The following is a 44,021-nucleotide window of genomic DNA, read 5'->3' on the forward strand; positions in this document are numbered from 1 at the left end:
CTGGTTATATTTTTTACGTTTGTTCTGGGGTTGGGCGAAGCATTCGCTATTAGCATTTAGGGGCAAAAATGACCCTCTGTTCTGGTTATATTTTTTACGTTTGTTCTGGGGTTGGGCGAAGCATTCGCTATTAGCATTTAGCTGGGGAATCGAAATATCGGGGCGCGAATGCTTCGCCCCTACGAATTTTACGAATTTTACGAATTTTACGAATCCTACGACTGAACTATCGTTTTGATTGAACATCATTTCTCACTCCTCACTCGTGGGATTTGCCACTGGTTCACTATTCGCCACGGGCTGTACTTGAGATTCCTCCTGCTGCGGCGGTGGGGCGACTTTTTGCCGTCCAAACCCATCAAAGAGTTCATTAACCTTAAATGTCACATTCAGATAAGGACCCCCTTCGGAACGATACCCACTAAAATCTCGGTCATCGACGCTACCGAAGCTATATCCCACCCCAACTCGTAAATCGGGGGTGATATAGTACCCGCTTTCCAGCGCCCAACCCCATTCATCAAAATTAACCGAGGGTTGACCAATCCAGCGTCCTTCCACCGCTAAATCCATCCGGTATCCCAATCGATAGGTGATGCGTGACTGTCCCAAATAAATGGTGCTGCTATTGCTGAAATTGTCGGCTAAATCTGTTGTACTGTGGCGCAGGGCAAATTTACCATAAAATTCCCAACGCCAATTGGGTGCATAAATCCCTTCACCAGAAAAGACGTGATCATTGGAACCCGTACCACTACCAAAGAGTAACGTATCCGGAATCGTGGATGGATTCTGGCGATACTCATATCGCATTAACGCATTAAAACGGTCATCCAAAGGATTGCGGTAGGCTAATCCCAACTTGACCGAAAGGGTATCATCTAAGTCTTCTAAAAGTTGACTGGCTGCACTGGCTTGTTGGTAGCGGAACAAAGCAGTTAACGAGGGGGAGACTTTACCCAGCGCCGCTGCTGAAATGACGGTGTTATCACCAGCAGAACTATCCCGATGTTCCAATCGCGCTGATGCTTTAAAGTTAGGATTGGCGGTATATTCAACACCAACGTTAAAGGAATCATATTCTGTGAGTCCCAAGGATGACGCACTTTGACCCACCGCATAAGGTTGAGCGAAGCGCTCGCCTGCTGCTGTGGCATTCAATATATCATTGGCGATGCGTTCATAACCGAAATTCACGCGCAATCCCGGCGCTAACAGTATACCGTGGTTGAGTCCCAATGCGGCTTGTCCAGTCATCCCATTGACCCCACCGATAACCGAATATCGAGACGAAATGGACGTATTTTCCCCAAGCTGATATTGAGTAATCGTTTCCAGACTGGTAATGGAATTATCGTCTAAGAGTCCCCCATCAAAAAACTGATGTGCCAATCTCAGCGTCACCCCCGGTTCCACCGCCCAATCTAAACCAACGGTGGTGCGGTTGGGATAAAGGGGGTCACTTTCATCCAAGTTCAATTCGTTTTGCGCCCGGAAGGTGAGAACCTGATTCAGGGGAACATTAAGACGAGACACCAATTGACTGGCGTTGGTATCAAAGGTATCGCCCAGATTGTCTTCTCGGGAACGGTTGACATATTCTAAAGTCAGGTCAGAAGTGCCAATTTTTTGTAGCACACCCGCCCGGAATGTGGTTAGACTATTATCCACTCGGCTACCCGGTAGGGCTTCCGTTGCCCGATTAAAGATATTATCAGGATTGAAGGGGTCAAAAAACTCCACTACACTGCGGTCTAGGGGAGAGGTACCAAAGTTATCCTCGTGATCATAACTGACTTGCACATTGGTACTCTGACTCAGTTGCGCCGCAAGGCTAGCGCCATAGCGAGTTTGACCGGGGGTAAAACTGGTTGTGGCATTATTAGCAAAGCCTTCTTCCACGGAACGGTAATAAGCTCGCCCTTGAATCCTATCGGAAAAAGCATTCACGGCTTCCAATCGATACGCATTCCCGGTAACTAATCCCATAAAGGGAGACTCATTGGTGGAATGACCATATTCGCCCACAATCCGTCCTTGAGTTCCCAAGGAAATCAAAAAGTCCGCACCATAGAGTTCAAAGTCTCGCTCTCCCTGATTTTCCCGCAGATAGGTTGTTCCTATCCATCTTTGTTGTTGAAAGTCTTGGGAGAAGTTATATTGCAACCGTCCCCCATAGATATTGGTATCGTCATCCGCTTCAAACTGATAGGTAACAATGATTCGCCGCACTAAGGTAGTCCCAAAGGGGTCAAATTCCGTGGCTTGAATCGGACGTCGGAATAGGAGTGTTCCTCGGTCATAATCAATTTCATAATCAGGACCGCGATAGAGGGCTTTGCGTTCAATAACGGTACCGGGGCGATTCAGTTGTTCGGTTTCAATGTAAACGTTTTCACTTCCAGGAATCAGCAGGCGGCGCGAGAGGAAGTAGTAACCACTGGTGCCATCAGGAACAATCCCATCCCGTTGAAATCCTTCGACATCGGGGCTAAATAGGGCAGTAACTTGCAGATTCCCCAGGTTATAATTGCCTTTAAACCCATGTAATGCCCTGGCTGTGGCGGTGAATTCCTGGGAGGAACGGGTAAATTCTGTGGTGTTGTAGTCCCCCCACATGGCATAGTCGGGTTCCGCCCCCGGAACCAGAGAGGAACGCTCGAAGCGTAGATATACGCTGTCTTTGGAGGGGGTGAGATAATCAACGGTGGAACTATCCCCATAAACGGGGTATTGGTTCTCACAAAACTGGGGTCCCCGAAATAGGCGAGTGATCCCATCACAGGTTTCATTCAGGGGGCGATCGCTATTATAGGCGCCGGTGAATAACCATTCCCCAATCCGACCTGTGGCAAACACCGAACTATCTAGGTCAGCTTCTAGACCATCGTCAATACTATCCGGATTGAGAAACTCACGGCGAGAGTCCCAAAAGTTGGTTCCCGCCTCCCCAATCCGCAAATTGACCACCCCAGAGACTAAGGAAGGGCGCAGGTGGGTGACGAATTCGATTTGGGTATAGGCTTGGATGGGTTCAGAAAATGTGGGAATCGCGGCGTTGAGTACACTTTCTTCTAGGGTGATTTGTCTGATGTCTGGGACACCGAGTCGTTCAATCGCCGCCCGAATCCGGACTTTTTGGGCGTCTATACCGGATTGTAATCTGGCGCTAAATTGTCCATTTTTCGCCAGAACTTGAAAGCCGAGTTGATCATCATCGTAGTCAGCGCCAACAAATTCCCCGGCTGCTGCGGTGAGGGTGACGATGACATCCTCTTCAATGAGTTCACCCGTTTCTCTGGTGATACTGCCCTCAATTGTAATCGTAGACCGACCATCAGCGGGTACACGGGGATCGCCGACTGGGGTGAGGGTAATTTCGAGGTCTTTTTGATCTGCGATCGCGTCAACGGTAACCTGGAGACTGACGGGTGTGCCGTTATCTGGGGCAACGGTGATGGTATTGTCACCCTTTTTCAAGGGTAGATCATACCATATTTGAGTAATAATGGGTTGAGTTTCATTCCGTTCGATCGTCGTCCGGGTTTGAGCAGATAGAGGCTGCTGATTAATCGTCACCTGAACTTGACTATCCCGATGATACTGAACCATCAAGTTGGTTGTGCGATCGCCAATTGTACCGGGTTCAGGGCTGAGAATGCGAACTTCACCAGGCGCCAATTGCAGCCCGTTATTGATGGTTTGTTGAGCCGTGCGGCTAAATTCATCCTGGAATGCTTCGAGTTCCAACTCTGGGGTTTGTTCTTCCTCATCTTCCGAGACGTAGCATGCTACGTCTCTACATTGCTCCTCTGCTCCAGACGCGCCATGGTGCAGGGCGGGTTTAGTCAAGTTATCGGTTTCTTGGGTCACGTTATCAGTTAAACCCGCCCCTACAGATTGATCAAACCGGGCGGGTTTAGTCAAGTTATCGGTTTCTTGGGTCACGTTATCAGTCAAACCCGCCTCTACAGATTGACTCCTCGGCTCCTCGGCTTCCTCATCCCAAGTCATATTGGGTAAAGGGTCTAAGGGCGATTCCATCCTGGCGGGTTCAATTGAGCCAAAGTCTGCACTGCTCTGAGATTGGGCAATGCTTTCGGACAGGGTATTATCTTGCGCTTCCCTCTCCTTGTAGGAGAGGCGTCGGGAGAGGTGGGGAGGGGTCTGACCCCGGATTAATTGACCAACAGCTTCCTGGGAAGCACTGACATCTTCCCGTTGCCAGCCCTCGGTTTCTGCTTCCGGCGACACCTCATCGGCTTTCGCCACCGGAATGATGCCAATAATCCCAATTAGGATAACCAGCAACCCTACAGAAATCGAGGAAAACCATCCTTTACCTGAAACACTCTCATCTTCGATACCTTTAAGTAACGAAAAATAAAGCCTGAATCTCAGTGTTTTGGGTTGACTCGCGTCCTCCCAACGGTTCTGATACTGAGTATTTTTCATCACTGCTCCTCCCCGTAAGCCGGTGTCACCGCAAAGTTCATTCGCGCCATCCCCCCCGGTGAAAGTCGCACCAAGCGAGATTGACTATTCCCTTCAATAAAATAGAGATTCGGCGCAAGGCTGTATCCGGGCAAACTGCTCAAATCTAGAGTCCCACTGCGATTACCTGCGATAACGTTAGCCAATGAAAACAAGCCATCGGCATCTGTAGTAATTCGGTTCCCATCATCCATGTAAACCACTGCATTGGGAACTCCCGGTTCTCCCGGTTGCTGTTCGCCATCAAAGTTTTTATCCACGAACACCCGCCCCACGACTGTGCCGCAATCAGATAAAATTCCCGGTCGAATCCGCATCAAAAAGCTGGCAATATTACTGCGTCGTTCCTGTGCTACATTTCGACCATCCCCCCGAATCGCATCCGGTGTGATTACGGCAGCATAGATAACATTTAGGGTTTGATTGGGTTCTAAGCGGGGATAGGTAAACTCGACATTTCGTTCATTACGCTCTGCTGGAGGTAATGTCACAGGTTCTGTGTTGGTGCCTGTTGTAATCGAACCTTGCAACGACTCCGGCAAAAATCGCACGCCCAAGGGCAATCTATCCGCCAGCACAATACCACTGGCGGCTGATTGACCGCTGTTTCTCAGGGCGAGGCGATAAACAACCGTATCTCCCGGTTCAGCCGCTGCCCTATCTGCTGTTTTAATCAGCTCTAGAGCCGCCTGACCCGCCACCAAGGAGGTTTGATTAGAGTTAACAATACCTGTACCTGGTAAATTATCACCGGACGCCGAAGCTTGATTCCTAATTTCTTGGGCGGTGACCGATGAAGTTCCAGTGAAAAATAATGTAGCAATAAGCGTGCTTAGCAGCCGCTCATAGCTTCCTAACGTTGCCGTTAAAGATTTCATCAAAAGGTAGTGACCCAAAAGGGAGTTAGATTGTTCAACAGGAAGGAAACTCGTTTGTCAGTCAGTTTATGGACAAACGTTTACTCTGGACGTTGAGTTTGATTAACTGTTTTTGGTTTTCCACAAAAAGTAACAAGTGATGGGCTATACCTTAGCACAAAATATGTTGATATTTTTCCATTTTTTACTCCCGATTTAACTGGTTGAGTTGGTCAGTTGCCCTATGTTCCCTGATGCGAGCTAATCACTTTAGCCTTAACATCAATGATCTAACTTCTCGGTTATAAACTAACTCCCAAGCCTGTCATAGCTTGCAGTTTGGCGTTTTTTGCTAGTCAGGGTAAACTCCCCAGAATAGTTATACTAACCCATGAGATCTGACCTGACAAGCCATTTTCTTTAAAATTTACTTCATAAACTTTTGATGGCTCAAGGAACACAAAACAGGGTAAAGGGAAGTTAGGAGTGCGTATAGCAGGTGCTAACACTATGTTATACAGTAGCCATGAGTCAACCCTGTTATACTCTTACTTTAGTGTATTACATCAACTCGGAAGCGACTGGAGAGGGAAAATTTCCTGTCCTCGGTTAATTAAGAATTAGTTGCAACAACCCGCTGGGCGCTCACTTGATTAGCACAAGGGCGACCCGATTCAATATCTGTAATATTCGATAATGTTGTCTGGGCAATATTTTGTAAAGCATCTTCAGTAAAAAATGCTTGATGACCTGTAATTAAAACATTTGGAAATGTTAATAGCCGTTGAAAAACATCATCTTCAATCACTTCTGTAGACAAATCTTCAAAGAATAAATTGGATTCTTGTTCGTAAACATCTAAACCCAGATAGCCAATTTTCAGAGACTTGAGCGCATCAATAACGGCTCGCGTATCAATCAGTGCGCCGCGACTGGTGTTAATCAGCATAACGCCTGGTTTCATTTGCGTCAACGATTGAGCATTGATCAGGTGATGGGTTTGAGGGGTTAAGGGACAATGCAGGGAGATAATATCTGAAGTCGCGAAGAGTTCTGGGAGATCAACATATTTAACCCCCAATGCTTCACAATCAGGATTTGTATACAAATCATAGGTCAATAATTGACACCCAAATCCATGCAAAATCTTGGCAACGAGGAAACCAATTTTGCCCGTACCGACAATCCCTACCGTTCGCCCATGTAAATCAAATCCTATGAATCCATCGAGGGAAAAATTTCCTTCTCGCACTCGGTTATAAGCGCGATGAATTTTACGGTTAAGGGTTAAAATGAGTCCTACAGTATGTTCAGCGACAGCATAAGGTGAATAGGCTGGAACTCGCACCACAGTTATGCCTAAATCAGCCGCCGCATTTAAATCGATATGGTTGAACCCCGCAGAACGTGTGGCAATCAGCTTTGTCCCCTGTTCTGCAAGCAGCCGCAAGGTTATTTTATCAAGCTGATCATTGATAAACACGCATACCGCCGGAAACCCTGCTGCTAATGCTGTGGTTTCCTGGGTCAGACGGGGTTCAAAAAACACTAGGTCATGATTATCATTAGCGTTGGCAGTTTCTAGAAAATTTCGGTCGTAGGATTTGGTATTGAAAACAGCGACTTTCATGGTAGTTTATTGGTTGGTTTAATGTAAAATTAAACAGCTAATGTTTCCTATTTCCTATTCCCCGTTCGCGGTTCCCTGTTCCCTAAAGCAACGGATTAATTCTGCCACAGACCAAGCTTGAGCGATCGCGCCTTGGGGGAGATGAGGTTTGTCTCCATCGAAAATCTCGGAAATAGACCCCAGACAAGCTTGGTGCTGTAGATGATCCAGCAAAGGTTTCCAGTCAAAGGGAAGGGGATCTCTCGGGTAGAAGCGTTTCCACGCCCGACTAAACGATCCAATCAACCAACTCCAAACCGTTCCCTGGTGATAAGCACTATCCCGATGCCAGCGATCGCCGCCATAATAACCAATATACTCAGGGTCAGCCCGGTCAAGACTTCGCAAACCGTAGGGAGTTAACAAGCGATCGCGTGCTACTTGTAACACCTGTCGCGCCTGATTCGACCCAAAACCACAATGATACAGAGACAGCGCCACTACCGCATTGGGGCGAATTTGGGTATTGCGGTGATCATCGGGTTCTATGGTGTCATAGAAGTATTTTTGCTCTGGATTCCAAAACTTTTGCAACGAAGTTTTCACCTGTTGTGCTTGCTTGATATAATTTTGAGCCTGGTGTAACAAACGCACCCGATCTTTAACCTCACCCGTCGCCATTTTTTCAGTCCATTTAGCAATCCAACACAACGCCGAATACCAAAGCGCATTAATTTCAATCGCTTTTCCCTGACGGGGTGTAATCGGTTGACCATCCAGCACCACATCCATCCACGTAATAGCCACATCCGGCGCTTCCCAGGTTAAGAGTCCATCCACCGCGTCAACTTGAATATTGTAACGGGTGCCTGCGGTATAAGCTTTGTAGATTTTTCGGACTGTTGGATATTGCTCAATCAAAAAATCCCAATCTTGGGTAATTTCCAAATACAATCCCAAGGTTTCCAGCCACCACAGAGACGCATCAATACTGTTATAAATCGGTTCACTCTCCGCATCGGGAAAGGTATTTGGAATTAAACCATCACGACAATAACTACCAAAGGTTTGGAGTAATCCCCTTGCCAAACTAAAACGCCCTGTAGCTAATGTCAATCCGGGCAAAGCGATCAGTGTATCCCGCCCCCAATCATTGAACCAGGGATAGCCAGCCATCACCGTTGGACTACTAATCGAGGCGCACCAGGCAATAAATTGATCCCCAGCTTTGAGTAACTGACGCCAAATCGTCTCCCACTCTTGCTGCGATTGCATCGGATATGGATATCTAATTTCATCGTCCCCAGCTCCCCCAGCTGCTATAGCCACTAACTGATTTTGTCGCTCTTGTTCCCCTTGCACCGCCGCCTCAAACACTTGAGCATTTAACTGGAACTCTGTCGTACCTTGAGGACATCCCACCCGCGCTTCCAACGTAACGGTTGCGCCCGGTTCTAGAGAAATAGTAAGATAACCAGGACTATACAGATCTTCGCGATCGCCTAACCCACGTTGATTTTCTTCAGGATAGTAATAATTCCGATACCACAATTCATCCGGTTGATACTCGCCTGCACTCCACCCCAACTGCCAAGGCGTACCCACTTGACCCGGACGCATGGCTTGCAGATAAAGGCATTGATGTCCGACTAATTGCGAGAATTGTAAATTTTCTTCATCAAATTGCTGGTGGTGAAAGTCGCGATCGGCAATTAGGGGTCGTAGCCTTAATGTTGCCACATCACTACCTTGATAGGAATACTGAATCAGAATCCGGTGATGAAATTGGCGGGTTTGCTCATCCTCAACTAACCCGTAAGGCATAACCAGTTGGCGCGTCAATTGCCACTGCTGATGTCCCCAAACCCACTGAGGAACAGGATCGGTTTCAAAGGAGCGCAGAAATTGATATCCTACCGGATCAATCGTCTTACCCCCATTCCAGAAATTGGTTGAAAGCGCCCAAATCTTGCCAGATACCTCCAGACTCGTATCTAGATGAGAGAATAACAACGTCCGACGCCTAGGCGGATCGAGTGCCGCAATCAACCAGCCGTGATACGTGCGAGTGCGAGCATCGCAAACTGTACCACTGGCAAAACTGCCTAATCCATTCGTAAGCAGCCATTCCCGCCGATCCAAATAATTCACCACAACCTTTTTCTCCCAATAGCACCCAACCGATTGTCGCGGAACCTTCCGCGTCGCTTCTACAAGGCTGATCAAGCCAAGAAACCCAACAATGTTGCTTAAAATAGCCTAGTTTAGCGGATATCGGTGGATTGTGAGACGGCACTTGCCTGTCTAAAATACCCCGACTTCATCATTCATCCTTCTGCCGTCGTGCTTTCTCAAAATCGTTATGACTATGATATAGTCGTAACAGTTCGTAAACAATTTGTGTTTATTGACGGCGGTAGAGTTGTTAAAACTTTACCGATCACCTATAGCGAACGTATACACCAAAGCATTCAAGGAGGATAATTTCATGGAAGGATGTCTGCGAGTTGGTCAACCGGCTCCTGACTTCAGTGCGACGGCGGTTGTCGATCAAGAATTTAAGACCATCAAGCTGTCTGACTACCGGGGTCAATATGTAGTCATATTCTTCTATCCGCTAGACTTCACCTTTGTCTGTCCCACAGAGATTACAGCATTTAGCGATCGCTTTAGTGAATTTAAAGAAGTTGGCACTCAGGTTCTCGGTATCTCCGTGGACAGTGAATTCTCTCACCTAGCTTGGATTCAAACCGATCGCAAGAGTGGTGGTGTGGGTGATCTGAATTATCCTCTGGTATCTGATATCAAGAAAGAAATCAGCACCGCTTACAACGTCCTTGACCCAGATGCAGGTGTAGCTCTGCGAGGATTATTTATTATCGACAAAGATGGCATTATCCAGCATTCGACCATCAACAACCTCTCTTTCGGTCGGAATGTAGACGAAGTGTTGCGGACTCTGAAAGCGACTCAATACGTTCAGGCGCATCCAGATGAAGTTTGCCCTCAAGGTTGGCAACCCGGAGACAAAACAATGGTTCCCGATCCCGTTAAGTCCAAGGTTTACTTCTCAGCCGTTTAACGCTTACCCACCTATCTGGTAGGGGCGCACGCCCCGTGCGCCCTTTGCCGTTATAGCTTCCGTCGTAACGGTTAGGACTTTCTTTAACGGCTAAAACGACCATGTATTAATCATAAACTATTTGCCATCTACCTTTTGCGATAAAATAAGTTGTTGGATCAGGTGAAGTCAATGCTAACATCAACTGACTTTAGGGGTTTATTTAACGAGCGTTTTCTGCGTAATTTTTTTCCCATACCGGCTACTAATCCGTTGAGATTAGGACAACTGACTCCAGATTTTGAACTACCAGACATCACAAATAATCGTCAGGTGAGATTATCGAGTTACCGAGAACAGCAACCTGTTCTGCTGGCGTTTACCCGCATTTTTACCGAAAAGCAATATTGCCCCCTTTGCTATCCTCATATTCAGGCGATGAATGAGCAATACGAGCAATTTACCCAGAAGGGGGTAGAAGTGTTAATGATAACGAGTACTGATCCTCAGCAAAGCAAAACAGTGGTCAAGGATTTAGGATTTAAAATACCCCTGTTGAGTGATCCGAGTTGTCGCACCTTTCAAACCTATCAAGTTGGTCAGGCACTGGGAGCGCCTTTACCTGCTCAGTTTCTAGTCGATAAGCAAGGTAAACTCCGCTTTAAACATTTGTTTTCATTCTTATCTCCAAATGCGGAGATGGAGAAGGTGATCTCGCTCCTTGAGTAGTTGCTTGTCGTCTGGGTTCTGTGTGATGACGAGGGATGAAATATACGCTCAACTGTTATCTAACGATAAATAGAAAATTTTGCGCCAAGTCATTGAATTCAATTCCACACAATCAGGTTAGGATTCCTATCCATAATCTGAAATTTGGATAGAGTTTTTAAGGGATATTACTGAATCAGATTGCTGCCTACTATACCAGAGGAGTCTACCAATGGAAGATACAATCAAGGTTCAAACTATTGATAAAAATAACTGGAGTACCACATTGCAGGGATTCCAACCCAATCAGGTTCGGCAGGTTTGGCAAGTCCTTGCTTTTGATGGAACAATCCTGGGTACTATCTGTGAATCGGTAGAGGATAAATACTACCTCAACGGTCATCCCGAATTGGACTATCCATCTCTACAAGTAGCGGCGAGAGTCCTGATTGAAAATCAAGGATCTTTGTAAATACCCTTCTACCCTTTCATACCAAGTTGCATTCAAAGATATAACTTTCTCTCCCCCTGCTCCCCCTGCTCCCCCTGCTCCCCCTGCTCCCCCTGCTCCTCCCCCTGCTCCCCCTGCTCCTCCCCCTGCTCCCCCTGCTTTTCTACTATGTTTGAGCGCAACTCGGTATCAACCCTTACCCAGATGTTGACGCACTGGAATCTGAACCACAAACTCTGTTCCCTGTCCTAACTTACTCTGACACAAAAGCCGACCGTTATGTTTTTCAACTACAATTTGATAGCTAATCGATAATCCTAAACCTGTCCCCGTCCCCACCGGTTTAGTCGTAAAGAAAGGATGAAATAGCTGTTGCTTAACCTCCTCCGTCATTCCGGGACCATTATCGATAATTCGGATCGCCACCGCTTGGTTATCTAAGAGTTCAGTCTGCACTCGAATTGTACTAGGATTGGCTTTAATATCGTCCCGTGACCGATTTTTATTTTGCTCATCAATGGCATCAATGGCATTGACTAGCAAATTCATAAACACTTGATTCATTTGTCCCGCGTAACATTCAACCTGCGGCAGATTACCGTATTCTTGAATCACCTGAATACCAGGATTATCACCCCGTGCTTTGAGTCGGTTTCGCAGAATCATCAGGGTACTATTAATGCCCTCATGAATATCTACGGCTTTCATATCGGCTTCAGCGATACGGGAAAAATTTCGCAGGGAGTAGACAATTTCACAAATCCGCTCCGCTCCAACTTTCATGGAATCCAGAAGTTTGGGCAAGTCTTCCACCAAAAATTCCAGATCGATGGCTTCGATTTCTGACTGGATTTCTGGCGTGATCTGGGGATATTGCTGTTGATAGAGTTCGATTAAACCCAACAGATCGGTGGCATAGTCACTGGCGTGGACTAAATTACCATAAATAAAGTTAACCGGATTATTGATTTCATGGGCAACGCCGGCGACTAACTGTCCTAAGCTGGACATTTTTTCACTTTGCACCAACTGCGCTTGGGTTTTCTGGAGTTTGACGACGGTTTGCTCAAGCTGTTGGGCGTGGGTTAAGGCTTTAGCTTCCGCCGTGCGACTTTGTTCATAGAGTTCCGCTTGTTGGAGTGCGATCGCTAATTGATCGGCGATGGTACACATTAACTCTACCTCGGCGTTTTGCCAATCGTAGGTTCGATTATCCATCATCAGTCCTAAAGCGCCCCAAACTGAGTTACCACAGTGCAGGGGAACCAACAACCACGCCCCAGGAAACTGTTGCGCGACGGCTGTATTGGTTGTGTCTGCCAAACAGCGGGTATCGTTAATCCGCACCACTTCTAAGCCTTTGAGTCGTTCAGCCAAGGGGTTATTTTCATCGGGAATTTCTACACCCAAGACTTTGGGCAAACATTCATCGCGACACGACTCCGCTACATTTACCCAGAGTTGGCGTTCGGGAATATACTGGATAATTTGAGCGCGATCCACTTGCAAAAGGCTCTCAATTTCTTGGGTAGCGGTAGAAAAAATCGTTTCTAAGTCGAGTGAGCAACGAATCGCGTGAGTTAGGTGATTGATCGCTTGTTCTCGTTTGAGGTGATACTGAGCCTGATGGTACAGTTGACTTTGACCGATCGCGATCGCGACTTGGTCGGCAATGGCGGCGATTAATTCTACCTCTGAGTTTTGCCAGGAGTCGGGATGACTGGTTTTACCTAAAGCTAAACTCCCTAATATCTGAGAATTGAAGTGCAAGGGAACCCATAACCAAGCTCCCGGCAAGTCTTCAGCTAAGCCTTGGCTAAATGTACTCCTATCCTCCCTAATAATTTCTAATTGCTTGAGCCGTTCAGCTAGGGGATGATTTTGATCCGGAATTTTCTGTCCCAGAGTACTGAGATCCTCTGGAGAGCGGCGATATTCTGCCACGGATAACCAACACTGGCTCTCTGGCAAATATTGTACAATTTGGGCACGATCAACGGGTAATAGCTCGCCAATCTCGCGGACGGTTGTCTCAAAAACTGTGGTTAAGTCCAATGAACAGCGGATGGCTTGAGTGACTTGATTAAGGACTCGCTCTCGCCAGAACAGAGATTTTGCCTGTTCGTAAAGTTGGCTTTGTTGAATGGCAATAGCAACTTGAGAGGCTAACCCGTCGAGTAAGTCAATCTCAAAGGATTGCCATTTCCGGGGTGCATTACAGTGATGGGCAATCAGCAGTCCCCACAAGCGCGTTGGGCTTTGAGTTGCTGTTAAGACATTGAGTTGGGATTGTGGGATGGGTAGTAGTTTTTCACTGTGGACAATTGGCACAACCAGGTTAGCCCGTACCTGGTATTTGGCGAGTAAGTTAATATAACACTGGCTCAGATTAGCCCCATAGATATCATCCAGGGTTCTCACTCGACCTTGTTGGTAGAGTGAGAGGTAGTTTTTCTCAAAACAGGGGTCATAAATCTGGTTGCCTAAAATCGAACACCAGCGTGAATCTACGGATTCGACAACCACCTTGCCACTCCAGTCGGGATTGAAGCGCAAAATAATCACCCGATCCGTTTGCAGAACCTGGCGTACTTCCGCCACGGTGCGTTCGAGAATGTCCTCTAAGTTCAGCGACTGACGAATGCGTTGAGTAATTGCGCTGATTAACTGCTCTCGCTGAACCTGTTGTCGCAACGTGGCTTCTGCTTGCTGGCGTTGGTGGATTTCGGTTTGGGCTTGCTGATAGAGTTCTGATTGTTGAATGGCAACTGCCGTATGAGTGGAAAGATTTTGCAGCAACTCAATTTCCCACGGTTGCCATTTTCGTGGTGTTTGGCACTGTTGAGCCACAAGTAATCCCCACAAGCGTTCCTCATGGACAATAGGGATAACCAGGTTTGCTCTCACTTGGAATTGAGCGAGTAATTCAATATGACAGTCGGTTAACCCAGCATTATAGATATCTTCGACGGATTGGACGCGCCCTTTTTGGTAAAGATGGATATAGTCCTCGGCAAAGTAGCGATCGTTGATCACAGTTCCGGAAATGGGTTTCCACTGAGAACCCACGGATTCAACCTCTACCACACCACTCCCATCTTCATAGAGGCGAAAGACAAGTACGCGATCGCACGCCAAAATTTGCCGTACTTCGGCGACGGTGGTATTGAGAATCTCGTCTAAGTCTAAGGAATAGTGAATCCGTTGCGCGATCGCACCAATTAACCGCTCTCGCAGATATTGCTGTTGCACAGCTGTTTCGGTTTGTTTGCGATCGGTAATATCGATGCAAGAGCCGATATAGCCTAAAAACTGACCACTGGGGGTAAATCGTGGCGTTCCTGTATTTAAAATCCAGCGATAGTCTCCATCTGCTCGTCGTAGGCGATATTCCATCCGAAACCCTTGACGAGCATTAAACGCCTCCTGATACGTCTCTAAGCTGGACTTGTCATCGGAATGCACCCCCTCCGCCCAACCATTACCCAATTCTTGCTCCAGACTACGTCCGGTAAATTTTAACCAGCCTTGATTAAAAAACGTACATAACCCATCTGTACCGGACATCCATAACAGCACAGGGGCGCTATCTGCCATGGTGCGGAATCGGGCTTCACTCTCTTGGAGAATATCTTGGGTGTATTGGTTATCACTCAGTTGTTCCATAGTCGGAACGGCTACTCCATCCGCCAACTGATCAGCTTTTGGTTGCCATTTGTCTTCAATAGACTGGTGATTTGTGATATCACGCAAACGATAAAGTATTGTCCCTCCCTGGATAGAAACCTGCTTTACATTAACGACTAAAGTATGAGGTTTGCCTGTCTTATCGGTAATTTCTAGCTCAATATTACGAACCTTCCCTGCAGCCGCTAAAGCTTGCCAAGTCAAGGGCAGGTTGCCCAGCAGTTTAGTAATATTACCCAGAGCGCGGACTTCAGACAAAGAATAGCCAAAAATAGAGGTGACCTGAGGACAAATATAGGTAAAAATACCCTTGTCATTGGTGATTAAAAAAGCTTCATTATTATTGCTCAGAGGAGTTGGGAGCAATGCTTGTGACTTAGCCGTCGTCATATCTTCACAAACGAGACTGATGATCGAATTAGAGGCGGTTATCGGGAGCAAACGGGTTCTTGCCTTAACCCAAACAATCCTGCCATCTTTACCAATCAACCGAGTTTCCCAGTGATGAATTTCAGTGGGATGTTTACTTAGATTACTCAATAAAGCTTGATACTGGCATTGGCTGTCTTGCTCCAAAAGCCGATGAATTGGCTTTTGCACTAATTCCCAAAAATCATACCCCAAGTATGCTGCACCGAACTGACTTACATCCAAAATCACCCCATCAAAATTCAGGGTGAAATAAATGCATGGAAGGGTCTCATACAATATCCGCATCCATTTTAGTTGCTCCGGACTATTGCCTGTCCATGATAATTTTTCAGGCTGATAGTTTTTTCTGGCACTGTTCATCCATTGGGACTTTTTCAAATCGAACTTTTTCATAAGTTGACTCATGCCAATTCGATGATAAATTGAGGCATTTTCTCGATCATAACCCTCAAGTTATTATTTATTTTTCGGATTTAGAGGAATGACTGTAAAAAATAGTTAAACTTGATGGGAGTTTAAAACAAGGGTCAGCCTCATTCGCTCACGTCAAATTCTGGGCTAGCGTTGAATCAAATTTCCCCCTGTTTTCACGGAAGCTGTGGTGAGGCGATTGTTCTAATCTGGCTATCGATCGCCATTTATCTCTACTCTTTTTCCCAGATGTACTGAACTTGGTTGTTATATCATGTCAAACTTTGCCAATAAAAAAACACGGCTTGTTTCCGTCTCTCCCAACTCCTGCGTCTGTCCTTGATTCACAGGTTCAATTGGACATAATATGACAACACATGCAGTTTTTGAGCTATCTAATCATAAGCTAATATAAATTTCCCACTATTGTGACTGAATCCACGAATAACTTTAAAAAACGTTATAAATCCGTTACTTATTTTGATTTACTATCGGGTTAAGTTTATTTATCTTTACAAAAAAAACAATAGGATGCACCCTGCATCCCTGTACCCTAAAACTCTGTATTACCCATATCTTTCTTCAGATTTCCTGGGTGGACTCCGGAGATGAGGGAGATGATGTGTTCCAGACGTAGAATGCTACGTATGGAACACTCAGGGCGGGTTTAGCCGCATCTTTTGTGAGATAAAAATAGTGAAAAGAGCTCCTACATACGAGAGGCGCCATGCCCTTGAAGGTAATGAAGGATCACAACTCACAACTCAAAACTCAAAACTCTCCCTGCACCCTCTAAAGACTTACCTGAGACAAATAGCTGCGGGGATCAAAATGACGGCTTGCCCGGATTTTTTCATAGTACTCTCGCTCAACTGGTGTGATATCTTTTGGTGTAGCAATGATAATCCGCACCAGTTGGTCACCGCGTCCACCTTTAGGTTGAGTCCAGCCTTTACCGCGCAAGCGTAAAGATTGACCCGAACGAATCCCGGCTGGCACATTAACACTGACCTTCCCATCAGGAGTCGGCACCTCAATAGTAGCGCCCAATACTGCCTCATCGGGCATCACTGGCACTTCACACAGAAGATTACCGCCCTCGAACTGGAAGAAGGCATGAGGTTTTAAGTCTACAATCAAGTACAAATCACCGCGTTGCTGGTTGTAAGGGCTCACTTGACCCTTGCCTCGAACACGAACACGACTCCCTGGTTTAGCACCGGGCGGAATCCGCACTTCGATGACTTCACTGCCCAAATTAATCCGTTTTTGCGTACCCTGGAAAGCATCAGACCAGCTCAACGTAATTGTTGCTTCCCGATCAGTCCCAGCTGCTGCTTTGCCATTTTCATAGCCAGAGAAATCATTAAAGCCACCAAAGCCACCGGTAAAGTCATTAAAACCCGAACCCGTTGCTCCGCCCGGAGTAGAGCGATAGGTGTACGTCCGGCGAGTTCCCGTACCTCCTGGCGTACCTGTAGCGGCTGTATTAAAGCGCCCTAGAAGTTCGTTAATAAACTCGTCAAAACTACCATATTGACCAAAATCAAAATTACCGAAATCAACATTAGCACCCCCGGCTCCAGGATACCCACCAACTCCTGCTTGCTTCCAGTACTGACCAAACTGATCGTATTTCTTGCGTTTTTCGGGGTCAGACAAGACTTCGTAGGCTTCGTTAACTTCTTTAAATTGAGCCTCAGCTTGTTTGTCACCCGGGTTCATGTCTGGGTGGTACTTCCGCGCCAGACGTCGAAAACTCTTTTTAATTTCATCCGCACTAGCCGTCTTGCTAACTCCCAGGACGGCATAGTAGTCTTTAAAGTCAGTTGCAGCCATGAAGGGTTTCTCCTCTACTCCAAGGATTTAATCGATAAACTGGGCTAATAGTTCTCTACCTCAAAGCTAGAGTAACAAACCTCAGCCTGGGTTTAAGTTCGGATCTTTCTCACTCACGCGATCGCGATTTCCACACCTGAAGCCTCCAATAGAGAAGCCATGGCATTTTTCTCCATCATGCCACTTTCCCTAAACCGTTGCTTACCCACATTAGTTGTGGATAGTAGCTAATCTAAAAATTAGCTCAGCTTTGGCTGACTCAACGAGTGTGGATTTCCCCCTATCCAGTTATAGGGAATACAGTTGTAGGGGCGGGCGCGAGTCACATCAGGGCGGGAAAAACACGATAATAGTCTCTCCCCGCCCCTATTTCCCTCAACGAGTTCGCTGTCCCTCCTCGGAACCTCAACGAAGTAAGCCGAAGTCCGAACTGTGCATTTTGGAGATAATCCAATGAATGTGACTAGTTCCTTACCGCCATTTCTAGAAAGATGTCCCCTCTTAAGGCGACCCAATCAGAGGTCTTGCAGTATTTCCGAACTAGGAAAACATCCGGAGGTGCGTACCATCTAGAAACTCATGCGGTAGACAATGCTTACGTTGGAATCTGATTCTTCCAAGCTGCCGCTTCAACGAATTAAGCGGCAGTCATTGACAACTTTACCGTCCCCATTTCCCTAGAAAGACCTAAATGACGGTTCCATCGGGAATTACAGCATTTTTGAGAACAACGACAATGCCATTGCGGATCAAAAAGCCTTGTTTTTCACGTTCGGCTTCCTCGACTCGATCTTTGTTCACAATCTGAACATCCTGACCAATGCGAGCGTTTTTGTCAATGATGGCACGGCGAACTGTGGTTCCTTCACCAATCCCTAAGGGCACACGTCCAGTCTCTACACCTGATTTACGTTCGGCAAAGGGTTCGTAGAAGTCACTTCCCATGATCAGAGTATCTTCAATCACACAACCGGCTTCAATGCGAGAGCGAACTCCCAACACCGAGTGATGGATACGACAATCTTTGAGAATACAGCCTTCTCCAATAATCGATTGCGTCACATGACTATCCAAAAGTTTGGTCGGAGGCAAATAACGGGCGCGAGTATAAATCGGTGCCTCTTTGTCATAGAAGCTAAAGGGCGGCTGGGGTTGCCGAGTTAAGGCTAGATTGGCTTCATAGAACGCTTCAATGGTACCAATGTCTTCCCAATAGTCGTTGAACAAGTAGGCTTGAACGTTATGATCCGCCGATGCTCCGGGGATTATTTCTTTACCAAAGTCGGTCTGTTCCAGGTTGGCTTGCAACAACTTGATCAACGCCTCTTTGCTAAAGACGTAAATTCCCATCGAGGCAATATAGGGTTTTTCCTTTGCCTCGTCTGGTTTCAACCCTAAAACCGTCGTATCCACCTGCATTTGCTTGAGGGCATCACCTTTGGGTTTTTCACTGAAATCAATCACCCTGCCCGTGTGATCAATTTTCATCAAACCAAAACTGCTTGCCAGTTTCTCACCGATGGGCACCACAGAAAGGGTGATATCGGCTTTAGTTTTGCGGTGGTGTTCCACGAAATGGCGATAGTCCATCCGATAGAGATGGTCGCCGGATAGAATGATGTATTCATCAACATCCCACTCCTCTAGTAGCCACAAGTATTGACGAACTGCGTCTGCTGTTCCCTGAAACCAGCTTGGATTTTCAGCGGTTTGTTGGGCAGCAAGGACTTCCACAAACCCATCGGTAAAGCCAGCAAAGTTATAAGCGCGGGCAATATGCCGATTTAAGGATGCTGAGTTAAATTGGGTAAGAACGTAAATTTGATAGATCTCGGAGTTGATGCAGTTACTGACCGGAATGTCAATCAGGCGGTATTTACCCGCCAAGGGAACAGCCGGTTTAGCCCGCAACTTGGTCAATGGATAAAGGCGGGTGCCCGCGCCACCTCCGAGAATGATACCTAATACTCTTTTCACGAAACACCTCTGGAATGCCGATAGACTCTCAAGTCTTAGTGTCCGCTTGTGTGGAAATCTTTTCAAGAGGGTAAGGGAGAAAGTTAACTCTCTTTTGGGAAAGAAAAACACGAAAAACGGCGGGAATAGAAGCACTTCAAGCCTTCTACCCCGACTGGAGTAATAATTTGAGGTAGGGGTTGTGAGCAACTATTCGGTTGAGCTTGTCAGTTCTACTCCGTTGATGCCCATTTTCCATTAAATTAGGAGAAGTAAGGGTAAAGGAAGTGAGAGATGTCAGCACAACTGTTACTGGTCGATGACGAACCGGGGATTCGGGAATCAGTCCCAGCCTATTTAGAAGAGGTGGGTGGTTTTACCGTCGATGTTGCCAGTAATGCCAATGATGCATGGCAAATGTTGCAACAAAAAACTCCCGATCTGGTAATTACCGACGTTATGATGCCTCAAGTCGATGGGTATCAGTTTCTCAAGAAGCTGCGAGAAGACCCTCGCTTCAAATCACTGCCGGTGATATTTCTCACGGCTAGAGGGATGACCACAGACCGAATTCAAGGCTATCAGGCAGGTTGTGATTACTATCTGTCTAAACCCTTTGATACGGATGAATTGGTCGCCATGGTGGAGAATTTGCTAGAACGTCGTGCGGCTACTGCTCAGGAAACAGCGGGTACAGCAGATTTAGGGAATATCGAGAAAGAGCTGACCGCGATTCGGGAAATGTTGGCTCAACGGGGCAATATTTCACAAACCCCTCCGCCCATCCGCATCGACTTTACGCCACGCGAGCAAAGTGTCTTGGATTTGGTCGCCCAAGGGCTGATGAATAAAGAAATTGCTCGCCGTCTGGAAACCAGCGTCCGCAATGTGGAGAAATATGTCAGTCGCTTGTTTAGCAAAACCGGAACTAATAGCCGCACCGAGTTAGTCCGTTATGCCCTTGAACATGGCTTGACTCAATAAAATATTCTGTTCCGTAGCAGGGGAAAAGGATAGCAGGGGAAAAAATTAGCACAAGAGAAAATTATATGAAAGTTAACATGGTCAAACTATAGAATTTCTAGTGCTAATCTAGGTGAATGTCACATTCCGCTACGTCCAGAGAAACAGATGGCAACCTTAGTTGTAACCACCGACACAGTTTTCAAAACCCAACCGATTCAGTCTTCAGAACTCGCCGACTCCGAGAAGTACCCTGTACCTAAGGGAGAATTCGGACTCAAAAGTTACCAGGAACAGAAGGGTCATCTTAAAGTCACCTTAGCCAATCCCCTGGGTGATCGCACGGAATGGTATGTGTTTAAAGGACACGTCGAGGTTCTCAACACCTCCACCTTAGTCGTCAGACAAGATACCATTTTCAAGACTAAACCCTTACAAGCCAAAGACCTACCCGACTCCGAAAAATTCCCGGTTGCCAGACGAGAACTCGCCGTCAAAAACTTCCAGGAAAGAGGTATCCATCTACTGGTGACGTTAGTGAATCCCCTTGACAATGATTCCAATCGCCTGGACTGGTATGTGTACGAAGGGCACATCGATGTGCTTAAAATTGCCACCTACTCTCCGCCAATGGACGAACCCGAACCCGTTAATCGGGGGATTTTGTTCCGAATACCAGGACGCGGACAAGTGGGAACGGATGACTCTATCATCCCCAATGGCAACTTTACCTGGGGTGAAGCGACAAAAAACGGGACTCGCATTCCGGTTAATGAACTCATTGTAAATAACATCATCGCTATGGCGCGACAGATGGAAGAGGTGAGATCACGCTTGGGAAATCGCTCCATTACTATTACCAGTTGGTATCGACCCCCGCGTGTGAATCGTGCTGTTGGTGGTGCGACGCGTTCGACCCACTTAGAGGGACATGGTGTTGATTTTTTGGTCAGTGGACTGACACCGAGAGAAGTGCAGCGACAACTCGATCCCTGGTGGCCCGCTGGATTGGGGTATGGGAGGAATTTTACCCATCTCGATAATCGAGGTTATCGGGCAAGATGGAATTACAATTAATTTGACGACTCCCCTGACTAAAAGTCAAGGGGATTCTTACAGGATGTTACGAGGCGGACTGAAGTCGCGCCTCTCCACCCTTGTTCCTGCTTCTCGGACTCTTAACTAGACTGTTGCCAGTCCCCGTCAGACCGTCTCCACAAGCATTTTCTTCGTCTAGGATGCGTCCCACCCCAGACAATCCTCTATTTCTAACAATCTGTGCAGCCGCTACATCGCGATGCGTGGTGTACCCGCACTCAGGGCAAGAGTGAACCCTATCACGCTTGTTTTTCTTACCTGTATGGGCATCGCATTGAGGGCAGACTTGGGAGGTGTAATCCTTGTTCACTTCACCAAAGTACACACCACGCTTCCAACACACCCATTTGAGGATGCTGACAAACTGCCCAAATCCGGCATCTAAAGTATGTTTCCCAAGCATCCCCTTTGCCCACACTCGAAAATTGATATCTTAGTGTTTTTGGTAGAGACGTTCCATGGCACGTCTGTCAAAAATTTCTTTTATAGCAACCGCCATAGCAGTTAGGACACATCATTTGGTAGAGACGTTCCGCCGGAACGTCTGGAACAACAGTTCGCTATACCTTGCAACAACAGCTCCTCCCCTTGGAAGCATGGAGTCTTAGACACTACCAAAGTGTAAGTATTCAACCGGACAGAATATTAAATAAATTGCCAAACTTTAATCGTTTTATCTTGAGCCGCACTCACCAAGGTTGAACGATCTGGACTAATTGCCACAGACATTACACCTGCTGCATGATCAGATAACGTCTGGAGAAGTTTTCCACTACCCGGATGCCAAAGTTTAACGGTTCCATCAGCACTACCACTGATTAATAGACTACCTTTGGCGCTAATTGCCACAGAATGAACCGCATCTGTATGTCCAATCAGTGTTAATAAAATATTGCCTGTCCTCAAGTTCCAGACTTGAATCGTCCCATCTGAACTACCACTGATTAAAAGTTGACCACTAGGACTAAAAAAGAGTGAATTGACGGCATCGGTATGTCCATGTAGGGTTAACTGAATCTCACCTGTGGCTAAATTCCAAAGTTTAATCGTGCGATCTACACTACCACTTGCCAAGGTTTGTCCATCTGGACTGATTGCAACCGTTTGAATCATGCTGGAATGACCATCTAGGCTGTTTTGTACATCCTGCGTCTTGAAATTCCAAACCTTAATCCGCTGATCAGCACTCCCACTGGCGAGAATCTTTCCATCTAAACTGATAGCAACTGACTTAATCCAACCTGAATGTTGCTTCAGGGTATGCGTTAAGGTTTGGGTACTTAATTGCCAAATTTTAAGCGTGTGATCCCAACTACCACTGACTAAAAACTGTCCATCTGGACTAAAAACAACGGCATCAATTAAGTTAGAATGCCCAGAAAGGGTACAATGGGATACATCACTATCCAGATGCCACAGTTTAACGCTACGATCCGCACCACCACTAGCCAGCATCTGTCCATCCGGATGAAAGGCGATCGCATGAATCGAACTCCAATGACCCCGCAATGTCTGTACACATTGCCACGTCGGTGTTAGCGTGTTTGGCGTCATCGATGAAACAGGGGAAGGGACTGAAAATAATGGGGCTAATTCTTGGCTTAAATTCAAATCCTGGAGAATCTGGGCTGCTGATTGATAACGCCGCTTCACCGCCCCCTCTAGCATTTTATTCAAGGTTTGCTTAAGCTGATCGCTAATGGGTTCGATCAGGTAATCTTGCCACACCCACATTCCTTCTAAACTGTTGAATAAGTCAAAGGGATGAACATTGGTCAGTAAATGAATACAAGTCACCCCTAAACTATACAAATCACTACTCGTCACCGCTTTGCCCATCAGTTGTTCCGGGGCGGCGTAAGCAGCAGAACCAATAACCGTTCCGGTTCGGGCTAATGCTGTTTTTGTAGTCAATTTTGCGGCACTAAAATCGACGAGAACCAGTTTCTCTGCCTCTGTCTCTATTCCTGTATCTGGAGAACGAATAATATTAGCTGGATTAATATCGCGGTGAATCACCTGATGAGAATGAATATACTGCAAAACAGGCAGCAGTTGTGCCAAGATATGACGAATTTGGGTTTCCTTAAATGCCCCTTCTTTAGCGAATTGTTGGGCTAAGCTTTCTCCCTCCACTAAGCGTTGCACGATCGCACCCGCTGTTCCCATTTGCGGATTGGGTTCAAAATAAGCCAGCAGTCGGGGAATCTGGGGGTGTTCGCCTAGATTTTGTAATCGGGCGGCTTCTTGACGAAAGGATGCAGCCGCTTTCTCGGTATTGGTTGTACCTTGATTGGTGGGTGAAAACTGCTTGATAATACAAGGGGATAATCCAGACTCATATTCGTCAATTGCCCTAAAGGTACGACCAATACCCCCCTGACTAATCAACTCCATGGCACGGTAGCGATCGCCTAAAAGTAATCTTGACCCACAAGCAGAGCAAAATCTGGCATGATCCGGGTTGTCGGGTTTGTGACAAGTTAGGTTAAAACAATAACTCATTCGCTCTCTTTTTGGAGTCAGGAGTTTATTCTATCGAAAAGAGGGGTTTGGGGGAGCAATAGAACCCCATCGGACACGTAACTCCTGTGGAGTAGGGTGGGGGTGCCTATAATACAGATATCATCCACCTTACTACTCGCTTGGTGGTTGGTTGGATGAATGAAGAATTCCCCGCGTTTTCAACCGGGGGAATGTCAATATCTTCTGCCCTCTGCCTTGGAGCCTTCTGCCTTCTTTTGTACAACCCATTTCACGCTTGATGTATGTGGCTACCAGACGGATGGCGTATCATCCAATCCTCATTTGTTGACACAAAACCATGTCTACTGTACCAGGTTCGTAAATTTTCCATACCAAAAGGACTACCCTTATCCAATTCTAGAGTAATCGGTTTATCATCCAACATCTGGCAAAGCATTTCCAAGATTTTAGAACCGTACCCTTTGCCACGATTACCAGGCATAACATTCAAGAAATTGATAAAATATGATGTTTCATCCGCACAGACAGATGCCACACCGACTAACTCATCTGCCTGAGTAAACTCATACCTCATTTCCCCTTGATGTCCAAAGGTTCTGGGAACGACTTGTACCGATAGATTCACGGTTTACTCATCCTCTCGTCCATTCACGTTATACACCAACCTATTTTCAACTTCCGGCGAGTGCGTCGGCTGAGGTTACCCCAGTTAGCATTCGTCATTCGTCTTATGTCTTATGTTTGCTCCCTGTGCACCTAGAAAGGCGGGTTTAGTCAGGTTATCGGTAGAACCCGCCCCTACATCGGGAGCTTGCCATAGTGCTATGGCAACGTCTCTACATGGCATCCCCAGCTTAAATTGACACGAATGGGACGTGGTAGACGGCGCGATCGCTTCTTTCTTGAAGACAGGGAGGGGTGATTGAACCACAACTAAAGAAAGAAAAATCTATCTTCTTGGGGATACCTCTTTGTCAATTATCGTTTCCTCTGATAGAGGTAAACCCGACTCAAGTTAAAAATAATAAAAATGTAACAAACTCTCATGGGAGAGAACACCAATGCGATATAAATATCTTACAGCTATAGGAATTTTAACCACCATTTTCGGCTTAGCAAACTCTGTATCGGCTCAATCACCAGTCACTACCAACGCCGAAGACGTTACCTTATCCGGTGAATCCCTAACGGGTATTGAACAGAGAACTCTCAGGGATGATTTTGACCAGTTCTTTTTAAATGATCCAACGATAGCATGGAGAGGAACGGGTGGTAACCAGATTGAGTTTAACAACCAAGTAGGTGGTGACTGGCAAGTAATGGAAGACGTGGAAATCTCAATTAACGAACCCTTCTCTCCACCTATCAGTCCGATCAATTTCCGCAGACACGAGAATTTAAGCAGTGGTATTGATCGCGTGGAAGTACAAGTTGAACTAGATTAATGGTGATAGGTTTTGCCAAAACAAAGGGCGGGTTCAGGACTCTACTTCAAAAGAATCGTTTGATTGGTTTTGGCAGATTGGCAAGCGGCGTCTCCAACCTGAAGCGCATATAAACTGGCTGCACTTGACACGTACAGAGGTTTTCCATCCACCAGATGCTCCAATACCATTTCCGTATCTTTAACAAATAAACCGCGACGCTCTGCTACAGGGATAGGTTGTTCTTCCTCTGCTCGAATTAATTTGCCTTGATCGCCATCAAACACCAGCGTACCTTGATCGCCGTGGACTTCAAAGGTTCGTAATCTCTGCCAGAATACTTCTCCCTTGCCATAAGTGACTTGGGCAATTAAACCTTTGACAAACTGTAATTGAGCCGTACATAGACAGGCACGATAATAGTCTGAATTTTGCCAATATTGAGCATTACAGCTAACCGTTGCGACGTTGCCAAATAAATTAGTAAATCGATGGATATGGGGTAATGCGGCTTTAAAGGGAAAGCCAAATAAATCACGATGGTATGTCCAACGCTGCGGTGCTGGCTGTTTCGGCACAATTGTGACATATCGGGCATAAAAGGGAGTGCCAATCTCTGGTAGCGATTGCTGTAAGGCTTGATGTAAGCCGCCCAATAGCTCAATATGTTCCACATGTAGAAGTTTGCCTTGAGTTTGAGCGAGGGCAATTAGGGATTGGGCTTCTGTTGGATCAAGGGAAATGGGATATTCGACGACAACATGCTTCCCTGCGGTTAAAGCCGCCCTGACAATCGCCCCATGATCGCGATTAATTGTACAAACAAAGACTAAATCCACGTCTGGATGTGCCACCACCTGTTGCCAAGATTCGACAGCGCTGGTTTGGTGACGTTGTACAAAGTCTTGCACTGTTTCCGGGGTATGTCCACTGACAACCACTAGCTGCGATCGCGCATCCGCCTGCAAGGTTTGCGCCCGTTGGTTGGCGGCATATCCAGTTCCGACGATACCAGCCCTAATGGGCAGTTTATCCATCATTTTTGATTAGTCCTCTCTTGACACTCCCCCTATTTTTAGAGTAACTAAGTAGGTGAACACAGACAAACTCACCAAACGTCCTGGTTATTTTACCTTATTTTGCTTTCTGGAAGACTCTTTTTTCAAAAAAGCACCAAATCCAAGCGCTACACCTGAACCGAGAATAGTCAAGGGTTCGGGAACAGGTTCGCTGTTACCCACTTGGATTTGATACGCAAGGTTAGAGCGAGTCGGTTGATCTCCAGTCCAACTGAAGCTCACTTGACCTTTAAGTTCAAAGGATTCTGAGATATCGCTAATCCGCAGATAGTTTACATCGCCATCCTGAACTACAGAAGAAAAGCTTAAAGGTAAATTGTTGAAAGACTCACCCTCTACCTTACTAAAGCTACTAGAAGTATTTCCATTAACAACTGATTTTGTACGGATGTATATCGTGTCGATTGGATCACTAAAAGTTTTGCTGCTTAGTTCTGTGGCTCCAACATTATAGTTGACGGTTGAGGTTAAGACATCATACTTTAATGTAAAGTTGTATTTTGCCCCATTCTCCCAGACAAACTGTTTCTGCTTGTCAGGTAAATTGTTATTGATCGGGTTGAGAATGCCTAATTCCCAGTCTCCACTCATACCATCAGTTCCGATTCTACCCTCAGCAACGAAGACTTCGGTAAAGGTTTGATTATCGATGGTAAAGTTTTGGGGTAAAGTCTTAACGGTGACTGCACTAGCAACATTCGGTGTTATAGACAGCCCCGCAGTGGCTAAACCAACGCCTAAAGCAACTCCAGCTGCTCTGAAAGAAATTTTTGAGTAGATGCTATTCATCGTTACACCCCGTATATACCCTTATCTAACAGTATAATTCTCTCTTGAGAGAATTTATGTGAAGTGTTGATAAAGTAAGATCCAAATCCTAGCGCAAAACCCATAGTTATGTTATCCCAACAAAAATTGCCAATATTTTTTAAGTCGGGCAGCATTTCCATACCAGCCAACGGGGCAAAAATTGAGCATTGTCTGTAATTATTCTCAATTAGCTAGACGAATGCTGTCAGTACCATTCAACTTAACTCCCCTCGCCAAACCGATATCCCTTCCCGTATACCGTGTGAATCAGGGGGGCTTCACCAGGAGCCTCTATTTTGCGGCGTAACAAGCGCACTAAAGCGGCTAAGACATTACTACTCGGTTGTTCCTCATCCTGCCACAACTGCTGATAAATTTCCCCATGAGTTAATAGCTGACCCGAATGACGCATAAAATAGTCCAGAAGTTGGGTTTCTTTTTCCGAGAGTTCAATTAATCGTCCATTGCGGTAGGCGAGCTGATTTTCCACATCCAGTTCTAAAGAAGCGACACGCAACCGAACAGGCGCATTTGTTTCCGTCGCAGCCTTCCTCCGCAACAGAGCACGAACCCGAGCCAGTAATTCTCGTAGTTCAAAGGGTTTAACTAAATAATCATCAGCCCCAGCATCTAACCCCATCACCCGATCATCAAGAGTATCTTTAGCCGTAAGGAAGAGAACAGGCGTTGTTTTCCCGTGCGATCGCAACTGCTGGCAAAGCTCTAATCCAGACTGATGGGGTAACATCCAATCTAAAATAAGTAAGTCATAGTCGCTTTGCATCGCCAACTGGCATCCGGAATGTCCCTCGTAAGCCACATCAACCTCGTATCCCTCCCGCTTGAGGACTCGGCTTAAGGGATCAGTGAGTTCAACTTCATCATCAACCAAAAGAATACGCATTATTGGTCATTTGTCAGTGGTCATTCGTTAGGGAACAGGGAATACACTATATCATGGTGAATATTGCTGCCCTTAAAGATGCCAATGTCTGTATCCCGGCTCAATGTAACCGAAAGCTGGTTAGAAGCCAATCAGCAGTATTTGATGGGAGAGATTGCGCGAGTGCGTCAAGCCTTGGAACGCAAGAGTGATCAAATTACTACGGGTATTTCTCTTACCTTAACCAATGGCTTCTATCCCAATGGGAATGGTTTGTACCATCAACCCGACACATCTGTTTCACCGCCTCCCTTGTTAAATCAGCTTTGCCAAATGTTTGGGCTATCCTCATTTGAGCGAGATTTGCTGCTCTTATGTGCTGGGATGGAATTTGATGCCTCTTGGGGGTTGCTCTGCGGCATCGCTCAGATTAATGAGCAATTAAAGTATCCCACATTTGCTCTAGCATTGAATATATTGCCCGACGGACATTGGGGGGCGCTGACGCCAGATGCACCATTGCGCCGGTGGCGGTTGATTGACGTGGGTGAAGGGGTGACGTTAACCAATAGTTCACTACGGATTGATGAGCGGATTTTGCATTACCTGCGCGGCGTTCAATATATTGATGAGCGCTTGGCGATTATGGAGGAACCGATGCCGTTACCGGGTATTTTGGTATCCTCTCATCAGCAAAGTGTCCAACAAATCGCTACAACCTGGTTACAGGTGGGCGAGGGTACATTCCCGGTGGTGCAGCTATGTGGGGAGGATGTCACCAGTAAACGTGCGATCGCGCGAGCAGTATGCGATCATTTGGGGATTAATCTCCATGCTCTTTCTGCTGAATCTTTACCCACGGATACCAGTCAACTCAATATCGTTAAGATACTCTATGAGCGAGAATGGGCATTAAGCAGCACGGTTCTCTTGCTCAACTGTGATCATCTCGAAACCAATGATCCAGCCAGAGAAAGCGCGATCGCTCGTTTCATCGAAAGCCTGAACACACCCTTACTTGTCACGAGTCGCGATCGCCGCCGCCAACGCCAGCGTCCGATCATTACTATAGATGTCCATCATCCCACAAGTGACGAGCAGCGTTTAATTTGGCAAAACGCTTTAGCCGATAAAGCCTCCAAACTTGAGCCTTCAATCAACCTATTAGTGTCTACATTTAACCTCAGCGCTCCCGATATTCATACTGCTTACTTAACCCTCAAAGGAATGAATATTGAGACACAGGAAGAAGACGGGCAACCCATAGACGAAGACATTGATAACTCATCTGTAATCCCACCCATTACCACTAAATTGTGGGACGTCTGCTGTATTCAAGCCCGTCCCCGCATGGAAGAATTAGCCCAACGAATTGATACAGCCGCCACTTGGGACGATTTAATTTTGCCGGATATTGAACGCACTGTATTAGCAGAAATTGTCACCCATGTGCGCCACCGGATGAAGGTGTATGAAAATTGGGGATTTGCCGGAAAAAGCCGCCGTGGGCTGGGAATTAGCGCTCTATTCGCGGGTGCTAGTGGAACGGGGAAAACCATGGCAGCAGAGGTTATTGGCAAAGAGTTACGATTGGATGTTTATCGGATCGACCTCAGTTCAGTTATTAGTAAATATATTGGTGAAACTGAGAAGAACTTACGCCGGGTTTTTGATGCCGCAGAAGGGGGCGGATCGATTCTTTTATTCGATGAAGCCGACGCCTTATTTGGCAAGCGTTCTGAAGTCAAAGATTCTCATGACCGCCATGCCAATATTGAAGTCAGTTACCTATTGCAGCGCATGGAATCCTATCGAGGATTGGCGATTTTAACGACCAATATCAAAAGTGCATTAGACCAAGCCTTTATGCGCCGGATTCGCTTCATCGTTCAATTTCCCTTCCCCAGCGCTGAGCAACGCCAAGAAATTTGGAAACGCATATTTCCAAAACAGACACCAACTGAGAAACTGGATTATCGGAAATTGGCAAAACTGAATGTGGCAGGGGGTAATATTCGGAGTATTGCCATGAATGCAGCATTTATCGCGGCAGATGCTGAGGAACCTGTGCAGATGAAACATATTTTACAAGCTACTAAGAGTGAATATGTGAAGCTAGAGCGACCGTTAACTGATGTGGAAATCAGGGGATGGGTTTAGGGATTGTAACAACTCATGTAGAGACGTGCCATGGCACGTCTTGTTAATTGTATGTAGGGGCGGGTTTAGCCGTTTAATTTGAGTATCTACTGATAACCTTTCAACAAAACCCGCCCTTCTTTGTGGCTGGTGTGATAGTTTTGTGCAAATCTAGGAATTGATTGTGATTACACCGACTGGAATTCTAGTCCCCTAGTCACCTCTTCACCCATCCCCAATTACTATTCCCTAAAGTTCCGTAACAATTTGACGAATCGCGAATTGCAGAAATGACTTGTGCAGGATAATATTAGGTATCCAATAAGTTGAGTTGGGAAGACTGGTCATGGGTAGCCAACGGCGTCTTAACAAAAAAACATCCTGGGAACCGACTTCTTTACCAGTGAGGAATCCTTTGCAGACGCGCCCCTTCGGTAAAGGTATCCAGGCGAGACGAGCCGAGTTGCCAACGACCAATGTATTGCAAACTCGTCCCTTTGGGACTCCCAAGCAGGCATCTTCGCCAAAACAAGAGATGCCAGATCTCCAAGCTCAACTCGAACAGGTCAAGCGCTCTGGCTATAATGCCGTTAATATTCCCACACTTGCTCCGAGTAGCGCTACACCGATTCAGGCAAAGCTGACGATTGGAGAACCCAATGATAAATATGAACAAGAGGCTGATCAAGTAGCGTCTCAAGTCGTTGAGCAGATTCATTCGCCTCAAGCTCAACAGTCAGCTCAAGGTAACAGTGTCCAGCGCCAGGATAGTGCCCTAGAGGAAGAGGAAGAAGAAGTCCAAATGAAGCCTCTGGCTGAATCCATCCAACGTCAGGAGAATCTAGAAGAGGAAGAGGAACTTCAAGCCAAACCTTTATCTGAATCCATCCAACGTCAGGAGAATCTAGAAGAGGAAGAGGAACTTCAAACTAAACCTTTATCTGAATCCATCCAACGTCAGGAGAATCTAGAAGAGGAAGAGGAACTTCAAACTAAACCTCTGGCTGAATCCATCCAACGTCAGGAGAATCTAGAAGAGGAAGAGGAACTTCAAATGAAGCCCTTAGTGCAACGCAAGTCAAGTGGGGGTGGAATGGCGGCGACTCCAGAACTAGAACAGTCTATTGCAAGCGCCAGAGGTAACGGACAACCCATTGCAGATGAAGTTCGGCAACCGATGGAACAGGCATTTGGGGCTGACTTGAGTGGGGTCAAAATACACACCGATTCCAAAGCTGACCACCTAAATCGCTCAGTAGGGGCTCGTGCGTTTACGACAGGACAGGATGTTTTCTTCCGTCAGGGTGAATATAATCCTGGGAGTAAGGATGGTCAAGAGTTGATGGCTCATGAATTTACCCATGTGTTGCAACAGACGGGGGGTATGGTACAGCGAGAACCCGGAGATGAAGAAGCCAAACCAACGAAAGAAGAAGAAGATAAAAAAAGATTTGAAGAAATTAAAAAAGTCCTCGATACAATTCCTACAGGAAAAGAAGCATTGAAACTAATGGACAACTATGCAGCCGGGGTAAACTTTGCAGCCGGAGGTGGCTCGTACTACGATAGCGCCTCCAACTCCATGGTTATCGATTCAAATGAACCTCCTGCAAAGGCCGCACTCACCTTTGTTCATGAAATGAATCACGCCAAATATCACCATCAAAAACTCTCAGCAGACGTTAGTTCGCTCTCACGAGAGGAATATGTCAAAAAAATGGTGGAAGAGGAAGCTGAAGGTACGGTCAAGAGTATTGAAGCCAAGATCGAGCTTGAGGGTACTGATATTGATGTTTCTAAAGCATCTTTCCCCCTTGAAACAGAATACAGAGAAGCTTTTAAAGCTGCTGTTGATTCAGAAAAAACCAAAAATATTGATGTCGGTGAAGAAAAATTAAAGACCGTGGGACGAGAAGCTGGGAAAAAGCGCGTCACTCAGGGCTTTATGAATGGAGAAGTAGTAACTTCTAATACGGGGGAATCATACCCAGACTACTATGGAAAATACTGGGACAAAGTTAATCCAAAATAGTCAAACATAAGTTCATTTACAAATTTCAGTTAATCTCTGAGTACATACAGAATATGCACGTAGATATTCCAGTTATTTATATGCCACATTTAATCTCTAAGATGCAGAACAAAATGCAAGTAGATATTCGCCAGCAACTTAGTCAAGCGCTCACAAATGTGAACGAAAACTATGCCAACTTAGTTATAAATCCTAGGACTGAGCTTGAAGTTTATCCCACTCCTTTCTTACAAGAGTACAAGATTTACCGGGTAGAATACTTCAATCCTCATAAACCTGTCCTTTTTTATGTCGGTTTTGTTCCAGGAAAGCCTGCTTACCTCCTAACAAGCAACTCAAAGAACTATGTCAGTTTAGCCCAAGCTGACGATGTAGTGATCAACTCACCGCAAGTAGCTGTGAACTACGTCACGGCATACCTTGAAGTTACCCGCTCCATGTCAGAGTTATTTTACCTAGTTAGTTCGGTAGATGATATTAAATTTAGACCAAATCTGACTGATGAACAGGCAGAGTTTAGAGAAGCTATCGTGACTAAATATAGCTCAGTGATTACTGCTCCCACCGCGAAATCTATAAACAATGGATATTTAGTGACAGCATACGCGGTGAGAGAGCAAGTTCTAGAGCAGTACTCAATTACAGTGAGTCGAGAAGGTGAAATTGGTTCTGATGTAACTACCCTCGAAAAAAGCTTACCTTTGCTCTATGGACTTTGAGCCTGTCTAGGAGATTGATTCCGCCTAAATTTGGAGGGGGCTATGGGTATCCGGCGACGAATTCGCAAAAAACGGTCTGGGGAAGATGAGTTAATCCCAGCACCAAGTTCGTTACAGACGCGCTCCTTGGGGGAGGGTATCCAAGCTAGACAAGCTACGTTACCTGTAACGAATCTCTTGGAAACACGCCCCTTTGGTTCTCCCAAAAAGGCATCCACTTTATCTAAGGAAACCGCAGATATCCAAACGAAACTGAAACAAGCCGAACGTTTTGGGTATAACGCAGCAAATATTCCTGTGTTTCCACCCAAGAAATCGAAAAAGAAACCGAAAAAATCAAAAGGGAAAGCGTCTCATCCGGATCAAATCGTCACCCATAACCATCCCGGTGGAACGCCTCTGAACCAGGGTGACATTGTATCCGCGATCGCAAAAGGCAATAAAGAGGTACAAGCCGTGGGTCATTATGGTAAATTTAGCCTACGGCGCAAGGATGATACCTGGCAGATTAGTCAAGAGCAAGTCGCTAGGGCTTATGCTCAAGGGGTTGAGCAGTGGTTGCAAGAATGCCCGAAGGAATTAACCGAACATTATCCGGCGAAAAACGATATCCCGCAAGCCGGAGCAACGTTTAAACAAGATCGGTTTATGGCAAACTATTTTGCCTGCAAAATTTTGGCAGAGCAAAGTAAAGGTGCAGTGGTTTACGAACATCCCGATGAGAAGGAACTAATCCAAAAACGGGCAAATCTGTACCGCGAGAGAATTGTTGTACCGCTTAAGCGCACCTCCCCTGTCAACCCTAATCCGGCGGGTACGAGTCTGGGGACAAAGCTGCAAACCCCTAAACTGATGAGCGATCGCATGGAATAGTCGTTCGGTTGCGATCGCGCTTCCCTGATGCCATCCCCCCGGTTCCAGACGTAGCATGCTACGTCTGGAACCACTGCTCAATGGGGTGATCAGATTTGATATGATCATCCAGTCTGCAAGGGTGAATAAATTACCGTATTCTATGTCAATTCTGAAACGTTTTTATCAAACTATCACACTATCCACCATCCGAATTTATCGTTTTTCTCACTATAAAAAACAAATCCTGATTCTCCTGGCTACAGTAAGTCTGATTTGTACCCAAGTTGTCGCTCAAGATATCCCCATTTATAGCCCCAGGGATATCTTTCATCCGGTTATCGCAGAAAATGGCATGGTTTCCTCTCAAGAAAGCTATGCCACACAAGCCGGCTTAGCGGTATTAAAAGAGGGCGGAAATGCCATTGATGCTGCTGTCACCATTGGATTTACGATGGCGGTTACATTACCCGAAGCTGGAAATATTGGCGGCGGTGGATTTATGCTCGTCCATTTAGCTGATGAAAATAAAACCATTGCGATTGATTATCGAGAAAAAGCTCCCCAAGCCGCAACCCGTACTATGTTTCTGGATGAAACGGGTGACGTTGATCCCGAAAAATCTCAACATAGTCATTTAGCCGTTGGTGTTCCCGGAACCGTTGCTGGGTTAACAATGGCATTGGAAAAATACGGGACAATTTCTTTAGCACGGGCGTTACAACCTGCGATTGAATTAGCTGAAAATGGGTTCTCTGTTTCCGAATACTTGCATCACACCCTAGTTGCGGTGAAAGAACGGATGCAAGCCTATCCTGCAAGTATGACCATCTTTTATAAACCAGGAGGAGAGCCTTATGAGATTGGCGAAACGCTGGTACAAACGGATTTAGCTCAAAGCTTGAGACTCATTGCCAGGGAAGGATCAAAGGCATTTTACCACGGCGCGATCGCAGATGCGATTGTGGCAGACATGGAAGCCAATGGGGGCTTGATTTCTAAGGCGGATTTAGCGGATTATCAACCCGTTATCCGAGAACCGATTCGGGATACCTATCGTGGCTATGAAATTTACTCCATGCCACCGCCCAGTTCTGGGGGAATTCATCTGATACAATTACTGAATATCTTAGAAGCATTTCCGCTAGGTGAACTGGGACAGAATACCGCCCAAACCATTCATTTAATCACCGAGAGCATGAAACTAGCTTATGCAGATCGGTCTAAATATTTAGGGGATACTGATTTTGTTTCTGTCCCCATTTCTGGGTTAATCTCTAAACCCTATGCCAATCAGCTACGCCGCAAAATCAATCTAAATCAAGCAACACCCAGTCAAACAATTGCCCCCGGAAATCCTAATCCATTTATTGAAAGCAACAATACTACTCATTATTCAGTTATGGATAATCAGGGAAATGCTGTGGCGAATACTTACACCTTAAACTTCAGTTATGGCAGTAAAATAACGGTTCCTGGGACAGGGATTATGCTCAACAACGAAATGGATGACTTCTCAGCCAAGCCAGGAGTCCCCAATGCTTTTGGTTTGATTGGCGGAGAATTTAACGCCATTGAACCGGAAAAACGGATGCTCAGTTCTATGACGCCAACGATTGTATTAAAAGAAGGAAAACCTTTTCTGGTGACGGGGAGTCCGGGTGGTAGTCGAATTATCACAACGGTTTTGCAGATTATTTTAAATGTTATCGATCATGACATGAATATTGCCGCAGCAACTAATGCGGTTCGTGTGCATCATCAATGGTTTCCTGATGAGTTGATGATTGAACCAGGATTAAATGGGGACACCATTCGTCTGTTAGAGGAAAAAGGACATCAAATTACTCTCACCAATACCATGGGAAGTACCCAAAGTATTATGTTGGTTGATCAAACCTTAAAAGGTGCATCTGATCCCCGACGTCCTGGTGCTTTAACCTTGGGATATTAATTGAAGTTTTTGTTCAACTCTAGTCTGCCAATAGGGATGTATTTGGTACATTGCCTGAAATATAATTTTATCGTTTTATATCTATATAGCCCAAATTCTTTTAATATTTTTTAAAAGAAGGTAACGTCCTATGGGATACCAGGAGTCACTGAGAAGCCCGCGCTCTATGCTTCAGCATGAGCGTCGGGAGTATGTCACTAAAGAAAAGTAACGCAAGCCCAGCAGAGACTATCACAGTAGAATCGTTGATTTAGTTACCTAATGTTACGTGGGCAAAAAACTGAGTGTCGGGTCATGTACCTTTATAAGTAAGCCCCTACTCAGTTGGTGTTCGGCAATGCCTTCCTCAATTTCTCCTCTATCCCAGTCAGAAACGGAAAATAACTGTGCGGATTGCCTGTACATGACGTTGACCGCCATTCCGGTGCAACCGATAGAACATCCTGACTATCTGGAGTTTTTGCAACCGTTCCACACTCCAAAAATTGACCTGTACTTAACCCTTAAGTTTAGCCAGCAGTGGGAGTCTCTACCGCAAGGACGTGTTCAGTTTGGACTCAAAGGAGGAGCATTACGGCTGAGGGTAGAGGGTGGTGAGATTCCTTATGAGTCTCGGATTATGGGTTCTATGGAATTGGTTGTGCCAACGGTTGAGACGGATTCCCAAGGTAATAGTCTTATTTGCGATCGCGTCTCTGGGGAGTTAGATGTGCCAACCCTTGACCCTCAGGGGAATGGAACAACAGGACAAGGGTCACAAAATGGGAAACCTAATCATCATTCCATCTGTCATGTTACCACAAAGGTAACGGAAGAAAACCCAGCCTGGATTTTTGAAGAAGAACGGGGACAACCTATCTTAAACGGCTGGCTTAACCAAGTCAAACTAGCCACATTGAGAGTCTCTGCCCTTCCCTGTCACCTGGACGCCACATTTGAAGTGTCTCGACGAGATATTTGTTTGACCAATGTTGAGGGATTGTGGAGTCCGGATCTTAGTCGCAATAAACGGGCAGTGCTGGACAGGCTGATTATTCAGCAGTTGCTGGAGCGTAAGTTTAAGCCCTATCTCAGTCGAGTCGAGTTGCACTATGATGGATGAACGTTTTTTTAGCCAACTCCAAGTCCTGATTCAGAAAGTTGTTGCGGCGGAAACTGACAATTTAGCTCAGCTAGCGGCGATGGTGGGTCTGAATTTGGCACAAGATTTCGCCGAGTCTAATCTCAGAGATACCCATCTTCGGGGTGCTAACTTGGTGAGAGCCAATTTACGAGGTACTGATTTGCACGGCGCTAACCTAATTAAGGCGAAGCTGTGCGGGGCGGATTTGCGTGGGGCGGATCTGATTCAAGCAAATCTGTGCGGGGCGGATCTGAGAAAGGCTAACCTACGCGGCGCCGTGCTGTCGAATGCGGATCTGACTCAGGCAAACTTAGAGGGGGCTAACCTCACCGATGCCAATTTAGCCGGGACAACCCTGAACTATGCCAATTTGAAAAGGGTTGATTTCAGAGGCGCTCATCTCTACCAGGCTCACCTCTACGCCGCTAACCTGAGTGAAGCTAAACTTAGAGGAGCAAATCTGGGGAATACTGACCTTAGAGAGGCGAACCTTAAAGAGGCTTCAATTATTCGTGCCTATTTGGGAGAGGCTAACTTGCAAGGTGCGGATCTCGACGGTGCGAATCTGAGTGAATCGGATCTGAGTCGAACAAAACTAAATCGTGCCAAATTGCGGAATACTCAGCTACGGAATACTGATTTCAGCCTCAGTGATTTGAGTCAGGCTACTCTGATTCGTGCCAATGCTAGCCACGCTCACCTGATTCGCGCCAACTTGCGGGGGGCGGACTTGATTCGGACTAACCTCACTGGTGCTGATTTACAAGGGGCTGATTTGAGTCTGGCTGATCTGAGTTTGGCTAACCTGTATTTAGCCAACTTAGGCAATGCTAACTTAATTCGCGCCAATCTGAGCATCGCTGAACTTGGCGGTGCGAATCTGAGTCGAGCCAACTTGAATCAGGCGGATTTGAGAGGGGCAAATGTGGAAAATGCTGAATTTGCTGGCAATCTGGGATTGTCTGGTGATATGAAACAGGTGTTGAAACGGCGCGGAGCAATCTTGGCAGAGGTGATGAGCGATCGCGTGGAGGCGTTGGCGTCTCGGTAACTGGATGCGATCGCTCTTTTTCCCAGGTCGGGCGATCGCGAAATTACTGGTAAGTCTCCATTCTCCCTACTGTTCTAGAGGGTCTATAGGAGCGCACATTTTCCCATCGTAAAAAAATACCTGAAACAACAAAAAAAGTCAATGACTACGGAATTAAAATCATCGAGGCAATACGGCTCGGATGATCATGTCCGGTGGAATCCTCTCCGATTGATCGGATATTCCATAAATAAACCTTTTCGATTTATCCGCTGAGTTTTAAATTTATCAAGCTAATCGGAGTAAGGGCTGAAGCCAGACAGTCCTGGCAAAGCTTGACTTTACGTTGATTTTGGTTGTAGTATTAAAATATTGAATCCTGTATTGTGTTGTCTTTGTAAGCATTTTAAAAAATACAACGCCTCAACGCCTTAAAATTACGTCTATTATTTTAGCTAAAGTCGAAAATTATTAAATACTACAAACGTACTTAATGACCCAATTTTATCAACTCGCTCTGGGGCTAATTTGACAAAAAAACGGCTTCATGAATATAAGATTTCTGGACGGGTGTTCTAGGGATATGAAACGGGTGTGGAAACGTTGAGGAGCAATCTTGGCGCAGGTGATGAGCGATTGCGTGGGGGCATTAGCCTCGCGTTAACAAAAGCCGTTTTCCCAATAATCATGACGCTGCGCTTACAATAACGGAATATTCATGCATGTGAGAAATCTAGTTAAACTGAGTTCATGTGGCAGCGGCTCATTTCCATTAAAGGCGAAGATACATCGCTCTGGCAGCGATTGAAAAAAAATTTTTCTATCAGCTTGGGTGGATCGGTGGCTACGATATGCATCCGGTTGCTACAGACTGCTCTTTTGACCAAATCCCTCGCGATCTCTGACTACGGAAAAGTGCTGATTGTCATTCACCTGTTTAGCTTCTTAGAAAATTTTTTGGGTGTACGTGTAAATGATGTAATTTACAGGTTTTATCCCCAGTTCCGTCAGCATAAGGATACCAGCGCCTTAGGGGGACTGCTTCTTCTCTGCCTCGCTTTGAGCCTAGTCGTTGGTTTCGCGATCGCAGGTGGAATATTTATTCTATCTCCATGGATTGCCCAACACTTCTACGCCGATGCCGGGCTGGCTTTGCCTTTTCGTATCTATGCTAGTACAGCTTTGATTGCCGCTTTTAGCGGATTTTACACTTCGATCCTCAGGCTCCATGACTATTTTGCTGCTATTGTCATTCCCCAAACTCTAGGTGCTGCAATAATGCTTGCGGTGTTAGGTATTTATTTCTATAGTACAGACAACTATCGCCTGGAATTTGTGGTAACTGCTTGTGCGTTGGGTGTCTTCATCCAAACAGTGCTTCCTTTCGTTAAAGCCATGCGGGTTGTTAGTCCCTACCTATTCTCAATCTCCCCCATGACACTTTTCCGTGCCTTGCAACCCTATCGCCGTGAACTAGTCTCGACGCTTTTTCAGACTAACTTGATTGGATATCTCAAACTGGCATCGGATTCGGGTGGTCTTTTTCTACTGGGCATTTTTGCATCACCCCAGCAGGTAGCCTTCTATGGTATCGCTCAACAGTTGACCAAACCGCTATTGATACTCCAAAACAATATTCAAACGGCGATCACACCAGAAGTGACCTCACTTTTGGCAAAAGGGAAGGTTGAACAACTCTATAGGTTGGTCAAGGGTTTTGTCTCCTTAGCACTAATCATAGGCGGTATAGCTGTGATATTTGCTCTTTTACTAAGTCGGTCTGTTATTCTGTGGATTGCCCAGCCCCAATATTTAGAGGCACTTCCTACGTTTTCTGTTCTGATCATTGCTGTATATCTAACTTGTATATCGTTAATTTTTTATCCCCTTGCAGTAAGTCTTGACCAATTGCAAAAACGCAACCTGGTAGTAGCGATGAAATTGCTGTATCTGGGGGTTGCTGTTAGTATAGATTTGGATGCTTTCCGTCTTAGCTTTGTGCAACTAATTGGCGCATTAAGCACGAGATTTCTGGTTGATATTCCATTACTCATAAAGCTAAGAAGAATGGCCAAAATTTCTCATGATTAACTTTTAAATTTGAACAATTCAAATTATGATTTTAGATAGAATAGCTCTCAAATACTTAAACTGGCAAAGACAGTTGGCAATAATGAAAATGAATAGTGATACCGATAAACCTATTCAATTAATAAAGGAGTACCTAAATCAAACTACAAATAACCCTGAATATCTAAATCAAGTTGTACTAGAATTTTCAGAAAATTCAACTAAAGAGTTGAGTAATAATTTAATTTATAAATCAGACTATAACGATTTCAAAAAGGAAATAAACACAAAATTAAAAATATTCACAAACAAACCTTATCAGCTAGGAGCTATAGACATAGAGATAGATGCAATAGCTCATTCTCTTGCTCAATTCGAGCAACCAGATGTTCTTGAAATCGGAGTTGCTAATGGATATTCATCAGCATTTTTATACTATGTATTGGACAAAATTGGTGGAAGTATAACATCCCTTGACTTGCCTCGTTTTTCTTCTTCCTTATCTCGACCTAGGGACTGGATTCGTACAGGGTTAGCCAGTAAAGGAAAAATTAAGAACACCGGTACTCTCGGGGATCTCAATCCAGGAGGAGTCATTCCAGCGGAAAAGTATGGGGGTTGGCTGATACCGATGCACCTGCGGACAAGTGTCAAGAATACGACGATTTATGGTGATGCTTTGATAATTCTTGAAAACTTACCTGGAGAGCGATTCAATTTTGCCGTTCTAGATGCCATGAAAGGCTATGAGTCGCGGATGAAAATTATGGAAATGATTTGGGAGCGTTTGCGTCCAAATAGTCTGGCTTTTGTTGATGGTTACTGGGTTAATTCCGCTTTTGAAGATTTTTGTAACTTACATCATTTACCTTCATGGAAATTGGGACGTGTTGGTGTTTTTGTCAAATCTATTTAATTGAAAACAGATTTATAAAAGGAGGAGATAAAAATGAAAATGCTAGTTATTGGTATTGATGGAGGCGATCAGAAAATTTTAAAATCAATGAATATGCCAAATTTAAAGGCAATATTAAATGAGCAAATATGCTTAGATACAGAAGAAGATTTATGGAGTCGAGGTTGGGCTGAAATTTTGAGTGGTATACATGGGAGAGAAACAGGTGCATTCTATTCTAAGCCTAAACTGGAGGGTTCTCACGACTTTAGCAAAAGTTTTAGCACAAACGATTACAATAACAACGATTTAATAGTACCATTATGGACGAAGCTGTTAAAGTTGGGTCACAAAGTAGGTTTTATGAATGTGCCAACAACAATGCCAGCCCCAGACGTAGACGGTTTTTTCATTGCCGGAGCTAGTGGTGGTTCTAAGGTGAGTGGTGCTTCTAATATTCCGGCAGGTGTATGTTTTCCGCGAGAAAGTTTGAATGATTTAATTCAACATCAATATATATTAGATACACGATTTATATCGTCTGGAATTCGAGACGTAGAAACCTTCTTCAATCGTCTTGTCGCAATGCAGACAAATAGAACGAATGCTTTCATACAGCTATCCCAAAAATACCAGCCTAACTTTGGTTTTCTTGCATATAGAGCCACTACTGTAGTTCAATATATAGTCATGAGTGAAATTGAATTTCTGATGGCAAACCCAGATTCACCTCAGACCAAAATTCAAAAAAGAATACATGAACTCTACCAAGGTCTCGATCAGTGCATCTACAATTTACTAGAACAACTACAGCCAGAGTATATCATAGTGGTATCTGATCACGGCGCTTCTCCTCGCTTGGCAACAGTAAATATGAATGTATTTCTGCAAGAAATAGATATGCAGAAACCGCTGCCTAGTTCAGTTAAAACGACTCGCCGCCTGGTGAAACAGTTTGCTCAGCTAGTTCCTCGTCAAGTTCGGCGAAGTATTACTCAGTCTGTTCCCCAAGTGCGAAGTATTTCCCAGCCAGCCATTGATTGGAGCCAAACACGAGCGTTTGGGGCTCGCTACGTTAGCGGAGTTTATATCAATGATAGGGAAAGATTTGCAGGTACAGTGTGTAAGAGCGAGGTTGATCAAGTCACTCAACAGATAATCGAAGCGTTCAACGCAACTGAAGCAGCGACAAAGCATGGACTCTATGCACGTCCCTATCGCCAAAATTATCGCTCAGCTAAGTTTGCCGACTTACTTCCTGACATCTGGATTGACAATCCTGATTCAATTTTCTTTGAAGAAAAAGGTCAATTTGTGGAAGAAAATAAAGACTATAAACCCATTGAAAGTCTGAGTCAAGTAACTCGTGACCAATATACAGGGGCTAAGGGAAGACATCCGCTTCTGTGTATTAATCCAGAACTTTACCGCTATGTGGAGGATGGCGATCCGTGGGATCTTACCCTAGTCTATAAAATAATCGAGAGAGCAATGGCGCAGTGAAAATAGGCATTCTTACGTTTCATAGATCAGTAAATGACGGTGCAGTCTTACAGGCGTATTGTCTTCAGCAAATATTGCAGGCGCAGTTTCCCCAAGCCAGCGTCGAACTGATCGATTATCGTCCTTGGACGTTAGAGAGAATTGAGTACCGTAAACTTTTTAGGCGACGCTTTCCATTTATCAATCGGTATAAATGGGCTCAACGCAGGAGTTTGCAGGAATTTTTGCACCAACACTGCACTTTATCACTAGCATCTTGTACGACCAATACTCTACAAAAAGTACAGAATTTTATTCTCAACCAAGAGTATGATGGGATTGTGGTGGGAAGTGATGTGGTCTGGCAAATTCGAGATCAGGGGCTAATTCCGCCAGTTCCTAACATTTTTTGGCTAACGGGCTTACAGGGGATGAAAAAATTAGCCTTTGCTGTGTCTGCTGATAAATCTGAAAAATTATCTCGGCAGCTAAAAAATAATCAGGAGCAGTTACTCGCCAGTCTGGAGGATTTTCATTGGATATCTGTCAGAGACGAGGTAACACGACAGATGCTGTTGGAGCTAGGTTTGGCGGAAACACAAGTTTCTTATCTGCCCGACCCAACAATTTTGTGGGACTTTTCATCTATTGTTGATACACCTCAAGAATTTGAACAATTTCCGGGAAAATTAGCTGGTGTTGCTGTTGGCTCAAGTTTCATCAGGAAAAAGCTAACTCAGATAATGCTGGCAAAAGGTTATCACGTCATCAATCTGTTAGGAGCTAGAGTCAAAGGGCAAATCTCACTGCCTCTTCACTATTCTTTAAATCAGAGATTGGGAATTTATCCATTACTTGATTTGATGGTGACCGATCGATTTCATGGTAGTATCTTTACCCTTAAGCTAGGACATGCTCCATTAATTTTTCTGGAAGTTGTTGAAAAGTATCCTGATTGTTATAGCAAAGGTCGCGATTTACTTCGACGGATCGGGGGTGAAGCAATGGTCTGGCGAACTGAGAGTCTAGAGATTGGCGAGAATCTAGATTATTATTTGGCTAGATGGAATGAATTATTCCCTGATATTAAAAGAGGTTTGGGTGCGATTAGGCCGTCAAGTTTCAAAGACATTGAGCAAATCAGCAAAATTTTAGATTGAGGTTATTTCAATTTATATGGATAAATTTATTGATTTAGTCGTTCCTGATTGTGCTGTTAAATATATTCTGTTACAACGGACAGAATTACAGAAATATTTCAGGATGTTTAAAAAAAATAGGTGCCTATACTATACATATTTTATTTCTCTAGAAGCCTATTTAATGCGTCAAAAAATCGTAAGGATTCAGGGGTCGTGGAAATCCGATGAAGGGGGAAGGCTTCGCCTCGTTTTGGCTATGAGTCGAGTACAGCAGTTTGGCAGAGGCGAAGGCTTGCCCCTTTTGCTCCGGCACGGAGAGAACTAACTGAGTGGG

General features: G+C 45.4%; 32 protein-coding genes. 17 read left to right on the forward strand and 15 right to left on the reverse strand.

The window, feature by feature from the left end; translation table 11 throughout:
- The 5 genes from RID09_RS18490 to RID09_RS18510 all read right to left on the reverse strand — a co-directional run.
- The coding region (locus RID09_RS18490) for a hypothetical protein (RefSeq protein WP_446337393.1) at window positions 1–249 on the reverse strand (249 nt) is incomplete at its 3' end.
- Window positions 250–252: 3 nt separating this feature from the next.
- Window positions 253–4,455 carry a hypothetical protein gene (locus tag RID09_RS18495; RefSeq protein WP_446337394.1) on the reverse strand — a complete coding sequence of 1,401 codons (4,203 nt, stop codon included), beginning with the start codon at window positions 4,453–4,455 and terminating at the stop codon, window positions 253–255.
- Window positions 4,455–5,372 (reverse strand): hypothetical protein, encoded by a 918-nt coding sequence (locus RID09_RS18500; RefSeq protein ID WP_446337423.1) that lies wholly within the window; start codon window positions 5,370–5,372, stop codon window positions 4,455–4,457. Before RID09_RS18500 ends, RID09_RS18495 begins: the two co-directional genes overlap by 1 nt.
- A gap of 592 nt (window positions 5,373–5,964) precedes the next feature.
- The gene (locus RID09_RS18505) at window positions 5,965–6,981 is read right to left on the reverse strand and encodes a 2-hydroxyacid dehydrogenase (RefSeq protein ID WP_446337395.1); all 1,017 of its coding nucleotides are present in this window, start codon (window positions 6,979–6,981) and stop codon (window positions 5,965–5,967) included.
- Between the two features lie 54 nt (window positions 6,982–7,035).
- On the reverse strand, window positions 7,036–9,111 hold the full coding sequence (locus RID09_RS18510) for an amylo-alpha-1,6-glucosidase (protein ID WP_446337424.1): 2,076 nt from the start codon (window positions 9,109–9,111) through the stop codon (window positions 7,036–7,038).
- A 337-nt stretch (window positions 9,112–9,448) separates the two neighbouring features.
- On the opposite strand from RID09_RS18510, the gene RID09_RS18515 reads away from it, so the two are divergent.
- The 3 genes from RID09_RS18515 (at window position 9,449) to RID09_RS18525 (ending at window position 11,201) form a co-directional block, all read left to right on the forward strand.
- Window positions 9,449–10,042, forward strand: a complete 594-nt coding sequence (locus RID09_RS18515) for a peroxiredoxin (protein ID WP_446337396.1) — start codon at window positions 9,449–9,451, stop codon at window positions 10,040–10,042.
- Between the two features lie 171 nt (window positions 10,043–10,213).
- On the forward strand, window positions 10,214–10,750 hold the full coding sequence (locus RID09_RS18520) for a peroxiredoxin family protein (RefSeq protein ID WP_446337397.1): 537 nt from the start codon (window positions 10,214–10,216) through the stop codon (window positions 10,748–10,750).
- Between the two features lie 211 nt (window positions 10,751–10,961).
- Window positions 10,962–11,201: a hypothetical protein gene (locus tag RID09_RS18525; RefSeq protein ID WP_446337398.1), complete on the forward strand. Its 240-nt coding sequence runs from the start codon at window positions 10,962–10,964 to the stop codon at window positions 11,199–11,201.
- Between the two features lie 168 nt (window positions 11,202–11,369).
- On the opposite strand, the gene RID09_RS18530 is transcribed toward RID09_RS18525, so the two are convergent.
- From RID09_RS18530 to RID09_RS18540, 3 genes are all read right to left on the reverse strand, one after another.
- Entirely contained in the window at window positions 11,370–15,692 is a 4,323-nt protein-coding gene (locus tag RID09_RS18530; RefSeq protein WP_446337399.1) for a GAF domain-containing protein, read from the reverse strand.
- Between the two features lie 810 nt (window positions 15,693–16,502).
- Window positions 16,503–17,549, reverse strand: a complete 1,047-nt coding sequence (locus tag RID09_RS18535; RefSeq protein WP_446337400.1) for a DnaJ C-terminal domain-containing protein — start codon at window positions 17,547–17,549, stop codon at window positions 16,503–16,505.
- Between the two features lie 687 nt (window positions 17,550–18,236).
- Window positions 18,237–19,526, reverse strand: a complete 1,290-nt coding sequence (locus RID09_RS18540; RefSeq protein WP_446337401.1) for a glucose-1-phosphate adenylyltransferase — start codon at window positions 19,524–19,526, stop codon at window positions 18,237–18,239.
- A 273-nt stretch (window positions 19,527–19,799) separates the two neighbouring features.
- Here RID09_RS18540 and RID09_RS18545 point away from each other — a divergent pair, with 273 nt between their 5' ends.
- Both RID09_RS18545 and RID09_RS18550 read left to right on the forward strand, forming a co-directional pair.
- Window positions 19,800–20,489, forward strand: coding sequence for a response regulator transcription factor (locus tag RID09_RS18545; RefSeq protein WP_446337402.1), 690 nt, complete (start codon window positions 19,800–19,802; stop codon window positions 20,487–20,489).
- A 147-nt stretch (window positions 20,490–20,636) separates the two neighbouring features.
- Window positions 20,637–21,545 (forward strand): D-Ala-D-Ala carboxypeptidase family metallohydrolase, encoded by a 909-nt coding sequence (locus RID09_RS18550; protein ID WP_446337403.1) that lies wholly within the window; start codon window positions 20,637–20,639, stop codon window positions 21,543–21,545.
- Window positions 21,546–21,591: 46 nt separating this feature from the next.
- On the opposite strand, the gene RID09_RS18555 is transcribed toward RID09_RS18550, so the two are convergent.
- The 4 genes from RID09_RS18555 to RID09_RS18570 form a co-directional block, all read right to left on the reverse strand.
- Window positions 21,592–21,969, reverse strand: a complete 378-nt coding sequence (locus tag RID09_RS18555) for a zinc ribbon domain-containing protein (RefSeq protein ID WP_446337404.1) — start codon at window positions 21,967–21,969, stop codon at window positions 21,592–21,594.
- 242 nt (window positions 21,970–22,211) lie between these two features.
- Window positions 22,212–24,071 (reverse strand): protein kinase domain-containing protein, encoded by a 1,860-nt coding sequence (locus RID09_RS18560; protein ID WP_446337405.1) that lies wholly within the window; start codon window positions 24,069–24,071, stop codon window positions 22,212–22,214.
- A gap of 250 nt (window positions 24,072–24,321) precedes the next feature.
- Window positions 24,322–24,678 (reverse strand): GNAT family N-acetyltransferase, encoded by a 357-nt coding sequence (locus tag RID09_RS18565; RefSeq protein ID WP_446337406.1) that lies wholly within the window; start codon window positions 24,676–24,678, stop codon window positions 24,322–24,324.
- A gap of 84 nt (window positions 24,679–24,762) precedes the next feature.
- On the reverse strand, window positions 24,763–24,984 hold the full coding sequence (locus RID09_RS18570) for a hypothetical protein (RefSeq protein WP_446337407.1): 222 nt from the start codon (window positions 24,982–24,984) through the stop codon (window positions 24,763–24,765).
- 130 nt (window positions 24,985–25,114) lie between these two features.
- On the opposite strand from RID09_RS18570, the gene RID09_RS18575 reads away from it, so the two are divergent.
- Entirely contained in the window at window positions 25,115–25,498 is a 384-nt protein-coding gene (locus RID09_RS18575; protein WP_446337408.1) for a hypothetical protein, read from the forward strand.
- 41 nt (window positions 25,499–25,539) lie between these two features.
- On the opposite strand, the gene RID09_RS18580 is transcribed toward RID09_RS18575, so the two are convergent.
- The 3 genes from RID09_RS18580 to rppA all read right to left on the reverse strand — a co-directional run bounded on the left by RID09_RS18580 (window position 25,540) and on the right by rppA (window position 28,270).
- Entirely contained in the window at window positions 25,540–26,517 is a 978-nt protein-coding gene (locus tag RID09_RS18580) for a Gfo/Idh/MocA family protein (protein ID WP_446337409.1), read from the reverse strand.
- An 84-nt stretch (window positions 26,518–26,601) separates the two neighbouring features.
- The gene (locus tag RID09_RS18585; protein ID WP_446337410.1) at window positions 26,602–27,345 is read right to left on the reverse strand and encodes a PEP-CTERM sorting domain-containing protein; all 744 of its coding nucleotides are present in this window, start codon (window positions 27,343–27,345) and stop codon (window positions 26,602–26,604) included.
- A gap of 241 nt (window positions 27,346–27,586) precedes the next feature.
- The gene (gene rppA, locus RID09_RS18590) at window positions 27,587–28,270 is read right to left on the reverse strand and encodes a two-component system response regulator RppA (protein WP_446337411.1); all 684 of its coding nucleotides are present in this window, start codon (window positions 28,268–28,270) and stop codon (window positions 27,587–27,589) included.
- A gap of 84 nt (window positions 28,271–28,354) precedes the next feature.
- Between rppA and RID09_RS18595 the strand changes: the two genes are divergently transcribed.
- The 11 genes from RID09_RS18595 to RID09_RS18645 all read left to right on the forward strand — a co-directional run bounded on the left by RID09_RS18595 (window position 28,355) and on the right by RID09_RS18645 (window position 43,705).
- Complete coding sequence (locus RID09_RS18595) at window positions 28,355–30,409, forward strand: ATP-binding protein (RefSeq protein WP_446337412.1); 2,055 nt, start codon at window positions 28,355–28,357, stop codon at window positions 30,407–30,409.
- 325 nt (window positions 30,410–30,734) lie between these two features.
- Window positions 30,735–32,420, forward strand: coding sequence for an eCIS core domain-containing protein (locus RID09_RS18600; RefSeq protein ID WP_446337413.1), 1,686 nt, complete (start codon window positions 30,735–30,737; stop codon window positions 32,418–32,420).
- 53 nt (window positions 32,421–32,473) lie between these two features.
- Window positions 32,474–33,139 carry a hypothetical protein gene (locus RID09_RS18605; protein WP_446337414.1) on the forward strand — a complete coding sequence of 222 codons (666 nt, stop codon included), beginning with the start codon at window positions 32,474–32,476 and terminating at the stop codon, window positions 33,137–33,139.
- A gap of 42 nt (window positions 33,140–33,181) precedes the next feature.
- Window positions 33,182–34,012, forward strand: a complete 831-nt coding sequence (locus RID09_RS18610; RefSeq protein WP_446337415.1) for a hypothetical protein — start codon at window positions 33,182–33,184, stop codon at window positions 34,010–34,012.
- A gap of 142 nt (window positions 34,013–34,154) precedes the next feature.
- On the forward strand, window positions 34,155–35,945 hold the full coding sequence (gene ggt, locus RID09_RS18615; protein ID WP_446337416.1) for a gamma-glutamyltransferase: 1,791 nt from the start codon (window positions 34,155–34,157) through the stop codon (window positions 35,943–35,945).
- A gap of 337 nt (window positions 35,946–36,282) precedes the next feature.
- On the forward strand, window positions 36,283–37,047 hold the full coding sequence (locus RID09_RS18620; RefSeq protein ID WP_446337417.1) for a hypothetical protein: 765 nt from the start codon (window positions 36,283–36,285) through the stop codon (window positions 37,045–37,047).
- The gene (locus tag RID09_RS18625) at window positions 37,037–38,119 is read left to right on the forward strand and encodes a pentapeptide repeat-containing protein (protein ID WP_446337418.1); all 1,083 of its coding nucleotides are present in this window, start codon (window positions 37,037–37,039) and stop codon (window positions 38,117–38,119) included. Before RID09_RS18620 ends, RID09_RS18625 begins: the two co-directional genes overlap by 11 nt.
- A 729-nt stretch (window positions 38,120–38,848) precedes the next feature.
- Window positions 38,849–40,189, forward strand: coding sequence for a lipopolysaccharide biosynthesis protein (locus RID09_RS18630; protein ID WP_446337419.1), 1,341 nt, complete (start codon window positions 38,849–38,851; stop codon window positions 40,187–40,189).
- Between the two features lie 25 nt (window positions 40,190–40,214).
- Window positions 40,215–41,084 carry a class I SAM-dependent methyltransferase gene (locus RID09_RS18635; RefSeq protein WP_446337420.1) on the forward strand — a complete coding sequence of 290 codons (870 nt, stop codon included), beginning with the start codon at window positions 40,215–40,217 and terminating at the stop codon, window positions 41,082–41,084.
- A 33-nt stretch (window positions 41,085–41,117) separates the two neighbouring features.
- A complete protein-coding gene (locus tag RID09_RS18640) occupies window positions 41,118–42,566 on the forward strand; it encodes an alkaline phosphatase family protein (protein ID WP_446337421.1) in 1,449 nt (482 codons plus the stop codon).
- Window positions 42,563–43,705 carry a polysaccharide pyruvyl transferase family protein gene (locus RID09_RS18645; protein WP_446337422.1) on the forward strand — a complete coding sequence of 381 codons (1,143 nt, stop codon included), beginning with the start codon at window positions 42,563–42,565 and terminating at the stop codon, window positions 43,703–43,705. The genes RID09_RS18640 and RID09_RS18645 overlap by 4 nt, the downstream gene beginning before the upstream one ends.
- The last annotated feature ends 316 nt before the right edge of the window (window positions 43,706–44,021 follow it).

This window comes from Coleofasciculus sp. G1-WW12-02 (genome assembly GCF_040219735.1).
Lineage (GTDB): Bacteria > Cyanobacteriota > Cyanobacteriia > Cyanobacteriales > Coleofasciculaceae > Coleofasciculus.

Coding starts and splice junctions, on each gene's coding strand:
- RID09_RS18495 (WP_446337394.1), bottom strand. CDS start 4,455: ATGAAAAATACTCAGTATCAGAACCGTTGGGAGGACGCGAGTCAACCC.
- RID09_RS18500 (WP_446337423.1), bottom strand. CDS start 5,372: ATGAAATCTTTAACGGCAACGTTAGGAAGCTATGAGCGGCTGCTAAGC.
- RID09_RS18505 (WP_446337395.1), bottom strand. CDS start 6,981: ATGAAAGTCGCTGTTTTCAATACCAAATCCTACGACCGAAATTTTCTA.
- RID09_RS18515 (WP_446337396.1), top strand. CDS start 9,449: ATGGAAGGATGTCTGCGAGTTGGTCAACCGGCTCCTGACTTCAGTGCG.
- RID09_RS18520 (WP_446337397.1), top strand. CDS start 10,214: ATGCTAACATCAACTGACTTTAGGGGTTTATTTAACGAGCGTTTTCTG.
- RID09_RS18525 (WP_446337398.1), top strand. CDS start 10,962: ATGGAAGATACAATCAAGGTTCAAACTATTGATAAAAATAACTGGAGT.
- RID09_RS18530 (WP_446337399.1), bottom strand. CDS start 15,692: ATGAAAAAGTTCGATTTGAAAAAGTCCCAATGGATGAACAGTGCCAGA.
- RID09_RS18535 (WP_446337400.1), bottom strand. CDS start 17,549: ATGGCTGCAACTGACTTTAAAGACTACTATGCCGTCCTGGGAGTTAGC.
- RID09_RS18545 (WP_446337402.1), top strand. CDS start 19,800: ATGTCAGCACAACTGTTACTGGTCGATGACGAACCGGGGATTCGGGAA.
- RID09_RS18550 (WP_446337403.1), top strand. CDS start 20,637: ATGGCAACCTTAGTTGTAACCACCGACACAGTTTTCAAAACCCAACCG.
- RID09_RS18555 (WP_446337404.1), bottom strand. CDS start 21,969: ATGCTTGGGAAACATACTTTAGATGCCGGATTTGGGCAGTTTGTCAGC.
- RID09_RS18560 (WP_446337405.1), bottom strand. CDS start 24,071: ATGAGTTATTGTTTTAACCTAACTTGTCACAAACCCGACAACCCGGAT.
- RID09_RS18575 (WP_446337408.1), top strand. CDS start 25,115: ATGCGATATAAATATCTTACAGCTATAGGAATTTTAACCACCATTTTC.
- RID09_RS18580 (WP_446337409.1), bottom strand. CDS start 26,517: ATGATGGATAAACTGCCCATTAGGGCTGGTATCGTCGGAACTGGATAT.
- RID09_RS18585 (WP_446337410.1), bottom strand. CDS start 27,345: ATGAATAGCATCTACTCAAAAATTTCTTTCAGAGCAGCTGGAGTTGCT.
- rppA (WP_446337411.1), bottom strand. CDS start 28,270: ATGCGTATTCTTTTGGTTGATGATGAAGTTGAACTCACTGATCCCTTA.
- RID09_RS18595 (WP_446337412.1), top strand. CDS start 28,355: ATGTCTGTATCCCGGCTCAATGTAACCGAAAGCTGGTTAGAAGCCAAT.
- RID09_RS18600 (WP_446337413.1), top strand. CDS start 30,735: ATGGGTAGCCAACGGCGTCTTAACAAAAAAACATCCTGGGAACCGACT.
- RID09_RS18605 (WP_446337414.1), top strand. CDS start 32,474: ATGCACGTAGATATTCCAGTTATTTATATGCCACATTTAATCTCTAAG.
- RID09_RS18610 (WP_446337415.1), top strand. CDS start 33,182: ATGGGTATCCGGCGACGAATTCGCAAAAAACGGTCTGGGGAAGATGAG.
- ggt (WP_446337416.1), top strand. CDS start 34,155: ATGTCAATTCTGAAACGTTTTTATCAAACTATCACACTATCCACCATC.
- RID09_RS18620 (WP_446337417.1), top strand. CDS start 36,283: ATGCCTTCCTCAATTTCTCCTCTATCCCAGTCAGAAACGGAAAATAAC.
- RID09_RS18625 (WP_446337418.1), top strand. CDS start 37,037: ATGATGGATGAACGTTTTTTTAGCCAACTCCAAGTCCTGATTCAGAAA.
- RID09_RS18630 (WP_446337419.1), top strand. CDS start 38,849: ATGTGGCAGCGGCTCATTTCCATTAAAGGCGAAGATACATCGCTCTGG.
- RID09_RS18635 (WP_446337420.1), top strand. CDS start 40,215: ATGATTTTAGATAGAATAGCTCTCAAATACTTAAACTGGCAAAGACAG.
- RID09_RS18640 (WP_446337421.1), top strand. CDS start 41,118: ATGAAAATGCTAGTTATTGGTATTGATGGAGGCGATCAGAAAATTTTA.